Annotated in this window: 50 protein-coding genes and 1 rRNA gene (1 of these 51 running past the window's edge); 40 read left to right on the top strand and 11 right to left on the bottom strand. The window is 51.2% G+C overall.

Annotated elements, in window-relative coordinates; genetic code table 11:
* The 4 genes from glyS to pxpA form a co-directional block, all read left to right on the top strand.
* Positions 1-902, top strand: the end of a protein-coding gene (glyS, locus tag GNT65_RS09420; protein ID WP_160795567.1) for a glycine--tRNA ligase subunit beta. The gene continues 1,168 nt to the left of window position 1, outside the view; only the last 902 of its 2,070 coding nucleotides appear in the window; its start codon lies off the left edge, out of view; the stop codon is at positions 900-902.
* Positions 903-1,034: 132 nt separating this feature from the next.
* Positions 1,035-1,688, top strand: a complete 654-nt coding sequence (gene pxpB, locus GNT65_RS09415) for a 5-oxoprolinase subunit PxpB (RefSeq protein WP_160795565.1) — start codon at positions 1,035-1,037, stop codon at positions 1,686-1,688.
* Positions 1,685-2,641 carry a 5-oxoprolinase subunit C family protein gene (locus GNT65_RS09410; RefSeq protein WP_160795563.1) on the top strand — a complete coding sequence of 319 codons (957 nt, stop codon included), beginning with the start codon at positions 1,685-1,687 and terminating at the stop codon, positions 2,639-2,641. Before pxpB ends, GNT65_RS09410 begins: the two co-directional genes overlap by 4 nt.
* Positions 2,631-3,365 (top strand): 5-oxoprolinase subunit PxpA, encoded by a 735-nt coding sequence (gene pxpA / locus GNT65_RS09405; RefSeq protein WP_160795561.1) that lies wholly within the window; start codon positions 2,631-2,633, stop codon positions 3,363-3,365. The genes GNT65_RS09410 and pxpA overlap by 11 nt, the downstream gene beginning before the upstream one ends.
* A gap of 88 nt (positions 3,366-3,453) precedes the next feature.
* Here the strand turns inward: pxpA and gyrB are convergent, their stop codons facing one another.
* The 4 genes from gyrB to dnaA all read right to left on the bottom strand — a co-directional run bounded on the left by gyrB (position 3,454) and on the right by dnaA (position 9,549).
* A complete protein-coding gene (gene gyrB / locus GNT65_RS09400) occupies positions 3,454-5,871 on the bottom strand; it encodes a DNA topoisomerase (ATP-hydrolyzing) subunit B (protein ID WP_160795559.1) in 2,418 nt (805 codons plus the stop codon).
* A 16-nt stretch (positions 5,872-5,887) separates the two neighbouring features.
* Positions 5,888-6,970: a DNA replication/repair protein RecF gene (recF, locus tag GNT65_RS09395; protein ID WP_160795557.1), complete on the bottom strand. Its 1,083-nt coding sequence runs from the start codon at positions 6,968-6,970 to the stop codon at positions 5,888-5,890.
* Between the two features lie 72 nt (positions 6,971-7,042).
* Positions 7,043-8,143, bottom strand: a complete 1,101-nt coding sequence (dnaN, locus tag GNT65_RS09390; protein ID WP_160795555.1) for a DNA polymerase III subunit beta — start codon at positions 8,141-8,143, stop codon at positions 7,043-7,045.
* Positions 8,144-8,163: 20 nt separating this feature from the next.
* Complete coding sequence (gene dnaA, locus GNT65_RS09385) at positions 8,164-9,549, bottom strand: chromosomal replication initiator protein DnaA (RefSeq protein ID WP_160795553.1); 1,386 nt, start codon at positions 9,547-9,549, stop codon at positions 8,164-8,166.
* A 442-nt stretch (positions 9,550-9,991) separates the two neighbouring features.
* Here dnaA and rpmH point away from each other — a divergent pair, with 442 nt between their 5' ends.
* From rpmH to mnmE, 5 genes are all read left to right on the top strand, one after another.
* Positions 9,992-10,129, top strand: coding sequence for a 50S ribosomal protein L34 (gene rpmH, locus GNT65_RS09380; RefSeq protein WP_011867659.1), 138 nt, complete (start codon positions 9,992-9,994; stop codon positions 10,127-10,129).
* Positions 10,130-10,144: 15 nt separating this feature from the next.
* A complete protein-coding gene (gene rnpA / locus GNT65_RS09375) occupies positions 10,145-10,501 on the top strand; it encodes a ribonuclease P protein component (RefSeq protein WP_239869585.1) in 357 nt (118 codons plus the stop codon).
* A complete protein-coding gene (gene yidD / locus GNT65_RS09370; protein ID WP_011867657.1) occupies positions 10,468-10,722 on the top strand; it encodes a membrane protein insertion efficiency factor YidD in 255 nt (84 codons plus the stop codon). The genes rnpA and yidD overlap by 34 nt, the downstream gene beginning before the upstream one ends.
* Before the next feature lie 3 nt (positions 10,723-10,725).
* On the top strand, positions 10,726-12,354 hold the full coding sequence (yidC, locus tag GNT65_RS09365) for a membrane protein insertase YidC (RefSeq protein ID WP_160795549.1): 1,629 nt from the start codon (positions 10,726-10,728) through the stop codon (positions 12,352-12,354).
* A 104-nt stretch (positions 12,355-12,458) separates the two neighbouring features.
* On the top strand, positions 12,459-13,820 hold the full coding sequence (gene mnmE, locus GNT65_RS09360; protein ID WP_160795547.1) for a tRNA uridine-5-carboxymethylaminomethyl(34) synthesis GTPase MnmE: 1,362 nt from the start codon (positions 12,459-12,461) through the stop codon (positions 13,818-13,820).
* 389 nt (positions 13,821-14,209) lie between these two features.
* Here the strand turns inward: mnmE and GNT65_RS09355 are convergent, their stop codons facing one another.
* Positions 14,210-16,660 (bottom strand): helicase-related protein, encoded by a 2,451-nt coding sequence (locus GNT65_RS09355; RefSeq protein WP_160795545.1) that lies wholly within the window; start codon positions 16,658-16,660, stop codon positions 14,210-14,212.
* 306 nt (positions 16,661-16,966) lie between these two features.
* Between GNT65_RS09355 and GNT65_RS09350 the strand changes: the two genes are divergently transcribed.
* Positions 16,967-17,608 (top strand): LysE family translocator, encoded by a 642-nt coding sequence (locus tag GNT65_RS09350; protein ID WP_160795543.1) that lies wholly within the window; start codon positions 16,967-16,969, stop codon positions 17,606-17,608.
* A gap of 22 nt (positions 17,609-17,630) precedes the next feature.
* Here GNT65_RS09350 and GNT65_RS09345 read toward each other — a convergent pair whose 3' ends face one another.
* Positions 17,631-18,608 (bottom strand): nucleoside hydrolase, encoded by a 978-nt coding sequence (locus GNT65_RS09345; protein WP_160795541.1) that lies wholly within the window; start codon positions 18,606-18,608, stop codon positions 17,631-17,633.
* Positions 18,609-18,813: 205 nt separating this feature from the next.
* Here GNT65_RS09345 and ubiG point away from each other — a divergent pair, with 205 nt between their 5' ends.
* From ubiG to GNT65_RS09230, 23 genes are all read left to right on the top strand, one after another.
* Complete coding sequence (gene ubiG, locus GNT65_RS09340; protein ID WP_160795539.1) at positions 18,814-19,596, top strand: bifunctional 2-polyprenyl-6-hydroxyphenol methylase/3-demethylubiquinol 3-O-methyltransferase UbiG; 783 nt, start codon at positions 18,814-18,816, stop codon at positions 19,594-19,596.
* A gap of 211 nt (positions 19,597-19,807) precedes the next feature.
* Positions 19,808-20,248 (top strand): FMN-binding protein MioC, encoded by a 441-nt coding sequence (gene mioC, locus GNT65_RS09335; RefSeq protein WP_160795537.1) that lies wholly within the window; start codon positions 19,808-19,810, stop codon positions 20,246-20,248.
* A gap of 478 nt (positions 20,249-20,726) precedes the next feature.
* Complete coding sequence (gene mnmG / locus GNT65_RS09330; protein ID WP_160795535.1) at positions 20,727-22,616, top strand: tRNA uridine-5-carboxymethylaminomethyl(34) synthesis enzyme MnmG; 1,890 nt, start codon at positions 20,727-20,729, stop codon at positions 22,614-22,616.
* Positions 22,617-22,719: 103 nt separating this feature from the next.
* Positions 22,720-23,343 (top strand): 16S rRNA (guanine(527)-N(7))-methyltransferase RsmG, encoded by a 624-nt coding sequence (gene rsmG / locus GNT65_RS09325; RefSeq protein ID WP_160795533.1) that lies wholly within the window; start codon positions 22,720-22,722, stop codon positions 23,341-23,343.
* 96 nt (positions 23,344-23,439) lie between these two features.
* Positions 23,440-24,231, top strand: a complete 792-nt coding sequence (locus tag GNT65_RS09320; protein WP_160795531.1) for a ParA family protein — start codon at positions 23,440-23,442, stop codon at positions 24,229-24,231.
* Between the two features lie 10 nt (positions 24,232-24,241).
* On the top strand, positions 24,242-25,120 hold the full coding sequence (locus GNT65_RS09315; protein WP_160795529.1) for a ParB/RepB/Spo0J family partition protein: 879 nt from the start codon (positions 24,242-24,244) through the stop codon (positions 25,118-25,120).
* Positions 25,121-25,345: 225 nt separating this feature from the next.
* The gene (locus GNT65_RS09310; protein ID WP_144202237.1) at positions 25,346-25,729 is read left to right on the top strand and encodes an ATP synthase subunit I; all 384 of its coding nucleotides are present in this window, start codon (positions 25,346-25,348) and stop codon (positions 25,727-25,729) included.
* 12 nt (positions 25,730-25,741) lie between these two features.
* Entirely contained in the window at positions 25,742-26,536 is a 795-nt protein-coding gene (gene atpB / locus GNT65_RS09305) for a F0F1 ATP synthase subunit A (RefSeq protein WP_160795527.1), read from the top strand.
* A 70-nt stretch (positions 26,537-26,606) separates the two neighbouring features.
* Positions 26,607-26,858, top strand: a complete 252-nt coding sequence (gene atpE, locus GNT65_RS09300; RefSeq protein WP_011639455.1) for a F0F1 ATP synthase subunit C — start codon at positions 26,607-26,609, stop codon at positions 26,856-26,858.
* Positions 26,859-26,895: 37 nt separating this feature from the next.
* The gene (atpF, locus tag GNT65_RS09295; protein ID WP_041509599.1) at positions 26,896-27,366 is read left to right on the top strand and encodes a F0F1 ATP synthase subunit B; all 471 of its coding nucleotides are present in this window, start codon (positions 26,896-26,898) and stop codon (positions 27,364-27,366) included.
* 14 nt (positions 27,367-27,380) lie between these two features.
* Positions 27,381-27,914 carry a F0F1 ATP synthase subunit delta gene (gene atpH, locus GNT65_RS09290; RefSeq protein WP_160795525.1) on the top strand — a complete coding sequence of 178 codons (534 nt, stop codon included), beginning with the start codon at positions 27,381-27,383 and terminating at the stop codon, positions 27,912-27,914.
* Between the two features lie 14 nt (positions 27,915-27,928).
* Positions 27,929-29,470, top strand: a complete 1,542-nt coding sequence (gene atpA / locus GNT65_RS09285) for a F0F1 ATP synthase subunit alpha (RefSeq protein WP_160795523.1) — start codon at positions 27,929-27,931, stop codon at positions 29,468-29,470.
* A 49-nt stretch (positions 29,471-29,519) separates the two neighbouring features.
* On the top strand, positions 29,520-30,380 hold the full coding sequence (atpG, locus tag GNT65_RS09280) for a F0F1 ATP synthase subunit gamma (RefSeq protein WP_160795521.1): 861 nt from the start codon (positions 29,520-29,522) through the stop codon (positions 30,378-30,380).
* Between the two features lie 35 nt (positions 30,381-30,415).
* Positions 30,416-31,792 carry a F0F1 ATP synthase subunit beta gene (atpD, locus tag GNT65_RS09275; protein WP_160795519.1) on the top strand — a complete coding sequence of 459 codons (1,377 nt, stop codon included), beginning with the start codon at positions 30,416-30,418 and terminating at the stop codon, positions 31,790-31,792.
* Between the two features lie 33 nt (positions 31,793-31,825).
* Entirely contained in the window at positions 31,826-32,254 is a 429-nt protein-coding gene (locus tag GNT65_RS09270) for a F0F1 ATP synthase subunit epsilon (RefSeq protein WP_160795517.1), read from the top strand.
* Positions 32,255-32,420: 166 nt separating this feature from the next.
* Entirely contained in the window at positions 32,421-32,774 is a 354-nt protein-coding gene (locus GNT65_RS09265) for a DsrE/DsrF/TusD sulfur relay family protein (RefSeq protein ID WP_160795516.1), read from the top strand.
* Between the two features lie 108 nt (positions 32,775-32,882).
* Positions 32,883-34,247, top strand: a complete 1,365-nt coding sequence (gene glmU, locus GNT65_RS09260) for a bifunctional UDP-N-acetylglucosamine diphosphorylase/glucosamine-1-phosphate N-acetyltransferase GlmU (RefSeq protein WP_160795515.1) — start codon at positions 32,883-32,885, stop codon at positions 34,245-34,247.
* A gap of 209 nt (positions 34,248-34,456) precedes the next feature.
* Complete coding sequence (locus GNT65_RS09255; protein ID WP_160795514.1) at positions 34,457-36,598, top strand: TonB-dependent receptor; 2,142 nt, start codon at positions 34,457-34,459, stop codon at positions 36,596-36,598.
* A gap of 148 nt (positions 36,599-36,746) precedes the next feature.
* Positions 36,747-37,517, top strand: a complete 771-nt coding sequence (locus GNT65_RS09250) for a DeoR family transcriptional regulator (RefSeq protein ID WP_160795513.1) — start codon at positions 36,747-36,749, stop codon at positions 37,515-37,517.
* A gap of 45 nt (positions 37,518-37,562) precedes the next feature.
* Complete coding sequence (glmS, locus tag GNT65_RS09245; protein WP_160795511.1) at positions 37,563-39,392, top strand: glutamine--fructose-6-phosphate transaminase (isomerizing); 1,830 nt, start codon at positions 37,563-37,565, stop codon at positions 39,390-39,392.
* Between the two features lie 179 nt (positions 39,393-39,571).
* Positions 39,572-40,033: a MerR family transcriptional regulator gene (locus GNT65_RS09240; RefSeq protein WP_160795509.1), complete on the top strand. Its 462-nt coding sequence runs from the start codon at positions 39,572-39,574 to the stop codon at positions 40,031-40,033.
* Positions 40,034-40,035: 2 nt separating this feature from the next.
* The gene (locus GNT65_RS09235) at positions 40,036-42,279 is read left to right on the top strand and encodes a heavy metal translocating P-type ATPase (protein ID WP_160795507.1); all 2,244 of its coding nucleotides are present in this window, start codon (positions 40,036-40,038) and stop codon (positions 42,277-42,279) included.
* A 9-nt stretch (positions 42,280-42,288) separates the two neighbouring features.
* On the top strand, positions 42,289-42,639 hold the full coding sequence (locus tag GNT65_RS09230; protein WP_160795505.1) for a cupredoxin domain-containing protein: 351 nt from the start codon (positions 42,289-42,291) through the stop codon (positions 42,637-42,639).
* 112 nt (positions 42,640-42,751) lie between these two features.
* On the opposite strand, the gene GNT65_RS09225 is transcribed toward GNT65_RS09230, so the two are convergent.
* The 3 genes from GNT65_RS09225 to GNT65_RS09215 all read right to left on the bottom strand — a co-directional run bounded on the left by GNT65_RS09225 (position 42,752) and on the right by GNT65_RS09215 (position 46,476).
* Positions 42,752-43,282 (bottom strand): porin family protein, encoded by a 531-nt coding sequence (locus GNT65_RS09225; RefSeq protein WP_160795503.1) that lies wholly within the window; start codon positions 43,280-43,282, stop codon positions 42,752-42,754.
* A 191-nt stretch (positions 43,283-43,473) separates the two neighbouring features.
* Positions 43,474-43,665, bottom strand: a complete 192-nt coding sequence (locus tag GNT65_RS09220) for a DUF2061 domain-containing protein (RefSeq protein WP_160795501.1) — start codon at positions 43,663-43,665, stop codon at positions 43,474-43,476.
* A gap of 141 nt (positions 43,666-43,806) precedes the next feature.
* Entirely contained in the window at positions 43,807-46,476 is a 2,670-nt protein-coding gene (locus GNT65_RS09215) for a nitrate reductase (protein ID WP_160795499.1), read from the bottom strand.
* Between the two features lie 406 nt (positions 46,477-46,882).
* Here GNT65_RS09215 and cobA point away from each other — a divergent pair, with 406 nt between their 5' ends.
* The 5 genes from cobA to GNT65_RS09190 all read left to right on the top strand — a co-directional run bounded on the left by cobA (position 46,883) and on the right by GNT65_RS09190 (position 54,008).
* On the top strand, positions 46,883-47,737 hold the full coding sequence (cobA, locus tag GNT65_RS09210; protein ID WP_160795498.1) for a uroporphyrinogen-III C-methyltransferase: 855 nt from the start codon (positions 46,883-46,885) through the stop codon (positions 47,735-47,737).
* Positions 47,738-47,755: 18 nt separating this feature from the next.
* Positions 47,756-50,287: a nitrite reductase large subunit NirB gene (gene nirB / locus GNT65_RS09205; protein ID WP_160795496.1), complete on the top strand. Its 2,532-nt coding sequence runs from the start codon at positions 47,756-47,758 to the stop codon at positions 50,285-50,287.
* Between the two features lie 11 nt (positions 50,288-50,298).
* Positions 50,299-50,655 carry a nitrite reductase small subunit NirD gene (gene nirD, locus GNT65_RS09200; RefSeq protein ID WP_219822462.1) on the top strand — a complete coding sequence of 119 codons (357 nt, stop codon included), beginning with the start codon at positions 50,299-50,301 and terminating at the stop codon, positions 50,653-50,655.
* A gap of 94 nt (positions 50,656-50,749) precedes the next feature.
* A complete protein-coding gene (locus tag GNT65_RS09195) occupies positions 50,750-52,225 on the top strand; it encodes a NarK family nitrate/nitrite MFS transporter (RefSeq protein ID WP_160795494.1) in 1,476 nt (491 codons plus the stop codon).
* 16 nt (positions 52,226-52,241) lie between these two features.
* Positions 52,242-54,008: a bifunctional protein-serine/threonine kinase/phosphatase gene (locus GNT65_RS09190; protein WP_160795492.1), complete on the top strand. Its 1,767-nt coding sequence runs from the start codon at positions 52,242-52,244 to the stop codon at positions 54,006-54,008.
* Between the two features lie 59 nt (positions 54,009-54,067).
* On the opposite strand, the gene GNT65_RS09185 is transcribed toward GNT65_RS09190, so the two are convergent.
* Both GNT65_RS09185 and GNT65_RS09180 read right to left on the bottom strand, forming a co-directional pair.
* Positions 54,068-54,970, bottom strand: coding sequence for a 1,4-dihydroxy-2-naphthoyl-CoA synthase (locus GNT65_RS09185; protein WP_160795490.1), 903 nt, complete (start codon positions 54,968-54,970; stop codon positions 54,068-54,070).
* 122 nt (positions 54,971-55,092) lie between these two features.
* Positions 55,093-55,443 (bottom strand): hypothetical protein, encoded by a 351-nt coding sequence (locus GNT65_RS09180; protein WP_160795488.1) that lies wholly within the window; start codon positions 55,441-55,443, stop codon positions 55,093-55,095.
* An 88-nt stretch (positions 55,444-55,531) separates the two neighbouring features.
* On the opposite strand from GNT65_RS09180, the gene ccoG reads away from it, so the two are divergent.
* Positions 55,532-56,959 (top strand): cytochrome c oxidase accessory protein CcoG, encoded by a 1,428-nt coding sequence (ccoG, locus tag GNT65_RS09175; RefSeq protein WP_160795486.1) that lies wholly within the window; start codon positions 55,532-55,534, stop codon positions 56,957-56,959.
* Positions 56,960-57,552: 593 nt separating this feature from the next.
* Positions 57,553-57,671: ribosomal RNA gene (locus GNT65_RS09170) — 16S ribosomal RNA — on the top strand; the annotation flags it as partial.

Here is a 57,671-nt window from a genome sequence, read left to right as displayed (position 1 = left end):
GCCTACTCTCTAAGTCAGATCTCATGACCAACATGGTGATGGAATTTACCGACCTGCAAGGCACCATGGGCATGCACTACGCTCGCCTGGACGGTGAAACCGAGGCGGTTGCCCTAGCCCTGGAAGAACAGTACAAGCCTAAGTTCTCTGGCGACAGCGTGCCGACTCAGCCTATCTCTATCTCGGTTGCACTGGCTGAGAAACTCGATACCTTAGTGGGCATCTTCGGCATAGGTCAGGCGCCAAAAGGTGCAGCGGATCCTTTCGCCCTCCGCCGCGCCGCTATCGGTATCCTACGTATCTGTGTGGAGAACAACTTGCCGCTGGATCTGGTGGATCTCATCACCAAGGCACAGGCACTTCACGGTGCTAACCTGAGCAACGCCGACACCGCAGAGCAGGTGCTGGAATTCCTGATGGGCCGCTTCCGTGCCTGGTATCAAGACCAAGGCATCAGCGTCGATGTGATCCTGGCGGTACTAGCGCGTCGTCCAACCTCGCCAGCCGATTTTGACAGCCGCATCAAGGCGGTCACCCACTTCAGAAGCCTGGAACAGGCCGCAGCGCTGGCCGCAGCCAACAAGCGGGTGTCGAACATTCTGGCCAAGGTAGAGGGCAAGATCGCCAGCAATATCGACACTAGCCTGCTACAAGAGAGCGCCGAACAGGCACTGGCCAGCAAGCTCAACGAGCTGCAACCACAACTGGATCCGCTATTTGCCAACGCCGACTACCAACAGGCACTGGCCTTGCTAGCCAGCCTGCGCGAGAGCGTCGACACCTTCTTCGAAGATGTGATGGTGATGGCCGACGACGAGGCCCTCAAGCAGAACCGTCTGGCACTGCTATCTAAACTCAGAGCCCAGTTCCTGCACGCCGCCGATATCTCGCTGCTGCAATAAGTTACTGCTCATAAAACAAAAAACGCATCCTCAGGGATGCGTTTTTTATGTCCGGACATGCTATCGATGGCTATTGCGCCTCAAGCTGGTTAGACTCAAATGATGAGAGTCAGTCACAGGTGAATCCCTTCTTTGCAAACCACTATCTATCCCCTGGGTGAGCGTGCCCTGGTACTCGATCCCACGCCCGAAGCCCCACTCTCCTGGGCCGCGCAATCTAAGCTGTGCTGGATCGCCGAGCAGCTGCGCCATTTACCCATAGTCGAAGAGGCTATTCCCGGCATGAACAACCTGACCATAGTCGTCAGAGAAACCAGGCAGTTAAAAGCCATGCAGGCGAGACTGGGTGAGCTATGGCAGAGCGCGCCAACCGAGACATGTGAGAGCCGCACCATAGAGATCCCAGTAAGCTATGGCGGAGAAGCCGGGCCGGATCTGCATGCTGTCGCCAAATACCATAACCTCAGCCCAGAAGAGGTGATCAAGCGCCACAGCGAGGCCAGTTACCAGGTATTCTTCATCGGTTTTCAACCTGGGTTTGCCTACCTCGACGGCCTGCCCGAGCGCTTACACACGCCCAGGCTGGCGACTCCCAGGTTAACCATTCCCGCAGGCTCCGTGGGCATAGGCGGCGAGCAGACAGGTGTCTACCCGCTGGCGAGCCCAGGAGGCTGGCAGATCATAGGCCGAACCCAGCTGGCACTTTTCGATGCCAGCAGAAATCCCCCATGCCTGCTCAAACCGGGGGACAGAGTAAGATTTACGACCGTGGAGATCTGCCTATGATACGTCTAGATAGGGTAAACGGGCTGGCCAGCATTCAAGATCTCGGCAGGCAGGGACAGGGGCACCTAGGCGTGCCATGCGGCGGTGCCATGGATAGGTTCTCGCTCATCCTGGCCAACCGCCTGCTGGGCAATGAGGATAACGCCCCCGCTATCGAGCTCGCCAGCGGCAGTTATGAATTCACCTTCGAGACTTCGAGCTGGGTCGCCCTTTGCGGCGCCACCTTCGAGGCTAGAATAGAGAGCGAGAAAGAGGGCAAGATAGATAAGCGTCCCCTGTGGCACGGCTGGCGCGGCCGGGTCAATCCAGGGGAACGACTGACGCTCAAGGGTCCAAGACAAGGCGTGTGGGGCTACCTTGCAATCCTCGGCGGCGTTAAGGTCCCCGAGGCTCTGGGAGGTCGCGGTACCTTCCTGGCTGGACGGTTCGGTGGCCATCGGGGGCGACAATTAGCCTCGGGCGATAGTCTTAGCCTGAATGCCCCAGCTGAAGCAAGCTTTAGTCGCCCGGTCGGCGCGGTTCACAGAGCCAACGATGGTATCTTACGCGCCCTGCCCGGCCCTGAGATGAGCCAGTTCAGTGACCAGGATCGTAAGGCCTTCTGGCATGGCCACTGGACGGTCTCACCCCAAAACAATCGCATGGGCGCCAGACTAAGCGGCGAGCCTCTGGACTCGGGCAAACATCTGAGCCTGCGCTCTCACGCCGTGCTACCGGGCGTGGTTCAGGTGCCGCCGGGTGGCCAGCCTATAGTGTTACAGGCCGACGCCCAGACCAGTGGCGGCTATCCGAGAATGGCCATGGTGATCGAGGCCGACCGCTGGAAACTGGCGCAGGCCAGAGCAGGGCAAGCGATCCGCTTTCAGCATGTCAGCCCCAATCAGGTGGAAGATGCTAACCTTGAATGGCAACACTATTTCTATCGTTTAGCGAGGGCAATGGATGGGAGCTAAACCGCTAAGAATCGACCTCAACGCCGACCTCGGCGAGGGAGGCCCACAAGACGAGGCGCTGCTGTCATTGGTCACCTCGGCCAATGTCGCCTGCGGCGGTCACGCCGGCGATAGCCAGAGCATGCTGGCAACAGTCAAGCTTGCCAAGGCGCACCATGTAAAGGTCGGGGCACACCCCAGCTATCCCGACAAGGCTAATTTCGGCCGCCAAACTATCAAAATAGATGCCGAATCGCTATTTAACTCGCTAATACAACAGATTAACGCCATAAAGGCCGTATGCGATGAGCTAGGCGTCGATCTCCACCACGTGAAGCCTCACGGTGCCTTGTACAATGATGCGGCCCAAGATCCCGCCCTAGGCCGTATACTCATTCGGGTCATAGAGGCGATCAATCCAAAGCTTAAGCTGATGATATTGGCGGGTAGCCCTTTGGTAATGCAGGCGAGGCGCGCAGGGATTGAGGTGATCGAAGAGGCCTTCGCCGATCGAGGCTACTGTGCCGATGGCCGGCTCGCTCCCCGCTCACAGCCTGGCGCACTCATCGAAGAGACCCATAGGGTGCTCGAACAGGTTAGCTCCATAGTCGAAGAGCAGAAAGTGACGACGGTGACGGGAGTTTCGATAAACTGCCAGGCCACCAGCCTCTGCCTGCATGGTGACACCCCGCAGGCACTGGAGTTTGCCAGGGCGATTAGGGCAAGCCTGGAGCACCAAGAGTAAAACACCTGTACTAGTTAGATAACAGCTTTCCCATTAAGTCAAAACAAAAAAGCCCCGGAAGACCGGGGCTTTTCACATTAGCAACCTGTTATACGTCCAGGTTCGCTACGTTGAGGGCGTTAGACTCGATAAAGTCACGACGCGGCTCAACCTGATCACCCATCAAGCAGGTAAATAGCTGATCGGCGGCGATAGCATCTTCGATGGTCACCTTCAACATGCGACGCGACTCAGGATCCATGGTGGTTTCCCACAGCTGCTCAGGGTTCATCTCACCCAATCCTTTGTAGCGCTGGATATAGAGGCCACGCTTAGAGTCGTTCATCAGCCAATCCAGGGCCTCGACGAATGAAGAGACTTCTTTCACACGCTCACCACGCTTCACATAGCCACCCTCTTCGATCAGGCCTTCCAAGGCTTCTGCCAGCGCCGTCATACGCTGATAGTCGCTCGACTGCAGGAAGTCGTAAGAGAACAGGTAGTGGGTATCTATACCATGCTTACGTATCGTCACCTTAGGCAGATAGACTTGACGCTCTGGGTCGAGGAAAGCCTCGGCGCTAAAGATAAAGCCACCGGATTCTGCTTCGGTCAGGGCCGCCGCATAGTTGTCACACCACTGCTTCACCTTAGCCTCATCGGCTAGGATATCGCTGGTCAAGCCTGGCTGGTACAGCATGCGCTCGGTCAACATGATAGGGAAACGCTGCTCGAGACGATCGAAAATCGCTTCTACTTCACGGTATTGATATACCAACTTCTCTAGCGGCGCGCCAGACATGGCCGGTGCATCTTGAGACGGATGGATCTCACCACCGTCCAATGCCAGGTTAGTCAGGTATTCGGTCAGCGCCGGATCATCTTTCAGGTACTGCTCCTGCTTGCCCTTCTTCACCTTGTACAGTGGTGGCTGAGCGATAAACACATAGCCACGCTCAATCAGCTCAGGCATTTGACGGAAGAAGAAGGTCAACAGCAAGGTACGAATGTGCGAGCCGTCGACGTCAGCATCCGTCATGATAACTATGTTGTGGTAACGCGTCTTATCGGGATCATACTCATCACGGCCAATACCACAGCCTAGGGCGGTGATCAGGGTCGCGACCTCTTGTGAAGAAAGCATCTTGTCGAAACGGGCCTTCTCCACGTTAAGGATCTTACCCTTAAGCGGCAGAATCGCCTGGTTCTTACGGTTACGACCCTGCTTGGCACTACCACCCGCAGAGTCACCCTCCACTATGTAAATTTCAGAAAGCGCAGGGTCTTTCTCCTGACAGTCAGCCAGCTTACCAGGCAGACCACCTAAGTCTAGTGCGCCTTTACGACGGGTCATCTCGCGTGCCTTACGCGCCGCCTCACGGGCACGGGCCGCATCGATGATCTTACCGACGATCAGCTTGGCCTCGTTAGGGTTCTCCAACAGGTAGTCACCCAACTTCTCACCCATGGTCTGCTCAACGGCCGACTTCACTTCGCTCGACACCAGCTTGTCTTTGGTCTGAGAGCTGAACTTAGGATCCGGTACCTTAACTGAGATAACGGCGGTCAAACCTTCACGGGCATCATCACCGGTCGCAGAGGTCTTGCCTTTCTTGTTAAAGCCTTCCTTGTCCATGTAACTGTTAAGGTTACGGGTCAGGGCGCTACGGAAACCGGCAAGGTGAGTACCACCATCGCGCTGAGGAATGTTGTTAGTGAAACAGAAGATGCTTTCTTGGAAGCCATCGTTCCACTGCATCGCCACCTCAACGGTAATGCCGTCTTCACGTTCCTGTACGAAGTGGAAGATCTCTTTATTGACCGGTGTCTTGTTCAAGTTGAGGTAATCGACGAAGGCGCTGATACCGCCCTCATACTTGAAGAACTCATCCTTGTTGTCGCGCTCGTCGACCAGGCGAATACCTACGCCCGAGTTTAGGAATGACAGCTCGCGAACACGCTTAGCCAGAATATCGAAATGGAATTGAGTGTCCGAGAAGGTCTCGGCACTTGGCCAGAAACGGATCTCTGTACCTGTATTGGTAGCCTCTCCTATCGCCTCGATCGGCGCATCGGGCTCACCCATGGTGTAGAACTGTTCATACAGCTTGCCGTCTCGGCGAATGGTCAGCTTTAGCTTCTCTGACAGGGCGTTAACCACTGAAACACCTACGCCGTGCAGACCACCGGAAACCTTATAGGAGTTATCGTCGAACTTACCACCGGCGTGCAGTACCGTCATAATAACCTGAGCCGCCGATACCCCTTCTTCAGGGTGGATAGCGACCGGAATACCACGTCCGTCATCCTTTACCGATACCGAACCGTCGGCATGGATAGTAATGATCACATCATTACAGTGGCCCGCTAACGCCTCATCGATAGAGTTATCGACCACTTCGAACACCATGTGATGCAGACCCGTACCGTCGTCGGTGTCACCAATATACATCCCAGGTCTCTTCCGTACCGCATCAAGGCCCTTTAGTACCTTAATACTCGAAGAATCGTAACTATTCTCTGACATATTATTCTCTCGTCGGTTATTCAATTACCGTTACACGCCCTTGTTCCACATGGAACACCTTTACGGGTGGCGTGTTTAACGAATCCATTATTGCCGCAGGCTCGATGGCGGTGACAAAGACTTGTGCGCCCGTATCGCTTAGCTGCTGCAGCAAGAGTTGCCTGTGCCTAGCATCCAATTCCGATGGCAGATCGTCCACCAGATAAATACTGTTTTTATCTATTTGTTGTTTGAGCAACTTTCCCTGTGCTATACGCAGTGCGCATACAAGCAACTTCAATTGCCCTCGGGACAGGGCATCTTGTACCGGCAAAGTCCCGACCCTTAATCTCAGGTCGGCCTTATGAGGACCACTGGCCGTGTGTCCCGCCGCTAAATCTCTGGGATATTGTGCCTGCAACAGGGTCTGATAATCAGTTTTACTATCCCAACCTCGGGTAAAGGAAACCTTAACATCAACCTGAGGTAAAAACTCTTCGATTATACCCTTAAGTCGTTCATTTAACGAGCCTACATATCGCTTTCGTATCTCAGTCACAATTTCGGCGTAGCGCACCAATTCCTTATCCCAAAACTGAATCTGCTGATAAGGGATTTCGCTTTTAAGCATCTGATTTCTATGCTTTAAAATTCGTCTAACATTTGCCCATGCGGTATAGAAGCCCTTGTCGGTATGAAAGGCGCCCCAGTCGATAAACTGTCGGCGGGATTTTGGCCCCTCAAAAAGCAGTGAAAAACTCTCCGGCGTGATCACCTGAATGGGCAAAGTTTCGGCTAAGGTGGACAGACGTTTCACCTTATCGCCGTTGATTTTCACTTCGGTTTCACCCGAGCGGTAACGCCTAAGTCCTATCTTGGTCTCCTGCTCGCCCTGCTCAAGATGGGCAAACAGGGTCAGCTTGTCTTGATCGTTCTGAATCACACGCTGAGACAGGTGACTGCGAAAGGAGCGCCCCATCCCCAGAAAGAAAATCGCCTCGAGAATACTGGTCTTGCCGCTGCCGTTCTGACCATAGATAAGATTCAGGCCGTCACCGAGTTGCAACTGGGCAGTGGCGATATTACGAAAGGAATCGATATGAAGGCGAGATAAACTCATCTAATACTCATGACAATGGCGCAGGGGCCATTTAAGAAGATGCACGCCCTTACGGGCGCGCAATGCTAAAGACTAGAGACGCATCGGCATCACGACGTACATAGAATCTTCTTCGACGTGATTTTCGATCAGGGCACTGGAGTTACCATCGATCAACGTGATGCGCACGTCATCCGATGGCAGGTTGTTGAGCACGTCCAGGAGATAGCTGACGTTAAAGCCTATCTCCAGAGGAGTATTGTCATACTCGATATCGAGGATCTCTTCTGCCTCTTCCTGCTCAGGGTTGTTGGCAGTGATCTTAATCAGGTTCTGCTCCAGCTGAACACGTACACCACGGAACTTCTCGTTAGAGAGGATCGAGGCACGCAGCAACGCCTGCTTGAGCTGGTTGCGGCTGGCGATAACCACCTTGTCGCCACCCTTAGGCAGCACACGACGATAATCGGGGAAACGACCATCCACCAGCTTACTGGTAAATACGGCGCTCTGAGTCGTCGCACGAATGGCGTTTTCACCGATAGCTAGGGTCACATCGAGATCTTCACCTTCGAACAGACGTTGAAGTTCTAGCACGCCTTTACGCGGCACGATCACCTGCTTCTCCGGCAGGGAGTCTTCCACCATGCGGTGACTCAGAGCCAGACGATGACCGTCGGTGGCAATGGCGCGTAGCACATTGCCTTCGGTTTCCAGCAGCAAACCGTTCAGGTAATAGCGCACATCCTGGTTAGCCATGGAGAACTGAGTCGCATCGATCAGCGACTTCAGGGTGCCCTGCTTAAGGGTAAATTCGATATCGGCCTGAAAGGCATCGACATTGGGATACTCTTCGGCTGGCAGGGTCGCCAGGGTAAAGCGGCTGCGACCCGAGCGCAGCAAGAGGCGGTTGTCCTGTTGCTCTATCTTGAGTTCGACTTGATCGGGAAGGGACTTAACGATATCGAGAAATTTCTTTGCCGGTACTGTGGTGCGGCCCTCTTGAACCTCGCCCTGCAGCTCTGCCTGGCCGACTAATTCGACCTCTAAATCGGTACCGGTTAACTTGAGTGAGTGACCACTTACTTCAACTAAAAGGTTTGCCAGAATAGGTAAGTTATGTCGTCTCTCCACCGCTCCACTCACGAGTTGAAGCGGCTTTAATAGGGCATCCCTATCAATTGAAAATTTCATCAGTTTCAATTTCCCAGAGTTTATGAAGATAGCGTACGGATTAAGTTAGCATAATCTTCTTTAATGTCATGACTTTCTTCACGTAGCTGGGCAATTTTGCGACAGGCGTGTAGCACTGTCGTATGATCACGGCCACCAAAGGCATCGCCAATCTCGGGCAGACTCTGGTTAGTTAACTCTTTCGACAATGCCATCGCCATCTGTCTCGGCCTGGCGACGCTGCGTGAGCGGCGCTTCGACAGCATGTCGGCCATCTTGATCTTATAGTATTCAGCTACGGTTTTCTGAATATTGTCTATAGTGACCAATTTTTCCTGCAGAGCCAAGAGATCTCTTAGGGCTTCACGCACAAAGTCGATAGTGATCGGACGACCGGTAAAGTTGGCGTTGGCGATCACCCTGTTCAGCGCGCCTTCCAGTTCACGAACGTTAGATCTCAGACGCTTGGCAATAAAGAAGGCTACCTCGTCCGGCAGGTTAATGCCGCTCTCCTGGGCCTTACGCATCAGGATCGCCACGCGGGTCTCTAGCTCGGGCGGCTCGATGGCGACCGTCAGGCCCCAACCGAAACGGGACTTGAGGCGATCTTCCACCCCGTCGATCTCTTTAGGGTAGCGATCTGAGGTTAGGATCACCTGATGATTACCCTCTAACAGGGCGTTAAAGGTATGGAAGAACTCTTCCTGGGATCTGTCTTTGTTGGCAAAGAATTGAATATCATCGATAAACAGCGCGTCGACGCTACGGTAATAACGTTTAAACTCTTCGATCGCGTTGTTCTGCAGCGCCTTCACCATATCCTGCACGAAGCGCTCGGAATGCATGTAGACCACCTTGGCATCCGGATTGTTCTTGATGATGCCATTACCCACGGCGTGCAACAGGTGAGTCTTACCCAGACCGGTTCCGCCATAGAGGAACAAGGGGTTATAGGCACCACCCGGATTTTCAGACACCTGCAAGGCGGCCGCCTTACCCAGCTGGTTAGACTTACCCTCGACGAAGTTGTCGAACTGGTAGGTGGGGTTCATGTTACTTCTATGATTTGCCGTGGCCGCGGGTTCGTTGCTATTAAATGACGGCTTGCTTGGGGATTTGCTAGTCGTGGGTGCAACTGGGCTCTTGGTCGAGGCTGCCGGCGCCGCCGGTTTACTCGCAGCAGGGCGACTGCCGATGTCGAAACGCAGCTTAGGGGCATCGCTACCCATCTGTTCGGTAAAGAACTGATTGATGGTATTGAGATACTTATCTCTCACCCAATCGAGTACGAATCGATTCGGTGCATATAGCACTAGAGTTTCCCCATCCATTTCGGCTTGTAACGGTCTGATCCACATACTGAATTGCTGAGCGGAAAGCTCGTCCTGTAGTCGTCCGATACATTGCTGCCAAAGTGAAACCGCCACGTACTTATCCCCAAAAGATCAAACAAAAGAGGTGTATTCTATAGTGAGATCACTAGGATCGCTATCCTTTAAGTAGATTTATCCCCAGTAAGATCATCTTTATTTATTTACGCCGATCCAAAACGATCCTCGTCGATCAAAATAATCTGACAAAGCGGCAAACTCAGCTTTATTAAGCGATCCGGATCGATCTATAATTAGCGACCTTCGATCTGGCTAATGATCACTAGATCCACAAGATGTAGTGGCCATTCACAGAGTTATCCACACTAGATAGTGTATAAGGATGACTTGATGAGAAGATATAGAGGCAGAATTTACCCACTTGACGGTTTTGCATGTTGACGGGCTTAACTAAAGTGATTACAATTCGGCCTCTTTTTTGCCCTTACCTCTTTTATAGGGATAAGGTTTATTCACCTAACAAAGACGGATTGCCATAATGAGTAAACGTACTTTTCAACCTAGCAACCTGAAGCGCAAGCGTTCTCACGGCTTCCGCGCTCGTATGGCTACTGTTGGTGGCCGTAAGGTTATCGCACGTCGTCGTGCAAAAGGTCGCGCTCGTCTTTCTGCTTAATAAGTAGAAATGCAAGTGACCAGCTATACCTTTACGCGGGAGTTACGTCTGTTAACTCCCGCGCAATTCAAATCTGTATTCTCCAATCCCATCAAAGCTTCTTCAGCTGAAATAACCTTACTCGCCATCCCTAATGAGCTACAGCATCCTCGTATTGGATTAACTGTTGCAAAGCGTTATGTTAAGCGAGCCAATCAGCGCAATCGAGTTAAACGTATCATCCGCGACAGTTTTCGTTTGCACCAACACGAATTACCGCCGCTCGATATCGTCGTGCTCGTCAGAAACGGCGTGTTGGATATGGATAATGCAGCATTGCACAAACTGGTAGAGAAGTTATGGCGCAAGCTCAGTCGCCGTTACAATGGCTAGCCACTAAGCTGATCCGAGGCTACCAAATCTTTATCAGCCCTATACTGGGGCCAAAGTGCCGTTTTCACCCCACATGTTCCAATTACGCACTCGAAGCCATTCGATTGCACGGATTTGTGAAAGGGAGTTGGTTTGCAGGGAAACGCGTATTAAAATGTCACCCTTTACATCCGGGCGGTGAAGATCCCGTCCCTCCAAAAAATAACAGGTGTAATAAATAGGCTATGGAATCTCAACGCAATATATTGCTCATCGGTCTGCTCTTTGTCAGCTTTTTGCTGTGGCAGCAATGGCAAACAGACAAAAATCCGCAACCGGTTGCCACTGAATCTTCAGTTGTAGCTTCAACCGTCACTGATGCGCACAGTGCTGACGTTCCAGATGCCGACTCTGCTCTTCCCGAAGCAGTGACCGCCTCTAAAGAACTCATTAGCGTCACGACAGATCAGCTGAATCTAAAAATTAACCCTGTGGGTGGCGATATCGTCTACTCAGCACTGATGGGTCATAAGCTGGAGCAAGACAAGGAAGAGCCTTTCGTTCTGCTACAGCAAACCAAAGATATCTTCTACATCTCTCAGAGTGGTCTGATAGGCCGTAACGGCATCGACAGCAGCACCAAGGGCCGTGCCCACTTTAGCAGCCAATCTCAGGCCTACACCCTAGCCGATGGCCAGGATACTCTGGAGATCCCACTGAGCTATGTAGCCGATAACGGCGTGACCTACACTAAGGTGTTCACCCTGCATCGCGGCAAGTTCGATATCGACGTTGAATATCGCATCAACAACACTTCTGCCGAGCAGCTTCAGGTGCAGATGTATGGCCAGATCAAGCACAGCATCAAGAAAAGCGAAAGCAGCATGATGATGCCGACCTATCGTGGCGCCGCCTTCTCAACAGCGGATACCCGCTACGAGAAGTACAGCTTCGAAGATATGGCCGACAAGAACCTGGACAAGAAGACCCTAGGTGGTTGGGCAGCTATGCTGCAACACTACTTCGTGTCGGCCTGGGTACCACCAGCCAACGATCAAAACACCATCTTCTCTAGCGTAAGCGCCGGCGGCCTGGCCAATATCGGTTTCCGTGGTGCCGTGTATGATATCGCACCGGGTACAGAGCAGACTATCAGTGCCCAATTCTACGTAGGTCCTAAGGATCAAGAGGCCCTATCGGCCATCTCTGAATCCCTGAACCTGGTAGTCGATTACGGCTTCCTATGGTGGCTGGCTATCCCAATCCACTGGTTATTGATGTTCTATCAATCTTTCGTGGGTAACTGGGGTGTGGCTATTATCCTAATTACTCTGACCGTACGTGGTATGTTGTACCCGCTGACTAAGGCGCAATACACCTCTATGGCCAAGATGCGTAACCTGCAACCTAAGCTGCAGGACATGAAAGAGCGCTTCGGCGATGACCGTCAGAAGATGGGTCAGGCCATGATGGAGCTGTACAAGAAAGAGAAAGTAAACCCTATGGGTGGCTGTCTGCCTATCTTGCTACAGATGCCTATCTTCATCGCACTCTACTGGGTACTGCTGGAAAGCTACGAGCTGCGTCACGCGCCATTCATGCTATGGATCACCGACCTCTCGGTACAAGATCCATACTATGTACTGCCGCTACTGATGGGCGCTTCTATGTTCGCGATGCAGAAGATGCAACCTATGGCACCAACCATGGATCCTATGCAACAGAAGATGATGCAGTGGATGCCGGTTATCTTTACCGTCTTCTTCCTCTGGTTCCCAGCGGGTCTGGTTCTATACTGGTTGGTCGGTAACTTGGTAGCCATTACCCAGCAGAAGATCATCTATGCCGGTTTGGAGAAAAAAGGGTTAAAATAACCTCTAACTCCAACTAATGAAAAAGCGGTCGGATACTCGGTATTGACCGCTTTTTGCTTTTTAATGAAGACAGATTTCACTCCATCAGCGCAGGAAACACAGTAATGACGACAGATACTATCGTGGCACAAGCAACCGCACCAGGCCGCGGCGGCGTAGGTATCATCAGGGTCTCTGGCGACAAGGCCAGCGACGTAGCCATGGCCATACTCGGGCACCTGCCTAAGGTACGTTATGCCGACTACTGTGATTTCAAGGCGGCCGATGGCGCGGTGATCGACCAGGGCATCGCCCTCTACTTCAAGGGCCCCAACTCCTTCACCGGCGAGGATGTGCTCGAGCTACAGGGTCACGGCGGCCAGGTGGTGCTGGATATGCTGATCAAACGTGTCATGGATGTCGAAGGCGTACGTGTCGCCAAACCGGGTGAATTCAGCGAACAGGCCTTCATGAACGACAAACTGGATCTGACTCAGGCCGAGGCGATTGCCGACCTGATCGATGCCACCAGCGAACAGGCAGCCAAGAGCGCGCTCAACTCACTACAGGGTGAGTTCTCCACTCAGGTCCACGAGCTGGTGGATCAGGTCACCAACCTGCGTCTCTACGTGGAGGCGGCGATAGACTTTCCCGACGAGGAGGTGGACTTTCTCTCCGACGGTAAGATTGCCGCCTCACTTGGCAAGATCATCACTAAACTCGATTCGGTGCAGTCCAGTGCCAAGCAGGGTGCCATCATACGCGAAGGGATGAAGGTGGTGATCGCCGGTCGCCCCAACGCGGGCAAATCCAGCCTGCTCAACGCCCTCGCGGGTAAAGAGTCGGCTATCGTGACCGAAATTGCCGGTACCACCAGAGACGTGCTGCGCGAACATATCCATCTCGACGGCATGCCGCTACACATCATAGACACGGCGGGCCTGCGCGACACCACAGACACGGTAGAGCAGATAGGGATAGAACGCGCCTGGGCCGAGATAGATACCGCAGATCAAGTACTCTTCATGGTAGATGGCACTACCACAGACGCCGTCGATCCCCATGATATCTGGCCAGACTTTATCGATCGCCTGCCCAAAAACCTTGGGGTGACTGTGGTGCGTAACAAGGCAGATCTGACCGGCGAATCGTTAGCCGCCACCGACGAGCAGGGCCACAAGGTGTTTCGCCTGTCAGCCAAGACGGGCTCGGGCGTAGATGAACTCAAGGCGCACCTGAAGTCCCTGATGGGCTATCAGAGCAACCTAGAGGGCGGTTTCCTGGCCCGTCGTCGTCATCTAGAGGCGTTAGAGCTCGCCAGCAGTCACCTGGCACTGGGTCAGGAACAGTTAGAGGTCTATCAAGCGGGTGAGCTCCTGGCAGAGGAGCTACGCATGTGTCAACTGGCACTGTCGGAAATCACCGGAAAGTTCACCTCTGACGATCTGCTCGGCAAGATCTTCGGTTCATTCTGTATCGGTAAATAAGCATACTTATTGCACCATAGATGAGCGTTTTTCAAACAGTCATTTGTGGTGCATATCCTCTATAGCCTAAGGCTAGTGCCTTTAGCGAGATACATAGAGAATATTCAAACAAGCCAAGAAAGATCTCTGCGGGATCTTTCCTCATTTTGGTGCATAAACATCCAAGATGGCGATCGAATTAATCAACAGAGATATCAACAAGTAATTCACTTTGGGATCAAAATTGGTGCATAACTCATATCGAGTTGTAATTTATTGATTATATTTATTTTTTAGACTTGCTTGTTTTACAGGCTGCTAAATTTAGATCCCCTGAAGCGATCGAATCTAAAAAGTTATACTCAAAAGCATATCGTCAGTTTTGAATAAGATCTTTTGGGATCCCTCGACTAGTTGACCTCAACGACACGACTGGCTTTCTTATACTTTACCCGCCAGCCCTGCCAGCGCGGCAGTTCCCAGCGTTTGGGGCCCGATTTACGCTGACCGCCAATATACTCACACACCACCCATTTATTCTTTATCTGATAAGTGACACTCAGCTTGAGATCCGCAAGCGCCAATTGCATTGGATAAGCCTGATCGAAATCTTGCCTCAACCAATCGGGGATCCCCTCAAATTGAAGATCCTCAGCCTCGATGAGTTCGAGATCCTCTAACGTCTCCACTCCGAGACTTATCAGACGCTGCGCCAGAAACTCCTCCAATATAACTGAAACTGGTGCAAGCAGGTTAACTCCGCTGGCCTTAGCCTCCTCATAACCGCCAAGCTTGAGCCAGATATTCCAGGCAGCAATATCCTGCGTCAGACACTCTCCGAGACCGGGATACAATAAGCCTTCGACTATGCTATTGACCATGGATTGAATAGCATCCTGCGCCTTCACCTCCTCTCGGCGAACCTCGAGTATCCTGCCGCCATAGCGCCGCTCTATAAGCACCTGATTTGGACCGAGCTGCTCGGCAACAATGTCTTCCCCCAGACCCGCCTGCAGCATGAGATCAATGGTTATCGGCGCCATACAGAGCGCTAGGTTAATCGTCTGCTTCACCCCGCGACCGGCCGTCACATGTTGATCGAACACCACAGCGGCTATGGGCGCCTGCTTGTCATGACGCTCTAGGCCAAAACGAGATTCCCGGCCAACAAGCACTTCCCCTATGCCATTACCCATTGCCTGTTGGCGCTTGACCCGGCAGATATAGGCGAGTTCAGGCTGAGCACGCATCACTGAAAGCAACCAATGACGTCTGAGTTTAGAACAGGTCATCTCCAATTTGGGACGCATCGTTATCTGCAGTGCCCCACGGATCTGCCCGGCTAAACGCCTGGCCTCGGCAATTGCCTGATGATTGATATCAATAAGCGGGATCTCGTCAACTAGCTCATCACTCATGAGTAACTTAATCAGACAATAGGCATCACAACCAAAGGGCTCCCACTGGGATAGCCTATATAGGTTAGTTTCATCGGTCGGCAGACGGTAGAAACGCCCCGGCGTGGCCAAGGCGGCGGAAAGTGTGATCATCAAATCCAGGCAATCGGCATCGGGCATGACACTGATTAGATGGGCAAACTGGGTATCTATAGGAAGTGGAAACAAGCGTCGTCCATGGTCGGTGGCACAGCCCGCAGCATCCAATGCCCCCATGGCAGTTAACCTATCTGTCGCCAATTGCAGTGATTTTTCCGGCAGGGGATCGACAAAATCCAGCTGCGCCAACTGGGCGTCGGCACAGGCAGCAGCCAGCATGGGCTCAACCAACTCCTCTCTTTGCAACTCTGGTGGTGTAGTCGCCCGCAGCGGCGCCGCCTTTCCCCAGAGACGGATACAGATGCCCTCCTGTACGCGCCCGGCCCTGCCCATACGCTGGTCGCTACTAGCCTTAGAAATATGAGAAAGCGATAAGGCTGTACGGCCATTGCGCTGATGGGTGCGACGCTCCAAGCCTGAGTCGATCACCGCGGTCACCCCGGGAATGGTCAAGGAGGTCTCGGCAATATTGGTGGCAAATATGATTCTGCGATGCTCGCCCGTCTGCAGCACCTTAGCTTGATCCTGGGCATCTATGCCACCATGGAGTGACAACAGACTGATATGGGGATCGACTTGGGCAATCGGCGCGCGACAGGCTTGTATCGCCGATAAGATCTCCCCCTTGCCCGGGAGAAATACCAAGATATCACCCAGAGTCGACGCCAGCCCATGCTGCAACGCGGGGATCAGGCGCTGCGCTAACCCACGAATATCCGGCAGATGATGACTCTCTCTTGCCTGATAGGAGAGTTCCACGTGAAACTTCTTCCCCTCAGCCCTCAGACTGATGGCATTAACATCATTTTTATCAGATAGATAGTTGGCAACCACCTCCCCCGCCATGGTGGCCGAGGTGACGACGATCCGGTATCTTCTCTTGCCCTTAAGCAGAGCAAGCAGCAGATCGGTATCCCAGCGACGCTCGTGAAATTCGTCTATCATCACGGTGTCAAAGTCACCCAGACTCGCCATGTCGCCGGATAACCAGCGCAGTGCAATCCCAGGGGTAACGAAGGCAATCTGAGTATCAGAAGCGATCGTCGAGTCGAAACGTATGCCGTAGCCGACCTTAAGCGGCGTCTGGTGCTGTAGATAATCGGCCAACGCCAGGCAAGCCACCCGTCGAGGCTCCACCACCAAGACTCTGGGACGACGTCCCTGTTCATTCGTCTCGGCGCACCACAAGGGGAGTCGGGTAGACTTTCCCGAACCGGTATAGGATTCGATCACCAGATGATGGTCTGAATAGGCAGTCTTAAAGGCTTGATAAATAGCGTCGATAGGTAAGGCTGAGTCGGACATAGCACAAGATTATATGGGGTTTATGAGCATGATACTCTGGCGCGCAGAGAAAATGAAAAACCGACTTGCTTAACCATGAGTAATAAAGATTTAGCAATAACTAAAGTAGCTAATAACACACCTAGTTGGCAGAGCAGCTAGCCCGCCCAAGTCGCCCCAAGATGAGCACTGGCCGCCACTTCACGGCCGTAAAGCTTAGCTGCCAAACCACTCCAGCCTTTCATGCAAAGATCACTGTTAAATTCATTCGAACCCTGTACAATCCGCGCCTTGTTTGACCCTAGACGGCTTATTTGTATATACACCATGATAGATCTGGCACTGCTCCCCCTCTATTTAACCACAGTGATCGCCCTACTCCTGATCCCCGGTCCCGACATGTTATTGATCGCCAGTTCGAGTCTTAGCTATGGTAAAAAGGTTGGCGTCTATGCCAGTTTCGGTAACGCTACCTCGGGATTGATCTTGACCCTGCTGGCGGCACTGGGCGTATCGGCGCTGATCGCCCTCAATCCTGTTGCACTAAAGATATTAAGGGTCGCCGGTGGTCTCTACCTACTGAAGATGGGCTGGGACTGTATGCGCGCCGGACCGAGCCAGGCACCCGAGATCGCCGGACAAAATAAACTAGCCAGACAGCTCTATCGCCGCGCGGTGATCAGTAACCTATTAAACCCTAAGGCACTGATCTTCTTCGTGTTATTCTTACCTCAGTTTGTCTCCAGCCAATTAACCGCCAGCTCGGCGGAGCAGATGCTGGCCCTGGGGCTGCTGCTCAATATCATGGGGCTCAGCTTCAATCTCTTGCTGGTGGCTCTGGTCGGCAGCCTGGGCAAGAAGCTGCTCAACAACGAGAAGTTCAGAGCCAATCAAAACAAATTCATGGGGCTGATCTTCTTCGTGTTGGCCATCTGGCTGCTCGCCTCACAACTTCAGAGTGTCGGCTAAGGCCATTTACACAGACATTCGCTTAGCCGCTTACCCGCATACCATAGTCCACTAGTGTCTCCCGATAGAGGGCGAGTAACTGCTTGTCCTCCACCGCAACGCCTATACGCTGGGACGGCTTATCCTGCCACTCGTCGTGAGGATAGAGACGTCCATCGAACTTTTGTATAGTGTGGCCTTCTGCAGGTCCATCCGTTACCACTCGAACCGGGCCGTCTCGCAGGGTAAACAGGCTCTTATCGATCACATAGGCTATGGCCGACGGATCGTGTACATGGCAGCCTTCCAGCCCCAGTTTCTGGGAGTAAAACTTAAGATAGAACCGACTTATCTTCCAGATGAACTGGCCCGGTTCGCCTGCGGCCTCACGCAGCTCATCGAGGTACTGGCGGGTGAAGAAGCTCTGTTGGGTCACGTCTAAACCTATTATGGTCACAGGCCAACGCGCCGTGAACACCAGATCTGCCGCGTGGGGATCGTCATGAATATTAGCCTCGGCATAAGGGGTCACATTGCCTCTATGCCCGTTGACACCGAAGGCGCCTCCCATAACCACCACCTCTTTCACCAGATCGACTATATCCGGCGCCGCCTTGAGGGCTAGAGCCAAGTTAGTCAGCGGCCCAACGGCCACCAGCGTGATCTCACCGGGCTGTGCCCGCACGCTATCGATTATGTACTGATAAGCGGGCCTAGGGTCCGCTTGAAACTCCTCGATCGAGGGAGCATGAAAATCGCCGAAGCCTGTCTCACCGTGAACTATGGTTGTGGGTCCAACCGGAGGCCTCACCAAGGGACCGTCGGCCCCCTTAACCACATCCGCCGTTAGCGAATATTTCTGTTTTAAAAACAGCGCATTTGCCGTCGCATTCTCTATGGTGGCATTACCATAAACACAGGTGATAGCCTCGAGCGAGATACCTGGGTGCGCCTCGGCAAACAGTATGGCCATCGCATCGTCTATACCAGGATCCGTATCTAATATAATTTTCTGTACCATGAACTTCACTTCCTCAACAGACGTATAAATTGCCACAAGCTTAGCTTTCTCCCGGTTAAACTAACGTGACCCAGCTTTTAGCTCACTAAAGTCACCCTGGGTATCATCTATAATACAGGGATAAAAATAGCAAAGCCCTACACTTGGACGCCAAAAATTGGGCTCCAAATAGCGCCTTTATCCCAACAGATTAAGACATCAAATCATGCTAGATAAAAGCCGACTGAGTCGTTTCAAGAACCCTATAGATCCCCAGCAGGAGATCGCCAAATTTGACGCGCTTGCCAAGGAATGGCGCGATCCACATGGCAAATTTAAACATGTGCTCGCCTTCAATCAGACCCGGCTCATGGCCATAGAAGAGCAGATCGCCCGTCATTTTGATCGCGATCTCACCCAGGATGTCCCCTTCGAAGGCCTATCGCTATTAGACATAGGCTGCGGCGTCGGCCTACTGTGCGAGCCTTTAGCCAGCCAGGGCGCGCGGGTCACGGGCATAGACGCCAGCGAACATAACATCACCCTGGCACGCCGCCATGCCAACAGTTGGTCGATCCCCATTGATTATCGCCACAGCTTAGCGGACGATCTTTCAAGGGATCGGTCACTATATGATGTGATCTTAAACACCGAAGTGATCGAGCATGTAGAAGATCAGGCGGCGCTGGTAGCCAGCTGTTGTGATCTGCTAAAACCAGGTGGCCTCTTGGTTATGGCGACCCTCAATCGCACCCTGAGCTCCTATATAATAGGTATTGTGGGCGCCGAGTACATCATGCGCTATCTTCCCATTGGTACCCACGACTGGCACCATTTCGTCACGCCACAAGAGCTAGACGATATGCTCAGGCCTCAAGGCTTATCGACCTTAACCACAGAGGGAATGCGTTTTAATCCCTTGACCCAAAATTGGAAGATCACCGCCAATACCTCGGTAAACTATCTCCTCTATGCCAGCAAGCCGGCAAACGACACCTTAGAAGCCTAACTTTGCATGATAGAGGCAGTGCACACTTACCGACATAAGCCAGCAATACGCTAGGCCCAGTCAATGACCCCTCCTTGGTTATACGTCTCAACGCTATGAATTCGATAAGCAGAGAAGACCAGCGCCGGCAATTGGCTTATGATGGCAGCAATCCCAAAACAGGCAGCATAGCCTGTCTAACAAGACTAACTGTTTCAAATTAGGAAATATGATGGCAAAAATTGAACTTATTGTCGGTACGACACTAGGAAGCGCCGAGTATGTCGCCGACGAACTAGCCACTCAATTGGAGGAACAAGGGCATGAGACTCAGGTTCATCTGAAGGCCGAATTGAGCGATCTAGACCCCAAGAGCCTGTGGCTGATCGTCTCCTCTACACATGGTGCAGGCGATCTGCCGGACAATATCCAACCTTTTTTCGAAGAGATCGCAAGCAAGAAGCCGGATCTGACCCGAACCAAATACGCCTTGTGTGCCATAGGTGACTCGAGTTACGACACCTTTTGTCAGGGGCCAGAAAAACTCACCGAAGCGATGGAAAATTGCGGTGCACAAGTCTATGTGGATAAGATCCAGATCGATGTACAATACGATCCTATCCCCGAAGAACCCGCTCAGGCTTGGTTGAGCGGCTGGCAAGATAAACTTTAGATCCACTTCTTCACAATCCGCTCGATCTCACACACAGATTAGATCTACCTTATCCACAAATTACGATCCAAAATGATAAATATGTGGATAAGGTATTATTTTGATCTGATCTAACTCTGCATTATTCAACCCTCATCGACACTAAAGATCCACCATGTGGATAAGTAGGCGATCTACCCACAAGCTTATTTCGATAAGATCGCGATCAGATCACAGGATCAAGTTGTCGCTATACTCTGATTTTAAAAGAAAAATAGACTTACCCACAGAAGATCGCGATCCTAATAGTAAACATAACAAAAGATCTATATAAAGATCTTAAGATCTATAAGCCAGATCCTTTGGCGATCGAAAGGCCTAAATTGATCTTTCACCTAAGGCTTTCCAGGTGCTAAAATACTCGGCTACTCATCGAGTAAATCTGTCCGATCTAAGGGCAATATTATTTTATGTTCGATATAAGTTTTAAGGTATTCAGATGCATTTTCATGAGCGGTTTGATGTAATTGTTGTTGGCGGCGGTCATGCAGGAACCGAAGCAGCATTAGCATCTGCTAGGATGGGGTCTAAAACATTATTGTTGACCCATAACATAGATACCTTAGGCCAAATGTCCTGTAACCCGGCAATTGGTGGTATTGGTAAGGGGCATCTCGTAAAGGAAATTGACGCCTTAGGTGGCGCCATGGCCGTTGCAACCGATCATGCCGGTATTCAATTTCGTACCTTAAATTCCAGTAAAGGTCCGGCGGTAAGAGCAACACGGGCTCAGGCAGATCGTGCTCTTTACCGCGCCAAGATCCAACAGATCCTGCAAAACCAACCAAATTTACGCCTGTTCCAACAAGGGGTAGACGATCTTATCGTTGAGAATGATCGTGTTATCGGGGTAATTACTCAGATGGGATTGGCCTTCGAGGCGCCTGCTGTCGTATTGACGGCTGGTACCTTCTTAAGCGGCAAGATCCATATTGGTCTTGAAAATTACAGTGGTGGCCGAGCTGGCGATCCGCCATCGATCTCCCTTGCAGATCGTTTACGTGAATTACCTATTCGTGTGGGCCGTCTTAAAACCGGTACTCCACCACGTATCGATGCCAATACGATTAACTTCGATCTCATGACGGAACAGAAAGGTGACGATCCGCTACCTGTGATGTCTTTTATCGGTGACGTTAAGGATCATCCAAAGCAGATCTCCTGTTTTATTACCCATACCAATGAGCGAACCCATGAGATCATTCGTGGTGGGTTAGACAGAAGCCCCATGTATTCTGGGGTGATCGAAGGCATAGGCCCGCGCTACTGCCCTTCTATCGAAGATAAGATCAATCGTTTTGCCGACAAGAGTTCGCATCAGATCTTTATCGAACCGGAGGGCCTGAACACCAATGAGATATATCCTAATGGTATCTCCACCAGCCTGCCGTTCGATGTACAGCTTAACCTGGTGCGTTCGATTCAAGGCATGGAGAATGCCGAGATCATCCGTCCGGGTTATGCCATCGAATATGATTATTTCGATCCAAGAGATCTTAAAAACTCTTTAGAAACCAAAGCGATTTCCGGTCTGTTCTTCGCGGGGCAAATCAACGGTACCACGGGCTATGAAGAGGCGGGAGCCCAGGGCCTGTTGGCGGGCATGAACGCTTCTTTGCAGGTTCAGGGCAGAGAAGCCTGGTGCCCACGTCGTGACGAGGCTTATCTTGGTGTCTTGGTAGACGATCTATCGACTCTGGGGACAAAAGAACCTTACCGCATGTTCACCAGCCGCGCCGAATACCGCCTGTTGCTGCGTGAAGATAATGCCGATCTGCGTCTCACGGAAAAAGGTCGTGAGATAGGTCTGGTGGATGATGAACGTTGGGCTAAGTTTAACGCCAAACGTGAGGCGATCGAGCTCGAATTGCAGCGTCTGCGTAGCCAGTGGATCCATCCTAACTCGCCCTTGGTCGATGCCCTCAACCCGCATCTCAAGACGCCTATTACCCGCGAAGCCACCTTCGAAGAGCTGCTGCGCCGACCCGAGCTGGATTATCCTAAGCTGATGGCCGTCGAGGGATTTGGCCCTGCGATCGAAGATCAACGCGCCGCCGAGCAGGTGCAGATCCAGGTCAAATACTCTGGTTACATTCAGCGTCAGCAGGATGAGATCGATAAGGCAATCCGCCACGAAAAGACAGGACTGCCACAGGATCTCGATTATCAAGAGGTTCCAGGTCTCTCAAATGAGGTGATCGCTAAGCTCAACGATCACAAGCCTGATACCGTGGGCCAGGCCTCACGTATCTCAGGGGTCACACCGGCGGCTATCTCGATCCTCTTGGTTCACCTGAAGAAGCGTGGCTTGCTCAAAAAGAGCGCCTAAAACCGCCTAAAAATTCTATTTTGATGACCGGGATGGGAGGTCAGCACTTCCCATCCCTGCGACTCGGCTTCATAATATCCCATTGTTTATCGAGGATACCCCTGTGTTAGCAGCCCAATTAGACAGCTATCTTGCCGACATGCAGATGACGGCTACTCCGAAGCAGAAGCAGCAATTGCTTGATTTTGTTGCCATGCTTGCCAAGTGGAACAAGGCCTACAACCTGACATCTGTGCGCGATCCCGAGCAGATGTTGATTCGTCACATCATGGACAGCCTGGCGGCCAGCCCTCACCTAGTGGGTGAGCGATTCATCGATGTTGGCACAGGACCCGGTCTTCCAGGGATCCCCTTGGCCATCATGAATCCTGATAAAGAGTTTGTGCTGCTCGATAGCCTGGGCAAGCGCATTCGTTTTCAAAAACAGGTTCAATTTGAGCTGGCGATAGGTAATATTAGTTCGGTCGAGAGCCGAGTCGAAGCCTATCAACCGGAAGAGAAGTTCGATGGCGTACTCAGTCGTGCCTTTGCGTCAATCCAGGACATGTTGCAGTGGTGCCACCATCTGCCTAAACCCACCGGCTGTTTTTACGCCTTGAAGGGTCAATTGAGCGATGAAGAGATGGCGAACATGCCCGAAGGTTTTGCGCTGACCGATATCTTCGAATTGCATGTGCCTCGCCTCGACGAACAGCGCCACCTGCTGCGGGTGGTCAAAGCGGCTTAGTCCCCTGGGTTAAGAGTTGCATTATTTAACCAGTTCAAGCAATTTGATAAAGAATTCAACTATCGAATCGACGAACGTGATAGACAGGATGATATTGTGGGTAAAGTGATAGCCGTGGCCAACCAGAAAGGTGGCGTCGGAAAAACAACGACTTGTGTGAACTTAGCGGCGTCTCTGGCTGCCACTAAACGTAAAGTGTTGCTTATCGATCTCGATCCTCAAGGTAATGCGACTATGGGGAGTGGTCTCGATAAGTACAGCGTCGAAAATACCGCCTACGAACTCTTGGTCGAGGAAAAGTCTGTCGAGGAGGTTGTCTATCGCGACACGGCTGGTAAGTACGATCTGATCGCCGGCAATGGTGATGTGACGGCGGCCGAGATCAAGCTGATGGAGTTTTTCGCCCGTGAGATCCGCCTGCGTAACGCCCTGGCTCCCGTTAAAGAATACTATGATTTTATCTTCATCGATTGTCCGCCTTCGCTGAACATGCTGACGGTTAATGCCATGTCGGCCGCCGACTCTGTGTTGGTACCTATGCAGTGTGAATATTACGCCCTGGAAGGATTGACCGCCTTGATGGATACCATCAGTAAGTTGGCGGCCATGGTAAATCCCGGGCTGTCCATCGAGGGGATCCTGCGTACCATGTACGATCCCCGCAACCGACTCGCAAATGACGTGTCGGATCAGTTAAAACAACATTTCGGCGATAAGGTTTATCGCACAGTGATCCCGCGTAACGTGAGGCTAGCCGAGGCGCCTAGCTTCGGTGCTCCCGCCATGTATTACGATAAGTCCAGCGCTGGTGCCAAGGCTTATCTTGCTTTGGCTGGCGAGATCATTCGACGAGCTGAGCAAGATTCTCAGTTAGAGCAAGAAGCTTAAGGAAAAACAGATGACACCCAAGAAACGTGGTCTAGGCAAAGGATTAGACGCACTGTTAAGCACCAGCCATGCGGCGGCGAAGCAGGCCCCGAATCAAGAGGCCGTCCTGAGTGACAATGAAGAGCTCAAGATGATTGCCTTGGATCTGCTACAACCGGGCAAGTATCAACCCCGCAAGGATATGTCGCCCGAGGCTCTAGAGGAGCTGGCCGAGTCGATCAAGACTCAGGGGATCATCCAGCCTATCGTGGTGCGCAAGGTGTCGGACAAGGGGTATGAGATCATCGCCGGTGAGCGACGTTGGCGTGCGTCTCAACTGGCCAAGCTTGAAAAGGTGCCCTGCATCGTTAAACAGGTGCCTGACGAGGCCGCCGGTGTAATCGCGCTGATCGAGAATATTCAACGGGAAGATCTCAATGCGATGGAAGAGGCTATTGCCCTTGAGCGCCTGATTAAAGAGTTCGACCTGACCCACCAACAAACGGCCGATGCCGTGGGTAAGTCGCGCACTACGGTATCAAATCTTTTACGTTTGAATGGCTTAGAAGAGTCGGTTAAGCGCATGCTCGAATATGGTGACATAGACATGGGTCATGCCCGTGCCCTGCTCGCGCTGTCGGGCGATGAACAAACTAATCTTGCCAGAACCGTGATTGCCAAAGAACTAACTGTTCGTGAAACTGAACGATTAGTGAATAAAACCTTAAATCCACCTGAAATAGTCGATAAACCGGCAAAAGATCAGGATGTCGCCCGTCTGGAGAGCCAATTAATTGAAAAATTAGGGGCAAAAGTTTCCATTAGCCATAACAAAAAAGGCAAGGGCAAAATGGTAATTAACTATCAAAATTTGGCTGAATTGGATGGTATTATTGAGAAAATCCGTTAATTAGCCCAAGTTAACGTTATATTATGTAACTTTGTGACATCTGTTAATCTTTCACTTTTAGACTTTTGGCGTAGATCACGTTAAAAGTCCCCATTTTTACTTACCTTGAACTTGCTTTGAATGTGCGAAAAGGTATACTTTCGCAAGCTTTTTGTACCTCTAAGATGGCCTGATAATTTGTCGTCCGGTCATAGAAACAAAAAGTAAGAATGCGGAGAAGATGAATTGAGCAAGGTTTTAGCACGTCGTGGCCGGTGGTCTGCCTATAAGTTGGTGTTGATGCAGGCGGCGGTGGCTGGGGGTGTTTCGATTGTCTTTTTCGCCGTGTGGGGAGCACAGTACGGACTGTCTGCGTTAGCAGGTGGTGCCATTGCTGTACTCCCTAATTTTGTATTCGCGACCCTCGCTTTTTCCCATACGGGAGCAAGTTCAGCAGGAAAAGTAATGAAAACTTTTTACTGGGGGGAAGCGGTAAAGTTGCTGTTAACCATAGCAATGTTTTCGCTGGTATTTATCAATCTTCAAGTGGTCTTTATGCCGCTTTTCGTTTGTTATATATCCGCGTTAATAGTGCATTGGACAGCTCCTTTATACTTCAAGCAAAGTTAAGTGGGATGAATCATGGCTGCAACTGGTGAAGCGTTAACACCGCAGGGCTATATCCAGCACCACCTTACCAACTTACACGTTGGTGAAGGCTTCTGGACATGGCACATTGATTCGTTGTTCTTTTCGGTTGGGCTTGGTGTTCTATTCTTGTGGCTGTTCCGCAGCGTTGGCAAGAAGGCAACGACAGGTGTTCCCGGTAAGCTTCAATGCTTTATCGAGATGATCGTTGAATTCGTCGATGGCAGCGTGAAGGAAACCTTCCATGGCCGCAATCCTGTTATTGCTCCGTTGGCACTAACGATTTTTGTGTGGGTATTCATGATGAACTTCATGGATATGATTCCAGTTGACTGGATTCCTGAGCTGGCAGCTGCTGCCGGTATCCCATACATGAAAGTGGTACCAACGACCGACCTAAACATCACCTTCAGCTTAGCTATCGGTGTGTTTGTGCTGATTATCTACTACAGCATCAAGGTCAAGGGCGTAACTGGTTTTGTTAAAGAACTGACATTACAGCCTTTTAACCATAAGGCAATGATACCCGTCAACCTCCTATTAGAGTCGGTTACCCTGATCGCTAAGCCTATTTCATTGGCACTGCGTTTGTTCGGTAACTTGTACGCAGGTGAGTTGATCTTCATCCTTATTGCGTTGATGTATGGTGCTAACTTGGCGTTATCTACCCTAGGTGTGACTCTACAACTAGGTTGGTTAATCTTCCATATTTTGGTTATCACTCTGCAGGCGTTTATCTTCATGATGCTGACGATCGTGTATCTCAGCATGGCACATGAAGATCATTAAGGGTTGCTGAAGAAATTTTTTTTAAGCTAAATCACAAACTAACTAAAGATTTAGAATATTGGAGATAGAGATGGAAACTGTATTAGGCATGACAGCTATCGCTGTTGCTCTACTGATTGGTATGGGTGCTCTAGGTACCGCTATCGGTTTCGGCCTACTAGGTGGCAAGTTCTTGGAAGGCGCTGCGCGTCAACCTGAAATGGCTCCTATGCTACAAGTTAAGATGTTCATTGTTGCTGGTCTATTGGATGCGGTAACCATGATCGGTGTAGGTATTGCACTATTTATGCTGTTTACTAACCCACTGGGTGCAATGCTGTAATCAACGCTTCTGTCTTTAATCTAAATAGGAGGCTGTTGTGAATATCAACGCTACCCTAATCGGTCAGACGGTTGCCTTTATTATCTTCGTGTGGTTCTGCATGAAGTTTGTTTGGCCTCCTTTGATGAATGCCATCGAAGAGCGCCAAAAAAGGATCGCCGACGGTCTAGCTGATGCTGATCGTGCTGTAAAAGACCTAGAGTTGGCACAGGCGAAAGCCACCGACCAACTAAAAGAAGCTAAGGCAACTGCTAACGAGATCATTGAGCAAGCGAACAAGCGTAAAGCTCAGATTGTCGATGAGGCCAAAGCCGAAGCAGACGCTGAGCGTGCGAAAATCATCGCTCAGGGTAAAGCAGAAATTGAAGCTGAACGTAATCGCGTGAAAGAAGACCTGCGTAAGCAAGTTGCTGCTCTGGCTATCGCCGGTGCAGAGAAGATCCTTGAGCGTTCGATTGATGAAGCCGCCCACAGTGACATAGTTAATAAACTAGTTGCTGAAATTTGATTAGGGAGTGAGTTATGGCTGAATTAAGCACCATCGCTCGTCCTTACGCAAAGGCAGCATTTGACTTCGCTATTGAGAAGAATGCAGTAGAAAGCTGGGCACAAATGCTTAGCTTTGCCGCTCAAGTCAGTGAAAACGAGACTATGAAGCCGCTGCTGTCTGGTGCTCTTGCGAGCAACCAGCTTGCCGACCTTTTTATTAAGGTATGTGGTGAGCAGATCAATGAGCAAGGTCAAAATCTGATAAAGGTAATGGCTGAAAACGGTCGTTTGGAAGTACTTCCTGCTGTATATGAACTCTTTCATGAGTTCAGCAACGAGTGGGCGAAAGAGGTTGAAGCAAATGTTGTTTCTGCCACTGAGCTTAGCGCAGAGCAACAGCAACAGATTAGTGCTTCTCTAGAAAAACGTCTCACACGCAAAGTTAAGCTGAATTGCAGCGTAGATACCAGCCTAGTGGCTGGTGTAATCATCACGGCAGGTGACCTGGTCATAGATGGCTCGGTCAGCGGTAAACTAAACCGTCTGTCTGATAAGCTGCAGTCGTAATTGGGAGTTTGAGCATGCAACTGAATTCCACTGAAATCAGCGATCTGATTAAACAGCGGATCGAGCAGTTCGAAGTCGTTAGTGAAGCTCGCAACGAAGGTACTATCGTTGCAGTGAGCGACGGCATTATTCGCGTTCACGGCCTTGCCGATGTAATGCAAGGTGAGATGATCGAACTGCCTGGTAACCGTTATGCGATCGCGTTGAACTTAGAACGTGATTCTGTCGGTGCCGTAGTTATGGGTCCTTATGCCGATCTGGCAGAAGGCCAAAAAGTTAAGACAACTGGTCGTATCTTGGAAGTGCCTGTTGGCCGTGGTCTATTGGGCCGCGTAGTTAACACTCTGGGCCAACCAATCGACGGTAAAGGACCTATCGACAACGATGGTTTCTCTCCTGTTGAAGTGATCGCACCAGGCGTTATTGAACGTAAGTCGGTTGATCAGCCAGTACAAACTGGTTATAAAGCCGTTGACTCTATGATCCCAATCGGTCGTGGTCAGCGTGAGCTGGTCATCGGTGACCGTCAGACTGGTAAGACAGCACTGGCGATCGATGCCATCATCAACCAAAAAGATTCAGGCATTAAGTGTGTATACGTAGCAGTAGGCCAGAAGGCTTCTACCATTGCTAACGTGGTACGCAAACTTGAAGAACACGGCGCACTGGCTAACACAGTGGTTGTTGTGGCAACAGCTTCTGAAGCTGCGGCGCTGCAATACCTGGCTCCGTACTCGGGTTGTTCAATGGGTGAATACTTCCGTGACCGTGGTGAAGATGCACTGATCGTATATGATGATCTTTCTAAGCAAGCTGTTGCTTACCGTCAGATCTCATTGCTACTGAAGCGTCCACCAGGACGTGAAGCATACCCAGGTGATGTTTTCTATCTTCACTCTCGTCTACTTGAACGTGCTTCACGCGTTAACGCTGAGTACGTTGAGAAGTTCACTAATGGCGAAGTTAAGGGCCAGACTGGTTCTTTGACTGCACTGCCTATTATTGAAACTCAAGCGGGTGACGTATCTGCATTCGTACCGACCAACGTAATTTCTATTACCGATGGTCAGATCTTCCTTGAAACTGACCTATTCAACTCAGGCCTACGTCCTGCGGTTAACCCAGGTATTTCGGTTTCTCGTGTTGGTGGTGCGGCTCAGACTAAGATCATCAAGAAACTGTCAGGCGGTATCCGTACTGCACTTGCACAGTATCGAGAGCTTGCAGCGTTCTCTCAGTTTGCATCTGACCTTGACGATGCAACTCGTGCTCAGCTTGAGCATGGTGAGCGTGTTACCGAACTCATGAAGCAGAAGCAATACGCGCCAATGAGCGTAGCTGACCAGTCTGTGTCTATTTTCGCAGCTGAAAAAGGTTACCTAAAAGGCGTTGAGCTGAACAAGATCGGTGATTTCGAAGCTTCTTTGCTCTCTTTCATGAACAGCGAGCATGCTGACCTAATGAAGACTATTAACGAGACTGGCGACTACAACGCCGACATCGAAGGTGGTTTGAAGGCTGGCCTCGACAAGTTCGTAGAAACCCAAACCTGGTAAAGACACGGAGGTGTCTTAAGGCACCTCAGGTCCAGATTGGAGAGTAAAGATGGCCGGCGCTAAAGAGATTAAAACCAAGATCGCGAGTGTTCAGAACACTCAGAAGATCACATCCGCAATGGAAATGGTTGCAGCCAGTAAAATGCGCAAGGCGCAGGATCGCATGGCTGCGAGCCGTCCATACGCGGAAAATATGCGTAAGGTGATCGGTCACGTGGCGCAGGGTTCTCTCGAATATAAGCATCCATATTTGGAAGTGAGAGAAGCTAAGCGAGTTGGTTACATTGTTGTGTCAACCGACCGTGGTCTTTGTGGTGGTCTTAACGTCAACCTGTTTAAGAAGGTTGTCGCGGACGTGAAGAAGCAGCGTGAAGCCGGAGCGGAAGTTGAATTCTGCCCAATCGGCGCACGCAGCGTACAATTCTTCAACAGCTTTGGCGGAAAAGTGTCTGCTCACGCGTCAGGATTAGGCGATGCTCCTAAGCTCGCTGACCTGATCGGAACAGTACGCGTAATGCTAAAAGCATACAACGAAGGCACGCTAGACCGTCTGTACGTGGTATTCAACAAGTTTGTGAACACCATGAGCCAGACGCCTGTGATCGAACAGCTGCTACCTTTGCCTAAGTCAGAAGATGATGAGATTGCTCATCACTGGGATTACCTATACGAGCCAGATCCAAAAGAACTTTTGGAAACCTTATTGGTTCGTTATGTGGAGTCTCAAGTGTATCAAGGTGTTGTTGAAAACATCGCATCAGAGCAGGCAGCCCGTATGGTTGCTATGAAAGCTGCGACAGACAACGCTGGTGAACTTATCGATGACTTGCAGTTGGTCTACAACAAGGCCCGTCAGGCTGCGATTACGCAGGAACTGTCGGAAATTGTTTCTGGTGCCGCTGCGGTTTAGGCTGGGTAACGAATACAAGTTTTAGAGGATTAATCATGAGCACAGGTACTGTTGTCCAAGTAATTGGCGCGGTTGTGGACGTTGAGTTTCCACATGATGCCGTACCTCAGGTCTATGACGCTCTAGAGATCAAAAGTGAAGGCTTGGTGCTGGAAGTTCAGCAGCAGCTTGGTGGTGGTGTAGTTCGTACCATCGCTATGGGTTCTTCAGATGGTCTGCGTCGTGGTATCGAGGTAGTAAACACAGGTTCACCTATTTCTGTTCCGGTTGGGGATAAGACCCTAGGCCGTATCATGAACGTATTAGGTCAGCCAGTTGATGAAGCGGGTCCTATCGGTGAAGAAGAGCGTTATGAAATTCACCGCGAAGCTCCTTCATATGAAGATCAATCAAACACTACTGAACTGTTAGAAACTGGTATCAAGGTTATCGACCTTGTATGTCCGTTTGCTAAGGGTGGTAAAGTTGGTCTGTTTGGTGGTGCGGGTGTTGGTAAGACAGTTAACATGATGGAACTGATCAACAACATCGCTAAAGCACACTCTGGTTTGTCAGTATTCGCCGGTGTAGGTGAGCGTACTCGTGAGGGTAACGACTTCTACTACGAGATGGAAGAATCTGGCGTACTCGACAAAGTGGCCATGGTTTATGGTCAGATGAACGAGCCTCCAGGAAACCGTCTTCGCGTAGCACTGACCGGTCTGACAATGGCTGAGAAGTTCCGTGACGAAGGTAAAGACGTACTATTGTTCGTCGATAACATCTATCGTTACACCTTGGCGGGTACCGAAGTATCTGCACTGCTAGGCCGTATGCCTTCGGCAGTAGGTTACCAGCCAACACTGGCTGAAGAGATGGGTGTTCTTCAGGAGCGTATTACCTCTACTAAGACAGGGTCTATTACCTCTGTTCAGGCGGTATACGTACCTGCGGATGACTTGACGGATCCGTCACCAGCAACAACCTTCGCTCACTTGGATGCGACAGTTGTATTGTCACGTAACATTGCTTCTCTGGGTATCTACCCAGCGGTTGACCCACTGGATTCGACTTCACGTCAGCTAGATCCACAGGTTGTTGGCCAAGAGCACTATGACGTAGCAAGTGGTGTACAGACTGTACTACAGCGCTATAAAGAGCTGAAAGATATCATCGCCATTCTGGGTATGGACGAACTATCTGATGAAGATAAGACGACCGTTGCCCGTGCGCGTAAGATTGAAAAATATCTTTCTCAGCCATTCTTCGTAGCAGAAGTATTCACCGGTTCTCCAGGTAAGTACGTTTCTCTGAAAGACACTATCCGTGGCTTTAAGGGACTGTTGGAAGGTGAGTTCGACCACATTCCAGAGCAAGCGTTCTACATGGCAGGTTCAATCGACGAAGTTATCGAGCGAGCTAACAAAAAATAATCGAGCGTTAGCTTGATATTTTAAGGAGAACGGATGGCAGCCATGACAGTACAACTTGATATTGTAAGCGCAGAAAGCAGCATCTTTTCGGGTCTGGTAGCACACCTACAAGTCTCAGGTGCTGAAGGTGATTTAGGTGTTATGCCGGGTCACGCGCCTCTGCTTACCTATATCAAACCTGGCATGGCGCGCATCGTCAAGCAAGATGGTAAAGAGGAAGTGTTTTACCTTTCGGGTGGTATCCTGGAAGTACAACCTTTCTCAGTATCCGTATTGGCTGACGTAGTATTGCGTGCCGAAGAGATTGATGAGCAGGCAGCCGTAGAAGCCAAGCGTCGTGCAGAAGCCCATATGGCTAACGCAGGCGCAGACTTTAACTATGCCGCTGCAGCGATTGAATTAGCTCAGGCTATCGCTCAATTGCGCGTTGTAGAGACCATCAAGAAGAACATTGCCAGATAAGGTTATTGTTTGATGATAAAAGGCGGAAACCGCGAGGTGACCGCCTTTTTTGTATCTGTTTTCCATCCCCCAATTACCTTTCTACGTCTTATACGTGATCGAGTCAGACGTTTCGCTTTCATGGCAGTGTTAGGCTGACGCTCTTGTTTTCAATGAGGGATATTCCATGCAACAAGTCTTGATTGTCGTCAATGACGCGCCCTATGGGTCTGAGAAACTCTTTAACGCCCTACGCCTGGCGATACAGCTCAATGAACAGGCCTCTGCGCCTAAGGTAAAGCTGTTTCTATTGTCCGATGCCGTGACGGCCGTGTTACCCAGGCAGCAACCGGGCGAGGGCTATAACCTGCAGCAGATGCTGGAGATAGTACTGGCCCAGGGGGCCGAGGTGAAGTATTGCACCTCCTGCGTGCAGGCCCGAGGCCTCAGCGAACTGAGTGCTATCGAAGGATGTATCGAGGCCACCATGGATGACCTTGCGCTCTGGCTGCTGGAGTCAGACAAGGTGATCAACTTCTAATAGGCAAAAAGGCGCCGCGTGTCGCTTTTGACGGCGCAATCTATTAAAATCAGCCGACTTAATTTCCATATTCTTCTTTACCAACAGCAATCGCTCAAGGATATCTTCATGGCACTGAACGTCGTTATTTTGGCCGCAGGCAAAGGGACCCGCATGCGCTCAGACCTTCCTAAGGTTCTTCATCCCATCGCCCATAAGAGCATGGTGCAGCATGTGATAGATACCGCGCATCAACTGGGAAGCGAGGCGATTCAGCTGGTCTATGGTTATGGCGCCGATAAGCTTAAGGCCCGTCTGGGTGAGCAGACGTTGAACTGGGTGCTGCAGGCTGAGCAGCTGGGCACGGGTCACGCCGTGGCGCAGGCAAACGACAATATTAGCGACGATGATACAGTTCTGATCCTCTACGGCGATGTGCCGTTGATCCAGGCATCTACACTGGAAGCCCTGTTGGCCGCCCGAGACGACAAGGGCCTGGCTATTCTTACCGTGAATCTACCGGATCCTACTGGCTATGGTCGCATCGTGCGCGAGGCCGGTAAGGTAGTGGGGATCGTCGAGCAGAAGGATGCCAACGAGGAGCAGCTCAAGATCAATGAGATCAACACTGGCATCATGGCCGCGCCCGGCAAACAGCTTAAGGCCTGGTTGGGTCAATTGTCGTCAGACAATGCTCAGGGCGAATATTATCTTACCGATATCGTTGCTATGGCCCATCGCGACGGTGTCAGCATCACCACGGCGCAGCCAGCCTCGGCCATCGAGGTGGAAGGCGCTAACAATCGTGTGCAGTTGGCACAACTCGAGCGAGCCTATCAGGCGCGCGCCGCCGAGAAGCTGATGCTCGAAGGGGCTAACCTGCGCGATCCCGCTCGCATCGACGTGCGCGGCGACGTTACCCTTGGTATGGACGTGATGATCGACGTCAATGTGGTCTTCCAGGGTAAGGTTACCATAGGCAATAACGTGACTATTGGTGCTGGCGCCATCCTTATCGATTGTGAGATAGGGGATAACGCCGAGATTAAGCCCTACTCCATCATCGAAAATGCGATTGTGGGCGAAGCCGCCAGTGCCGGTCCCTTTGCCCGTCTGCGTCCGGGCGCCGAGCTCAAGCGTGATGCCCATATCGGCAACTTCGTCGAGATGAAGAAAGCGGTGCTGGGTGAAGGCTCCAAGGCGGGTCACCTGGCCTATATTGGTGATGCTCAGGTGGGCGCAGGGGTGAATATCGGCGCCGGTACCATCACCTGTAACTATGATGGTGCCAATAAACACCTGACGGTGATCGAAGACGACGTGTTTGTGGGCAGCGATACTCAGCTGGTGGCGCCGGTCACCATAGGTAAAGGTGCCACCTTAGGTGCGGGCTCGACCATTACCCGTGACGTGGCGGCTGATGAGCTGGTGATCACCCGGGTGAAACAGCGTCATCTGACCGGTTGGACACGACCGGTGAAGCAGAAGAAATAAGCCGACGGCGGCAGAAGAAGCGACCTCTATGGTCGCTTTTTTTATGCCTGTTTCTAATGGAGGTCTGCCGAGCCTGTGACTAAACAGGCTAATTTAGTGAGCTGGATCGGCCTACAGTGTAAAGGGATGTAAATAAGCTTAAATAAAAACAATTCTCATTTATATTTGTCGCAACTTTCGTTTACTTGTTGTTTAGTGGTGAGGTTTGCATGTCATTTAAGCTAGGTTCTTTTAACTATTCCCCTGTCGGTTTTGCCGTGTTGGCAGCCCTGGCCGCTGCGCCAGCATTGGCCGACGATGCCGAAAGCAGCCTGGTAGAGGCCAATATCGAACGTATTACCGTGACGGGGCGAACCTTTAACGACTATAAGGTGGGTGTCGCCTCCGGCGCAATGCGTGGCAATATCGATCTGATGGATACGCCGCAATCTGTGGCTGTCATCCCCGACTTTGTGACCGACGAGCAGTTGGCGACCAACCTGTCTGAGGTATTGGTAAACGACTCGAGCGTGACCGGCGGCAGCGAGAAGTGGAACCGCCAGGTGTTTAATATTCGTGGTTTCGAGCTTTCATCGGGATCGGGATTCCTGATTAATGGCCAGCAGCAGTGGTCTCACTATGTGCAACCTATCGAGACCCTGCAACAGGTCGAGGTGCTAAAGGGACCCTCTAGCATGCTCTATGGCCAGTCTGGTCCTGGTGGCCTGATCAACATGGTCACCAAGAAGCCTACCTATGACAGCATGTTTGAGCTGGGTTTCGATACAGATGAACATGGCTCAACCCGTTTTCAGCTGGATGCTGGTGGCAGCCTGAATGAGGCACAGACCATTCGCTACCGCACGGTTCTGGTTAAGCAAGACACCCAATACTGGAGAGAGTATCAGGATGGCACTAATCAGGAGCGGGATCGCTGGTTAGGTTACTTAAACCTTGAGTTTGATATTACAGACGATCTCATGTTGTCCCTTAAGTATGACCATACCCAGGACAAGACGGGGATCGACCGTGGTGGCTGGTTAAATAGCGATGGTGAGTTAATTGGTGGCAGAGATATCATCTGGGATATGCCCTGGACCTTTACCGACAACACCATCTCAAACCTGGGCGCCGAGTTGACCTATCATCTCAGCGACGACTGGCAGGTTAAGGCAGGTTATAACGATCAGCAGTTTAATCGTCAGCGTTTAGATTCTTCACCTAGCCTGCTAAAGGGCTCGGAAGATCCCTTTACCGATGGTTACACCATTAGTCCGTTCGACCGTTATGACGACTGGCAACATAAGACCGGCTTCATCGATTTCACTGGCATAGTTAATACGGGTAACGTTGAGCATCAACTCTTGATTGGAGCCAACATGCTGGACTACTACTATGGCCAACTAAAAGAGTCAGGAAAGAAAAACCAGCCAGTGATGCCGGGTCAGCCACTGCCTAAGCCTGATCTGGATTATCACAATGATCCTGATGGTAAATATGAATCCGACTACAAACACTATGGTTTCTATATTCAGGATCTGATGACCATCAACCAGCAATGGCAGTTGTTGGCTGGCGTACGCTACGATGAGCAGAAGAAGGACGGTAAGGGCAACAACAGCTATGCGGTATCGCCTAAGTTTGGGGTGATCTACTCGCCAGCCGAAAATGGCAGCATCTACTTCAACTACTCTAAGAGCTTCACGCCACAGGGGATGGTGAATGATCCGGATGATGTGAACGATCAGATGAATCTGGACCCAGAGTATGGCGAGCAGTATGAGGTCGGTACCAAGTGGGAGCTGTTCGATGGCAGTCTGCTGCTAACCGGCGCTGTTTTCGATATTACGGTATCCAATGTTACCGTGACCCAAGATCTTGAGGTGATCCCTACCAGTGGCGATAAGACGATCACCACTCAATCCGGTGAACAGCGTCATAAAGGCTTCGAGATGGGGGTTCAAGGGCAGCTGAGCGACAAGTGGTTCATGACAGGATCTATGATGTATCTCGATGCCGAGTATCAACGGCCGGAAGAAGACAGACTCAACGGCAAGACGCCTGTGGACGCACCCGAATGGTCGGCTAACATCTGGACCCGTTACGAGATGACAGAAGACTTGGCATTTAACTTTGGTGCCATCTACGTAGGTGAGCGATTTGCCAATACGGATAACAGCATCACTAAGGACGCCTACGTGCGTTTCGATGTCGGCGCCGCCTATACCATGGATGTTATGGGCAGCGATGTCAGCGTACGGCTTAACGTGAAGAACCTGTTCGATACCGACTATCTGGCTGGTGGCACCAATACGGATGTCACGGTCGGCGAGGGCCGTCACTTCGGTCTGGCGTTGGAGGCCAAGTTCTAGATTTACCCTGCCTAATTCTAGGTGTCGAGCCGCTATCTTAGATAGCGGCTTTTTTGTTTTTCGCTCAGCTTTGCGTCAATAGGGCTGGTAAAAAAGTTTCGAATCACTATAATTCATCTTTCGAAACGAAACTTAAGTGAAACTCTTTGTGAATAAACGAAACACCCAGCAGCGCCGTCATAGCATCATTGCCGTCTTGAACGAGACCGGCGAGGTGAGCGTGGATGAGCTGGCCAATCGTTTCGAGACCTCTGAGGTCACCATACGTAAGGATCTGGCTGCGCTGGAGAAAACCGGCTTGCTGCTGCGTCGTTATGGTGGTGCCGTGGCTATCCCGGACGAGGTCACTCAGCAGTTTAGCGCCAAGATAGCACCCAATAAGCTGTCGATTGCCGAGGCGGCGGCCAGGCTGATCAAAGACCATAACCGCATCATTATCGATAGCGGTAGCACCACCTCTGGCCTGGTACAGCAACTTAACGGCAAGCGGGGCCTGGTGGTGATGACCAACTCGCTGCAGCTGGCCAATGCCATCCACGAGCTGGAAAACGAGCCGACTCTGCTGATGACCGGCGGCACCTGGGATCCCCATTCAGAATCTTTCCAGGGGCAGGTGGCCGAGCAGGTACTGCGCTCCTATAACTTCGATCAGCTGTTTATCGGCGCCGATGGGATAGATCTCGCCCGAGGGACCACCACCTTTAACGAGCTGACCGGCCTTAGCAAGGTGATGGCCGAGGTTTCCCGTGAGGTGATCGTCATGGTGGACTCCGACAAGATAGGTCGGCGCATTCCTAACCTGGAACTGGCCTGGCAGCAGATAAGCGTGCTCGTAACCGACGATAGGGTCGATGAGCAGACGGTAAAACAGATTAGTGAGCAGGGGGTTGAGGTGATCCTCGCTCCCTACTCGAAATAGTATTTAAATTTTATTTTCATATTAGTGAGTTAGTAGGAAAAAACTATGTGCGGAATCGTTGGCGCAGTGGCGCAAAGGGATGTTGCGGAAATTCTACTCGAGGGGCTACGCCGCCTCGAATATCGTGGTTATGACTCTGCCGGTGTGGCGGTGATCCATAACAATGAACTGGCAAGCACGCGCCGTGTGGGTAAGGTGCAGGAGCTGTCTAGCGCCCTGGAACAGGCACCGCTCGTCGGCGGTACGGGTATCGCCCATACTCGCTGGGCGACCCATGGTGAGCCGAGTGAGCGTAACGCTCACCCTCATCAGTCCAGCGGTGACATTGCCGTGGTGCACAACGGCATCATCGAAAACCACAACAAGCTACGCGACATGCTGAAGGGCCTGGGTTACACCTTTAACTCAGACACAGATACCGAAGTGATCTGCCACCTGGTACACCATGAGCTTAAGTCTCATGACACTCTGCTTGGCGCTGTGCAGGCCACAGTTAAGCAACTCGAAGGCGCCTACGGCACTGTAGTGATCGACCGCCGTGACAGCGAGCGCATGATAGTCGCCCGCTCAGGCAGCCCACTGGTGATAGGTTTCGGCCTGGGCGAAAACTTCGTCGCCTCGGATCAGCTGGCGCTGCTGCCTGTGACCCGCTCGTTCGCCTTCCTCGAAGAGGGTGATGTGGCCGAGGTGACCCGTCGCACCGTGAGTATCTTCGATGTCGATGGCAACGCGGTCGAGCGCGAAGTGAAAGAGTCGGAAGTGACTCATGATGCGGGCGACAAGGGCGAGTACCGCCACTATATGCTCAAGGAGATCTATGAGCAGCCTCGCGCTATCGCTCATACCCTGGAGGGACGCATCGCTGGTGGCCATGTGCTGGATTCTGCCTTCGGTGAAAACGCGGCTGAGTTCCTAAAAGATATCAAACACGTGCAGATCATCGCCTGTGGTACCAGCTATCACGCGGGTATGGCGGCACGTTACTGGCTTGAGGATTGGGCCGGCGTTTCCTGTAACGTCGAGATCGCCTCTGAGTTCCGTTACCGTAAATCGCACCTGTTCCCCAATAGCCTGTTGGTGACCATCTCTCAGTCGGGCGAAACCGCCGATACTTTGGCCGCGCTGCGTTTGGCCAAAGAAATGGGCTACAAGGCGACCCTGACCATCTGTAACGCGCCAGGTTCTTCTCTGGTTCGCGAGTCGGACATGGCATACATGATGAAGGCGGGCGCCGAGATCGGCGTGGCCTCAACCAAGGCCTTTACCGTTCAGCTGGCAGGTCTCCTAATGCTGACCGCCGCTGTCGGTCGTCACAACGGCATGTCTCCCGAGATGCTGGCCGAGATCACCCAGAGTCTGCAGTCTATGCCGGCTAAGGTGGAGCAGGCGCTGGGCTTGGATGATGCCATCGCCGAGTTGGCCGAAGACTTTGCCGATAAGCATCATGCCTTGTTCCTGGGCCGTGGCGATCAATATCCTATCGCGATGGAAGGTGCGCTCAAGCTTAAGGAGATCTCCTACATCCACGCCGAGGCCTATGCCTCTGGTGAGCTTAAGCATGGCCCGCTGGCGTTGATCGATGCCGACATGCCTGTGATCGTCGTGGCGCCAAACAACGAACTGCTGGAGAAGCTCAAGTCGAACGTCGAAGAGGTGCGTGCCCGTGGTGGCCTCATGTATGTGTTTGCCGACAAGGACGCCGAGTTCGAGTCGGATGACACCATGAAGGTGATCCCTGTGCCACACTGTGACGACTACATGGCGCCGCTCATCTACACCATTCCGTTGCAGCTGCTGTCTTATCATGTGGCCTTGATCAAGGGCACCGACGTAGATCAGCCGCGTAACCTGGCAAAATCGGTTACGGTAGAGTAACTTGCGCTCTTAGTTAAATACCCCTTAATAAAAGCAGCCTCTCTAACGGCTGCTTTTTTTTATGCCTGCCGCTTTTTCACTACGCTTTCGATTTTTTCTTCCTGAGTTCCTTGACCTGTGTCTAACACACAGGTTTATAGTCAAGGCATGAGCTTAAAAAATGTCTTGTTGGAGTGGATATGCGCGTCAATCAACTAGCAAAGAATCTCAATATCACGGGTGATACCGTGCGCTTCTATACCCGCATCGGTCTGCTGAGCCCGGCTAAGTCTTCGGTCAACGGCTACAAGGACTACAGTGACAAGGATCAGTCGCGGATGCAGTTCATCCTAAGCGCCAGAAACCTGGGGTTTAGCGTCGATGAGATCAAGGTGATCTTCTCGCGCACGGATCAGGGCGAGAGCGCCTGTGGCCTGGTACGGCAGATGATCCAGCAGAAGCTCGAGGAGACTGAGAAGCAGTTTGAAGAGATGGTGAAGTTGAGACGTAAGCTGTCGAATGCTGTGGAGGATTGGTCCCATAAGCCGGACAAGGCGCCGACCGGCAATATGATCTGCCATCTAATCGAAGGTACTTATGCAGAAAGCAGTCAGTTAGAAGCCAATCGTGAAGCAAGCATGACGCCTAGCCTGGAGGATTGAAGATGGATACCAACAGAGTACAACTCAACATCATAGGCGCCGGCTGTGCCAGCTGCGTCGGTAAGATAGAGAAGGCATTAAATTCCGTGTCCGGGGTAGACTCGGCCGAGATGAACTTTGCCGAGCGCATCGTCGATGTCTCGGGCTCGGCAACGCCGGAGCAGCTGATTGCGGCTGTCGAGGCGGCGGGTTATAACGCGACCCAGCTGCAGGCCGAGGCGGGCGATGATGCTATGGATGAGAAGGAACAGGCGGATCTCGACTATTACCGCAGCCTGCTGCGCCATACCTTTATCGCCCTGTCCGTGGGTATTCCCTTGATGATCTATGGTCTGTTTATCGGCGAGATGACGGTAACCACCACGACCGAGCAGCTGGCCTGGGGGCTGGTGGGCTTGGTGACCTTGAGTATCATGCTCCTGTCCGGTAAACATTTCTATGTGGGGGCGTGGAAATCCTTTGTGCATCACAACGCCAACATGGACACGCTTATCGCCTTAGGTACCGGCACAGCCTGGCTCTATTCCATGCTGGTGGTCGCCTTTCCAACTCTGTTACCCGAGATGGCGCGCCACGTCTATTTTGAGGCCACGGCGATGATCATAGGTTTGATCAACTTAGGCTTGGCACTGGAGATCAAGGCCAGGGGTAAGACCTCTGAGGCGATTAAGCGTTTGATAGGCTTACAGGCCAAGACGGCGAGAGTGATACGCGACGGTAAGGAGCTGGATATTGACATCGCTCAGGTGCTGCAAGGCGACAAGGTGCGTGTACGTCCCGGCGAGAAGATCCCCGTCGATGGCTTGGTCATAGAGGGCACCACCATGGTGGATGAGTCTATGTTGACCGGTGAGCCGATCCCGGTTGAGAAGACCATCGACAGCGAGGTTGTCACGGGAACCCTAAACAAGTCCGGCTCCATCGTCTTTAGTGCGACCCGTGTGGGTAAAGACACTGCTCTGGCCAGAATCATCGCCATGGTGAAGCGTGCGCAGAACTCTAAGCCGCCAATCGGCAGGCTTGCCGATGTGATTGCCAGCTATTTTGTGCCAGCTATCATGATCATCGCCATCGTTAGCGCCATGGTGTGGTTTAACTTCGGTCCCGAGCCTTCCATGGTGTTTGCCATCGTCTCGGCTACTACCGTATTGATCATCGCCTGCCCCTGCGCCCTGGGGCTGGCTACGCCTATGTCTGTCATGGTGGGGGTGGGTAAGGCTGCCGAGTCCGGCGTTTTGATACGTAACGGCGAGGCGCTACAAACGGCCTCTAAGATCAGTGTCATGGTGCTGGATAAGACGGGCACTATTACTCAGGGCTCACCTCAGGTCACCGATGTGGTGATGACTCAGGTGTCTTCCCTTGATGAGAACGAGGTATTAGCCCTGGCGGCCGGTATCGAGCGACACTCAGAGCATCCCCTGGCCGAGGCGATCGTCGAGACGGCTAATAGCCGCGACATACAGGCGGCGTCTGTCGAGAACTTTAACGCCATCTCAGGGCGTGGGGTAGAGGCTAAATTGAATGGGCAGACGCTGCTGTTTGGTAATCAGGCCTTGATGCAGGACTTCGGCGTGGATACCCAGGCCTATCAGGCCAAGGCGCAGCAGCTGGCAGCGGAGGCCAAGACGCCCATGTATCTGGCTAGAGACAATGAGCTTATTGCTATCATAGCCGTGGCAGACCCTATCAAACCAGACTCGGCCGAGGCGATTGCCAGGCTCAAGCACAATGGCATCAAGGTGGTGATGTTAACCGGAGATAACCAGGCCACGGCTGCTGCGGTGGCGGCTAAGGTGGGCATAGAGAGCTTCTATGCCGAGGTGATGCCCCAGGATAAGGCAAGCAAGGTAGCCGAGCTGCAGCAAGATGGTGAGGTAGTGGGTATGACGGGGGATGGAATCAACGACGCCCCGGCGCTGGCGCTGGCTAACGTGGGCTTTGCCATAGGTACTGGCACGGATGTGGCTATCGAGAGCGCCGATATCACCCTGATGCGTGGCTCCTTGCATGGCTTGGCCGATGCGATTGCGGTCAGCAAGGCGACGCTGAAAAATATCAAACAGAATCTGTTTGGCGCCTTCGTCTACAACGCCGCCGGTATTCCCATTGCCGCGGGGATTCTCTATCCCGTGTTCGGCTTACTCCTCAACCCTGTGATTGCCGGTGCGGCCATGGCCTTCTCATCACTGACTGTGGTGAGTAACGCCAATCGTCTGCGTCTGTTTAAAGCCAAAGCGCATTAGGAGGCTGGTATGTTATTTATCAATCTGTTCTGTCTCGCCCTGATAGGTTTTATCGTCTGGTGGTTCTGGCTCTACTCGCCCGAGGCGCCCGTGAGTCAGGAAGGCATAGAGATAGTGGTCAAGGATGGTGTCTATACGCCATCGCGCATCAAGATCCCCTCGGGTCAGGCAACATCACTCACCTTTCTAAGGCTGGATAAGTCTGGCTGTTCGGCGACCCTACAGCTGCCAGCGCTGGAGATCAGTGAGGAGTTGGCGTTGGATAAGCCCACTACTATCAATATTCCGGCCATGACACCGGGGGAATATGCATTTCACTGTCAGATGCAGATGTATAAAGGCGTGCTAGTCGTCGAATGATTGGGCGACTGAAAGGGTGTATGAAAGCGTCGACTAAGCGAAAATAGAGGGATTTAGTACAAATAGTAGGGCAAACGCTATTATGAGGTTTGCCCTACATTTTATTTCAGTATTAGAAGCGATATCCGAGGGCGAAAGTAAAGGTATGGGTATCGAGTAAATCCATCGCCTGATAGTGATAGGTGAGGCCGAGATCCATGCCCGAAGCAAACTCCATCCGCCAGCCTAGCCCTGCCAGCAGGCCGGTACCATCATCTGTATATTTGCGGCCGTTGTCGTCGGTATCGGTAAACTTCAGTCGATATTGGTTGGCGCCCAGTTTAAATACCAGACTGCTTCGCTGAGACAAGGGGAGTGTATATAGGGCCGCAGCACGGAAGCTGTCGATATTATCCATTTGATTACCAATGATAATGATATTGTTGACAAATACATCCTGGTAGCCGACTTCTAGGCCCCATTCGGAGGAGAATTGGTAGCGATAGGCAAGATCATAGTGAAGTGGAATATTATCGGTGACATGATCATCTGATGAAATACTGGTATAACCTATCCCCGCACCGACCGATAGGGCGTGATGGTAATCCGATGCGAAAGAGAGAGGCGTGACGAGCAGGCAGGCTGCGGCAAGAATAGCTTTCATAACAATCCTTTGTAAGTTGATAACGGCAAAATATCGAATCCGACTTATAGCAGATGTCGCCTACAAAAGGTACAGATAATTTGGAATTAATTAAAATTATCGTCTGTTAAATTAGTTGCTTTTCAATTATTAATCTGAAGAATGCTGAAGTTAAAGCGTTAATCGCTTTGGGTGGCGCAATGACTCGCCAATCAGGCTAACATCGGCCGAGAGCGCTTCTCTATGCGTTGCCACACCTTATCGTGGAAATAGAACACGACAGTATTGATCGCCGGTTCAATGAGTGCCACGGCGCCACCTATCACTATGCTACCGGTTAACAGGTAGGTGATTCCGAATGCGACACCGAAGTGTAATATTGCGAAAGTGATTGTCTTTGCCATGATGCAACTCCTCTTTAATTAACTTAAATGATAATCGTTATCATTTGTGGTGTAAATGAAATTGGTCAGATGGCTTTAATCTTAAAAAACGATTAATTTTGCATGTTTGATAGCTTTCGTTGGTTTACTCCTTTCCAATTTCTACTCATAAACCGTTTTTATTAATTCCTCTAATTCCGCAATGCAGCTTCCGCAGCCACTACCCGCCTCAGTCAGCGTCGTTAGTGTCGCGGTATCTTTGACCTCTTGTTGCTTTATGGCGCAGGAGAGTGTTTTCTCGCCGACCTGCTTGCAGGCGCAGATGATTCTGCCTTCAGCCAATGTCCCCTTAGGCTCCGTCGACAGCAGGCTGCTTAATAGGGTTGAAAGCTCATCCTGATCATTAAATAGTGCTGCAAACCAGGCATGGTGGCTCGGATCAAGTTGCTCACTCACTATGTAGGCAAATTGCACCTGCTGCTGGCTACTCTGGGCTAATCGATAACACTGTTGTTGGGGCGACTCGGCCATGACTTGGGTTATCTGTTGATATGGTGACAGGGCTTTTAGGCTTTTATTAAGCAACCCTGGTGACAGCTCACTGGCAATGAAATAGCAAAACCCTCCCTTGATTGTCTGCTTTACCCAGTAGGGAGATTCGAGCCGCGCTAATGGTTGGCGACACACGAGTAATGCCTGACTCTGGGGGCTATAGCGGCGGATACTTACAGGTGTTGCTTTCATCTCAGGTTGACCTGAAATGGGGTCGATAAATGCCTTGCCAAGGGTACTGATCTTGCCGGCACTGGAGTTGCTGTTGCTCCAGTGAATCGTCGAGAACGGCTCGCCGGGCTTAACCTCTTTGCCGACGTTGACCCTCAATAACGCCTTGCCCGTCACACTGGTTATCTCTGCAATGTCATGCTGATCGAGGCGATAAGCTGCGGCATCTTCGGGATGGATCTGCAGCTGTGGTTCTGGCTGATGTTGACATAGCCGAGCCGCCAAGGCGGTGCGTGTCATGGTGTGCCACTGATCCCGGCTGCGACCACTGTTGAGTTTCAGAGGAAACTGCTGATCACACGTTTGTGCTGAAGCAATATAGCGCACCGGGATCAGCCTGGCTCTGCGGTTATCGGTATTAAATCTGCCGTCTGCAAACAGGCGTTGATGGAACATTTGAGATTGCAATCGGTTAACAGGCCACTGCTGGGGAGCTAACCGATAATAATCGCTATCAGAAATATCGGCCAAGTCGCCGAGAACCAGCGCATTTTGGCTTAACCCATGAGCTTTGTTGGTGAGGGTGGCATATTCTCGGAATATCTGTGCTTCATGGCGATAGTTAAACCCATGAATAAATCCCATCTTTTTGGCCACTTCACTGATGATCCACCAGTCGGGTTTAGCCTCGCCCTGTGTGGTCGTTACCCTGCGCTGGCGCGATATGCGTCGTTCAGAGTTAGTCACTGTTCCCGACTTTTCTGACCAGCCCTGAGCCGGTAGCTTCACATCGGCTAATGCCAGAGTGTCGGTATCGGCCACACAATCTGATACCACCACAAAAGGACATTTGGCTAAGGCGGCTTTAATTTTATGGCTATCGGGCAGGCTGACGGCAGGGTTGGTAGCCATGATCCAGATGGCTTTAATTTTTCCCTCTGCAATTGCGTCGAACATATCTATGGCTTTGAGGCCGGGTCGGGTTGCTATTTGAGGCGCGCGCCAGAAGTCTCTCACAAGTTCACAGTTGCGGTCGCTAAAGTCCAAATGTGAGGCAAGCATATTGGCCAAGCCGCCCACTTCACGTCCGCCCATGGCATTGGGTTGCCCGGTAATAGAAAAGGGGCTGCTGCCGGGTTGACCTATTTTTCCCGTGGCCAGATGACAATTGATGATGCTATTGACTTTATCTGTACCCTGAGTGGATTGATTAACGCCTTGAGAATAGAGGGTTAATACTTTATCGCTGTGGCCAAATAGCTCAAAGAACTGCTTTAGCTGTACAGGACTTATCTGCAGCTGTTTAGCGGTCTGCTCCAGGGTGAGTTTATCTTGCTGTGCACTTTGTAATGTGGCTTCAAAACCCTGAGTGTGTTGCTCGATATAGTCGTGATCGAGCAATTGATTATCGGCGAGGTAAGCCAATAGGCGATTAAATAACAGTACATCTTTACCGTTAGCAAGGGCTAGATGCAGATCGGCATCATAGCATGAGGCGGTTTTTCTGGGATCTATCACCACCAGTTTGCAGTCGGGGTTTTGGGCCTTTGCCGCTTTTATGCGCTGAAAGAGGATGGGATGACACCAGGCTAGGTTTGAGCCCACAAGAATGATGAGATCGGCGGCCTCAATATCCTGATAACAACCGGGCATCGAATCACTGCCAAAGGCGCGTTTGTGACCCGCAACGCTCGAGGACATGCACAGTCTCGAATTGGTATCGACATTTGCGCTACCAATAAAGCCTTTCATCAGTTTATTGGCGACATAATAGTCTTCCGTTAATAGCTGGCCTGATAAATAGAAAGCCACCGAGTCGGGGCCATGTTTTGCTATGGTTTGCTGAAATTGCTCAGCCACGGTCGATATTGCCTTATCCCAACTCACTCGTTGGTTTTCGATCATTGGAAACTTAAGTCGATGGGTGTCCGATAGCGTTTCCCCTAATGCTTGTCCTTTAGAGCAAAGTTTACCTAAGTTGGCCGGATGGCTCTTATCACCGCGAATGAGTAGTGCACCGTTACGCTGCGGTTTTGCTTCGACACCGCAACCCACACCACAATAAGCGCAGGTTGTTTTAATCCAAGGAGTTATCGGATTTTGGCTCATGAAAACCTCTCTCTGCCGGATGGAATGGTTTTAAATTTACTCTTTGGAAAGCAAGTGGTAGGCCATGATGGTTTTATGTCTGACATTGGTTTTTAAAGTTGTTATAAAACAATATCTTGAAATTTAATTTTTATAAATATACCTATTTAGAGGTATGTGGTTGATGCTATATTTTTCATTGGCTTAGGATAAATGTTCAATAATGATCATTGTTTGCACGATTAGTGTGCGATCTAATTTGTTTTCAAGTCCTTAAAAACATCAATCTTTGCCTTTTATTTTTACGTGTATTTAATTATCTATTTGATTTTTAACTGCTTAAATCATTAATCAGTGCCTTTTTAAAGTTGTTGGCATCAAGTTTGCTCAATACTTGTTCAGTTGGCGATAACATTGAGGCTTAATTATGAACGAGCATGAGCAAACCCCTCACCACAGTGTCATCAATATCGGCTTTGGCGAGACTGGAAAGCCTGCATGCCAGGGGCGTGTCAGTCTAGTGGGCGCTGGGCCTGGTGATGCAGAGCTGCTGACCCTAAAGGCGATGCATATTATTCAGCAGGCAGATCTGATTATTTATGATCGCTTAGTCAGTGATGAGATCTGTGCCTTATTCCCAGCAAAGACGCCGGCCCTATATGTAGGCAAGGCTAAGCATGAACACAGTGTCGAACAAGAACGCATCAACGAAATCCTGGTTGAGCAAGCCTTACTGGGAAAACATGTCTGCCGTTTAAAAGGCGGGGACAGTTTCATCTTTGGCCGCGGGGGAGAGGAGATCCTCTCTCTTAAAGCGCAAAACATCTCTGTTGAAGTGGTGCCTGGCATTACCGCCGCCTCTGGCTGCACCTCTTATGCCGGTATTCCTTTAACCCATAGAGGGGTTTCCCAAGGCACCACCTTTGTTACCGCCCATGCTGAATCAGAGCTACGGCTCAATTGGCAGAGTCTGGCGATGTTGCAGCACACCTTAGTGTTTTACATGGGGCTAAGTAAGGCATCACTTATCGCTAAAGAACTCATTCAAGCCGGGCTAGCCAGCCATACCCCTGTGGCGATCATCGAGCGTGGTTGCTCTAAAGAGCAGAGAGTTATCAGCGGTTTACTAAGAGAACTGCCCAATCTGGTGGTTAATCACCAGCTGCAATCGCCCACTTTAATTGTGGTGGGGCAAGTGGTGGATCTTGCGTCCCAGCTAAGTTGGTTCGAGCAGCAAGCGCAAGCTAAAGACAAGTATATATCGGCCCGTTTGAGTGCCTAGCGATATAAGGAGAGCAAGATGGATAACATATCTGTACTCGTGGTGGGCAATGGCATGGTTGGCCACAAGTTTATCGACAATATCTTAGCCAGCGAAGCGGCGGATAATGTGCAACTAACCACCTTCTCAGAAGAGCCCAGATTGGCGTACGACAGGGTACAGCTGAGTACCTATTTCAGTGGTAAGACAGAGCAAGATCTGGCGTTAACCGATGAGGCTTACTATCGTCAGCACAAGGTCGATTTTCTGCTAGATACCAAGGTGATAAGTATCGACCCCACTGCGCATACCGTATTGACCGATAAGGGAAATACCGTGGCTTATGACAAGCTGGTACTGGCGACAGGCTCTTATCCCTTTGTGCCACCAATTCCCGGCAATGATCAACCTCACTGTTTAGTTTACCGCACCATTGCCGATCTTGAGGCGATCACCGAGTCGAGTTGCCATAGCCAGAGCGGGGTGGTGATCGGTGGTGGCCTGCTTGGGCTCGAGGCGGCGAATGCCCTGAAGAATCTCGGCCTGGAAACCCATGTGGTGGAGTTTGCCCCAAGACTAATGGCGGTTCAGCTCGATGAAGGCGGCGCGAATCTGTTGCGCCATCAAATAGAAGCCCTAGGTGTGCAGGTACATACCCAAAAGGCGACGACAGAGATTGTCTCGGGTGAGCAAAGTCGTTACCGATTGAATTTTGCCGATGGTACACATCTTGAAACCGATATGGTGGTGTTTTCTGCCGGGATCCGGCCACAGGATGAGCTGGCTCGACAGGCGCAGCTGGAGGTCGGTGAGCGTGGCGGTATAGTGATAAATGACTTTTGCCAGACCAGTGACCCAGACATCTATGCGGTGGGCGAGTGTGCCCTGTGGCAGGGGCGTATTTTTGGGTTGGTGGCGCCTGGCTATACCATGGCGGCGGTCGCCGCGGCGCATCTATCTGGCGGCGAACTCGCCTTCAAGGGCGCCGATATGAGCACCAAATTAAAGCTTCTTGGTCTGGATGTCGCCAGTATCGGTGACGCCCACGGGCAGACTGAGGGGGCGCAGTCTTACACCTTTCATGATGAGATAACTCAGGTTTATAAGCGTCTGGTGGTCAATCAGGCGGGAGATCGAGTATTGGGGGCGGTATTGGTGGGTGATGTCAGCGCCTATGGCCAGCTGCTACAGATGATGCTCAATGATATGCCACTGCCGGATCATCCTTCGGCGCTTATCTTACCTCAAGTCGAGGGGGAGGGGGCTGCTGGCATGGGCGTCGAAGCCTTACCCGCCAGCGCCCAAATCTGCTCCTGCTATGACGTGAGCAAAGGGGATGTGGCCGCTGCCGTGGCTAACGGGGCTATCGATATGGCCATGATAAAGAGTTGCACTAAAGCCTCCACCGGCTGCGGAGGTTGCAGCGCCTTGGTCAAGCAGGTGATGGACAGTGAGCTCGCCGCTTTGGGCCATGAAGTGGATAACAGCTTGTGTGAACACTTTGCCTATACCCGTCCTGAGCTGGTGGATATTGTGCGGATTAAGCAGATCCGTAGTTTCGATGAGCTGTTAGCCAGTCACGGTAAGGGGTTGGGGTGTGATGTCTGTAAGCCTGCCGTTGCATCGATTCTGGCTTCCTTCTGGAACGATTATATCCTCGAAGATGCCCATATCGGACTACAAGACACCAATGATATCTATTTGGGCAATATGCAAAAAGATGGCACCTACTCTGTGGTGCCACGCATCGCCGGTGGTGAGGTGACTCCCGATAAGTTGATCCTGTTAGGCGAGGTGGCTAAGGAGTTTGATCTCTATACCAAGATCACCGGTGGTCAGCGAATCGACCTGTTTGGTGCGCAACTGCATCAGCTGCCGCTGATCTGGCGCAAGCTGGTGGATGCAGGGTTTGAGACAGGCCATGCCTACGGTAAGTCGGTGCGTACGGTGAAGTCCTGTGTGGGTGACGCTTGGTGTCGATATGGGGTTAAGGACAGTTTAGGCTTCGCTATCGATATCGAAAATCGATACAAGGGCTTACGTTCCCCCCATAAGTTAAAGTTTGCCGTCTCAGGCTGTACTCGTGAGTGTGCCGAAGCCCAATCTAAAGATGTCGGCATCATTGCCACCGAACATGGCTGGAACCTCTACGTTGGCGGCAATGGCGGCATGCGTCCAAGGCATGCCGAGCTGTTTGCCACAGGTCTTGATGACCAGACCTTGATCCGCTATATCGACCGTTTCCTGATGTTTTACATTCGCAGCGCCGAAAGGCTACAGCGCACTTCTGTGTGGATTGAGAACCTCGAAGGGGGCCTGGAGTATCTTAAATCCGTGGTGATCCATGACAAGCTGGGGCTGGCTGACGAGCTGGAAGCTGAGATGGCCGGCAACATAGCTAAGTATCAATGCGAATGGAAAACCACGCTGGAAAATCCGGAAAAGCTCAAACGTTTTAAGCATTTCGTTAATGCCGAACAAGAGGATAGCTATTTGGCCTATGAGGTAAAGCGTTCACAGCGTATGCCGGCCAAGTCCAGTCAAATCATTGATGTATTAACCGTTGAATAGGGAGACAAGTGATGAACCTAGCAATCGATAAGATGCAAGATCTTTGGGTATCAGTGTGTTCGCTACAAGATATTACTCCCGGTACCGGGGTGTGTGCCTTGGTTGGAGGGCGGCAGGTGGCGCTGTTTTGTTGTCGTCAGACACAGGCCTTTTATGCGATCGATAATTTCGATCCTATCGGCGGCGCTAGTGTGTTATCTCGGGGGATCATGGGCTCGATTGCAGGTGAGCCTGTAGTGGCCTCTCCTCTGTATAAGCACTATTTCAATCTTAATACCGGTCGCTGTATTCAGACTCCGGAGCATCAACTGAACACCTACCCGGTGCGCATCTGTGGCACAGAGGTTCAAATAGGTATTAACAGCTAACCATTAATTTTATTAACGCTAAAGCATGCTACATGAGTGTGGCAGGGGACTTTGCAACTAAAAATTGCTCTGTTCCCCGGTTAAGGAGAGTTCCATGAATACAGATAATCGCTTTAATTTACTGAGCTTTACCGGAAAAATGAAGGTGCTACACCTGAGCTGGATGGCGTTTTTCATCACCTTTGTGGTGTGGTTTAACTTTGCGCCGCTGTTGCAGTCGGTTAAGGCGTCGTTAGGGCTCACCTCGGCCGAAATCAAGACGCTGCTTATTCTTAATGTTGCCTTTACTATCCCGGCGCGAGTGGTCATAGGCATGCTTACCGATCGCTTTGGGCCTCGCATCATCTATTCGGGGTTGCTGGCCATTTGTGCGCTGCCCTGTTTTGCCTTTGCGCTAGCAGACAGTTTTGTACAAGCCGCGATAGCGCGTTTTCTGCTGGGGTTTATCGGTGCCGGCTTCGTGGTTGGAATACGTCTGGTGTCGGAATGGTTTCCCCATAATGAGCTAGGTACGGCCGAAGGGATTTACGGTGGTTGGGGCAATTTCGGTTCGGCGGCGGCCGCATTTACCCTGCCAACGCTTGCCGTGCTCTTTGGTGGAGAAGATGGCTGGCGTTATGCCTTGGGGCTGACCGGGGTGATCAGCCTGGTATTTTCCTGGGTGTTCTACCTTAATGTGGCCGATACCCCAAAAGGTTCGACCTATTTCAAGCCGAAGAGTCTCACGGCGATGGAGGTGACCTCAAAAGGCGACTTCGTACTGCTTCTGATAATGAAACTGCCTATGTATGGCGCGCTGGCACTATTGGCGTGGAAGTTGTCGCCAGCGGGCGTCGCTATGTTGAGCGATGTGAGCATTTATGGCGTCTATCTTTGCTTGCTGCTGCTCTACCTCTATGAAGTCTCTCAAGTATGGAAAGTGAATAAGAGCGTATTTGAAGGGCCGGTACCTGAGATCCATAGATATAAGTTTAAGCAGGTTGCGGTGTTAAATATTCTCTATTTCGCGACATTTGGTTCAGAACTGGCCGTGGTGTCTATGTTGCCGCTGTTTTTTGCCGAGACCTTCGCGCTCACTCCCGTGATGGCCGGCATGGTGGCCTCGGCCTATGCCTTCATGAATCTGATGTCGCGTCCAGGTGGCGGTTGGATCTCAGATAAATTTGGTCGTAAGCCCACCCTGTTGATATTAACGGCTGGATTAGCGGCGGGTTATTTTCTGATGGGACAAGTAAACAGTGAGTGGCCGGTATGGGTTGCCGTGGCTGCGGCGATGGCATGCTCTTTCTTTGTGCAGTCGGGAGAGGGGGCCGTGTTTGCCACAGTGCCACTGATTAAGCGTCGCATGACGGGGCAGATTGCCGGTATGACGGGGGCTTATGGCAACGTGGGGGCCGTGTGCTACCTGACAGTATTGTCCTTTGTGGATTACAGCACCTTCTTTTATGTGATTGCGGCCACCGCGGTACTCGGTTTTGTTGCGCTGACTTGGATGGAGGAGCCTAGGGGGCAAATGGCTGAAATAAACCAAGATGGTAGTGTCACCTTGATCGATGTGTCGAGCCGTTAAGCGAGAGGCTAAGTCGATGAATGCTCATCCTAAGCTTGTCGAAGCGGTACATTCAGCGCGGACGCCCGGGCAGACCAGGCGGTTGGCGTTGAGTTTCGGCGGCAGTTCATGTGCTGGGGTTAGGCTGCAGAATCAGGATGCATTTGCCGTGCACCATAGTGTCGATAGCCATAAGTTGCTGCATAAAGGGGTGGTGGCTTGTATTGCCGATGGTGTGAGCTGTAGTCAAAATGGTCAGCTGGCTAGCCAGCTTTGTGTGACTCAATTTATCGAAGACTATTTGAGTGCTCCCGATAGTTGGGGGGTCAAACATGCGGCAACTAAAGTGCTGAACGCCCTGAACATCTGGCTTAACCATCACAGTCAGCAGACGGCGCTGCGGCATAATGGCTACGTGACCACCTTCAGCGCCTTGGTATTTAAGGCTAACCGGTTGCACCTTTTTCACGTGGGTGACTGCCGGGTCTATCGACTAAGAGAGGGCGAGTTAATTCAGCTTTCTAAGGATCATAGTCATCTGGGATTTGGTGAAAAAGGCTTTCTGACTCGAGCCTTGGGGATGGACAGTCATATAGAGGTGGATTACCAGAGTCATGAACTGCAGCCGGGCGATCGCTATCTGTTAACCACAGATGGCGTCCACGATAGCCTCAGTTTGAGTCGGCTAAGAGATGTGGTCGCTGGCAACGAGCATTTAGAGGTGTTGGCCAGGCAGTTGACCTCGATGGCTTTAGCCGAAGGGAGCCAGGATAACAACAGCTGTCTATTGTTACAGGTGGACTCATTGCCTTATGCCGATGCTCAGGGGTTAACCTTGTCGTCATCGCAGAAAGTGATCCCGCCCGTGATGACGGTTGGCAATACCATAGATAACCTTGAGGTGCTCAAAGTCCTCTACAGCGGTACACGCAGTCATATCTATCTGGTGAAGCAGTTGGGAACTGACGCCGTATATGTACTCAAGGCTCCCTCACTTAATTTCAGCGAAGATGGGGATTATCTGGCGAGTTTCGTGCGAGAACAGTGGGTGGGGCAGCGAACCCAGCACCCATCTCTGATGAAGGTTTATCCTAGTGAATCTCCTTTCTTGTATCACCTTTGTGAATATATTCAGGGACAAAGCCTAAGGCAGTGGATGTATGACAATCCAGCTGCCGATATAGGTAAGGTTAGATCCATATTGGAGGAGATAGTCATTGCGGTCAGAGCCCTGCAACGCATGGGAGTGGTACATAGGGATATAAAACCGGAAAACCTGATGCTTACCTCGGATGATAAAGTGGTGTTGATCGATTATGGCGCCGCCCAGATAGACGGCTTGGCAGAGTTGACTCCAGCGACTCAGGAGGCGTTACCACTTGGCGCCGTGGGATATATCGCCCCCGAATATTTGCAAACGGGGATGGCGTCTCATCAGGCGGATATATTCTCGATTGGAGTCATAGTCTATGAGATGTTGAGCGGGAAATTACCCTATAACACAGGTCGGTCTCTATCCATTTATCACCATAGGAACAGGGACTGGTGTTATACCTCCTGTCGTCAGTATCGAGAGTCTGTCCCCTTGTGGCTCGACCTGGCACTCGAGAAGGCATGTCATCCAGATACCCGCGTAAGGTATCAGTCCATGTCTGAGATGCTGTTGGACCTGAATAGTCCTAATCAACAGATGGTGCAGAAATATCAGTCACAGCCCTTCATTGAACGTGAGCCGATTATGTTTTGGAAGGGGTTAAGCGTATTGCTCCTGCTGATAGTGGTGTTGCAAGCTTTGCTATTGTGATGCAAGCGGTTGAACAGGCCAAAGCGATGGCCTGTTCTGGGTTGTCGCGTAATAACGGCTTAGTAGTGCCAAGGGAATTTAGAGAAATCTTGTTCTCGTTTTTCCAGGAAGGCATCGCGTCCTTCTACCGCCTCGTCGGTACCATAGGCCAGACGTGTGGCCTCGCCGGCAAACAGTTGCTGACCCACCAAGCCATCGTCCGGCAGATTAAAGCCGTATTTCAACATACGCATGGCCGTAGGCGACTTAGAGTTGATCTCTTTGGCCCATCTTAGCGCCTCGGTTTCCAGCTCTGCATGGGGAATGGCGCGGTTGACCATACCCATGTCGAACGCCTCTTCGGCGCTGTAGTTGAAGCCGAGGAAGAAAATTTCCCGGGCGCGCTTCTGGCCAATCATCTTGGCGAGGTAGGCGCTGCCGTAACCCGAGTCGAAGCTGCCTACATCCGGATCGGTTTGTTTAAAGACGGCATGCTCTTTAGAGGCCAGAGTCAGGTCGCAGACCACATGCAGGCTATGGCCCCCGCCGACAGCCCAGCCTGGCACGACGGCAATCACAACCTTTGGCATGAAGCGGATCAGGCGCTGTACCTCTAATATGTGCAGGCGGCCCATGCGGGCCAAGTCGGGCTTATCAGTTTCTTGGCCTTCATACTTGTAGCCATCCTTGCCGCGGATACGTTGGTCGCCACCGGCACTGAAGGACCACTGGCCCTTGGCCGATGGTCCGTTGCCGGTTAGCAGCACGCAACCTACGTCAGACCATTGGCGGGCATGATCAAGGGCGATATAGAGTTCATCTACCGTCTTAGGACGAAATGAGTTGAGGCAATCTGGGCGATCGATGGCGATACGCACCGTACCCTGATCTTTTGCCCTATGATAGGTAATGTCTTCGAAATCAAATCCTGGTACTCGATCCCATAAGGAGGGATCAAAGATATCGGAAACCTTGTCTGTCATTTTCGTAACCCTATGTGTGTCGCATCGAGATGATGAGCCAAGGCTAGGCTCATTATGAGTAGAGATCAATTAGGGCGAAGAAAACCGTGCACTGGGCAAAGTTTTCCGTCGCCTTTGAGGAGTTATCTGAGCTTGTCGCAGATAAATTGCTGGTTATCTTTGCTCAGCTCGGTGAAGCGTTTACTGTTGTCGCAGTATTGCTCGGTAAACTCGAGCACCGATTCTTTCGACTCGAGAATACTGTCCAGTGCCGCCAACTCTTTTCGCGTCAGCCGCTCGGCAATCTGCGTCTTGAACATCGCAATGTTTTTGTCTACCCGGATGATCCTGGTTCCCGTCATCGAGTCGATTTTACGTTCGATTCGCTTCATCAGCGCATCCGTTTGTGCGATGGGCTCATCGAGCTTGTCTGTCTCGGTTGCTAGATAATAGAGTAATCCTATCCCTGCACCTAAAATAATCCAGCCTCTCATTATTTATCCAACCATGGTGAACAATCAGTATTAGAAATGTATAATAAGCCAGTTTTCATGGAATATTAAAGCTGTAAGGCTGTTAAATATGAACGCAGAATCAAATAAAAAGGATTATTCCAAGGCTGAGCGGATCAAAATTCATCAGCCGGACGAGAATAAATCCGATCGTTTTAATCCCCGCAATCGTATTTATGTTAGAGCAATAGAAGGATTTTGGACTCAGCTACGTCGCCGCCTAGGCTGGGTTGCTATGCTCTTTTTCCTTATCTTGCCCTGGATTCCCTGGGGAGACAGACAAGCCGTCTGGTTTAACCTAGGTGAACAGAAGTTTCATATTTTCGGGCTAACCATCTGGCCCCAAGATCTTACCTTACTCGCTGCATTATTAATGATAGCCGCGTTTGGTCTCTTTTTTGTGACAACCTATCTTGGCCGGGTCTGGTGTGGTTATACCTGTCCGCAGACGGTGTGGACCTTTATTTTCATCTGGTTCGAAGAGAAATTTGAGGGTGCCCGGAATAAGCGGATGAAATTAGATCAGATGCCATGGAGCTTTAATAAGGTCTGGCGTAAGACTGCCAAGCATGTCTCCTGGTTATTGGTGTCATTACTCACCGCCATGACTTTCGTTTCTTATTTCGTGCCGACGACCGAAGTTTACGCCGACGTCTTTAGCGGTAGCGCCTCGGGCGCCGTTTATTTCTGGGTGACCCTGTTTACTGTCGCGACCTATGGTAATGCGGGCTGGATGCGCGAGATCATGTGTATCCATATGTGCCCTTATGCTAGATTCCAATCGGCCATGTTCGACAAGAACACCTTTATCGTAGGTTATGACACCAAGCGTGGGGAAAATCGTGGTCCACGTTCGCGTAAGGCCGACCCTAAGGCGCTTGGTCTGGGTGATTGTATCGACTGTGATCTCTGTGTGCAGGTGTGCCCAACCGGTATCGATATTCGTAACGGTCTGCAATATGAGTGTATCAACTGTGGTTCCTGTATCGATGCCTGTGATACCACTATGGATCGCATGGGTTATGAAAGAGGCCTGATCGCCTACACAACGGAAAATAAGCTCGAAGGCGTTAAAGAGAAGGTGATGCGACCTAAACTCCTGGGTTATGGCGCCGTATTGGCATTCATGATCATCGTCTTTATCTATGCGACGGTAACCATTGCCCCTGTGCGTGTCGATATTATTCGCGATCGTAATCAACTCTTTAGGGAAAATAACGAGGGGTTAATAGAGAACACCTTCACTCTGAAGATCTTGAATAAGACAGAAGCCAAGCATGAGTATCAACTCAGTGTCGAAGGTCTGCCTGAGTACCAGTGGTACGGTCCGCAATCTGTGACTATCGAAGGAGGCGAGGTGTTGACTCTGCCTGTTAGTGTCGCCGTCGATCCCGTGGGGCTGTCGCGCGCCATGACTAAGGTAGACTTCAAGGTGACGACTGTACTAGATGGTGAAACAGTCGAGGCAACTCAGGAGTCACGCTTCTTTAGCCAATAAGTTGGCGGCTAGTATTGATAGCAAAAGATAGTGAAAGATAGGAAAAAGGGGCTTTTAGCCCCTTTTTTATACGTAATGCCTGATTATTATCCGCTTAGTCATTAAAGTGTCATTTTCTTTCAAAAAGCCCTTGCGCAAAAGATTTGGCTCCCTATAATGCGCTCCCACTGACACGGCAAACGGCGCTACTTACCCAGTGAGTAGGTAACCAAGGTCGAGTCAAGGTGATAAGCGGTTCGAGTTTTTAAGCCGGTAGTTACAGCGCGAAAGCACAGTAATTAACCACTTAAAAATCTTTTGAAAAAAGCGCTTGACGCCGACAGGGAGAAGCGTAGAATACGCAGCCCTAGCCCGCTGGAGTCCAGTATGAGGCAAACGTTCTTTAACAAGATAAAACAAGAAATCTGTGTGGACACTCACAGGTATTGAGTTAATCGAAAACGATTTAAATCTCAATGCATGATTTACTAAATCTAGTTTCACTAGAGATAGTGAGAGTCCATAGCAATATGTACAAACATATAGATGATTCTTCCGAGTCATTTATATGAATCAGAATTCATTGAGTCGATTCTTAGGAATCAAAAAACTTTTAATTGAAGAGTTTGATCATGGCTCAGATTGAACGCTGGCGGCAGGCCTAACACATGCAAGTCGAGCGGTAACATTTCAAAAGCTTGCTTTTGAAGATGACGAGCGGCGGACGGGTGAG

The organism is Shewanella insulae (assembly GCF_009831655.1).
GTDB classification, from domain to species: Bacteria; Pseudomonadota; Gammaproteobacteria; order Enterobacterales; family Shewanellaceae; genus Shewanella; species Shewanella insulae.
This window is presented reverse-complemented; position numbering and strand designations above follow the sequence as displayed.

Excerpts from the sequence above, each read along its gene's own strand:
- GNT65_RS09410 (WP_160795563.1), top strand. The coding sequence starts at position 1,685 with ATGATACGTCTAGATAGGGTAAACGGGCTGGCCAGCATTCAAGATCTC.
- pxpA (WP_160795561.1), top strand. The coding sequence starts at position 2,631 with ATGGGAGCTAAACCGCTAAGAATCGACCTCAACGCCGACCTCGGCGAG.
- gyrB (WP_160795559.1), bottom strand. The coding sequence starts at position 5,871 with ATGTCAGAGAATAGTTACGATTCTTCGAGTATTAAGGTACTAAAGGGC.
- recF (WP_160795557.1), bottom strand. The coding sequence starts at position 6,970 with ATGAGTTTATCTCGCCTTCATATCGATTCCTTTCGTAATATCGCCACT.
- dnaN (WP_160795555.1), bottom strand. The coding sequence starts at position 8,143 with ATGAAATTTTCAATTGATAGGGATGCCCTATTAAAGCCGCTTCAACTC.
- rpmH (WP_011867659.1), top strand. The coding sequence starts at position 9,992 with ATGAGTAAACGTACTTTTCAACCTAGCAACCTGAAGCGCAAGCGTTCT.
- yidD (WP_011867657.1), top strand. The coding sequence starts at position 10,468 with ATGGCGCAAGCTCAGTCGCCGTTACAATGGCTAGCCACTAAGCTGATC.
- yidC (WP_160795549.1), top strand. The coding sequence starts at position 10,726 with ATGGAATCTCAACGCAATATATTGCTCATCGGTCTGCTCTTTGTCAGC.
- mnmE (WP_160795547.1), top strand. The coding sequence starts at position 12,459 with ATGACGACAGATACTATCGTGGCACAAGCAACCGCACCAGGCCGCGGC.
- GNT65_RS09355 (WP_160795545.1), bottom strand. The coding sequence starts at position 16,660 with ATGTCCGACTCAGCCTTACCTATCGACGCTATTTATCAAGCCTTTAAG.
- GNT65_RS09350 (WP_160795543.1), top strand. The coding sequence starts at position 16,967 with ATGATAGATCTGGCACTGCTCCCCCTCTATTTAACCACAGTGATCGCC.
- GNT65_RS09345 (WP_160795541.1), bottom strand. The coding sequence starts at position 18,608 with ATGGTACAGAAAATTATATTAGATACGGATCCTGGTATAGACGATGCG.
- ubiG (WP_160795539.1), top strand. The coding sequence starts at position 18,814 with ATGCTAGATAAAAGCCGACTGAGTCGTTTCAAGAACCCTATAGATCCC.
- mioC (WP_160795537.1), top strand. The coding sequence starts at position 19,808 with ATGGCAAAAATTGAACTTATTGTCGGTACGACACTAGGAAGCGCCGAG.
- mnmG (WP_160795535.1), top strand. The coding sequence starts at position 20,727 with ATGCATTTTCATGAGCGGTTTGATGTAATTGTTGTTGGCGGCGGTCAT.
- GNT65_RS09315 (WP_160795529.1), top strand. The coding sequence starts at position 24,242 with ATGACACCCAAGAAACGTGGTCTAGGCAAAGGATTAGACGCACTGTTA.
- atpB (WP_160795527.1), top strand. The coding sequence starts at position 25,742 with ATGGCTGCAACTGGTGAAGCGTTAACACCGCAGGGCTATATCCAGCAC.
- atpE (WP_011639455.1), top strand. The coding sequence starts at position 26,607 with ATGGAAACTGTATTAGGCATGACAGCTATCGCTGTTGCTCTACTGATT.
- atpH (WP_160795525.1), top strand. The coding sequence starts at position 27,381 with ATGGCTGAATTAAGCACCATCGCTCGTCCTTACGCAAAGGCAGCATTT.
- atpA (WP_160795523.1), top strand. The coding sequence starts at position 27,929 with ATGCAACTGAATTCCACTGAAATCAGCGATCTGATTAAACAGCGGATC.
- atpG (WP_160795521.1), top strand. The coding sequence starts at position 29,520 with ATGGCCGGCGCTAAAGAGATTAAAACCAAGATCGCGAGTGTTCAGAAC.
- atpD (WP_160795519.1), top strand. The coding sequence starts at position 30,416 with ATGAGCACAGGTACTGTTGTCCAAGTAATTGGCGCGGTTGTGGACGTT.
- GNT65_RS09270 (WP_160795517.1), top strand. The coding sequence starts at position 31,826 with ATGGCAGCCATGACAGTACAACTTGATATTGTAAGCGCAGAAAGCAGC.
- GNT65_RS09265 (WP_160795516.1), top strand. The coding sequence starts at position 32,421 with ATGCAACAAGTCTTGATTGTCGTCAATGACGCGCCCTATGGGTCTGAG.
- glmU (WP_160795515.1), top strand. The coding sequence starts at position 32,883 with ATGGCACTGAACGTCGTTATTTTGGCCGCAGGCAAAGGGACCCGCATG.
- GNT65_RS09255 (WP_160795514.1), top strand. The coding sequence starts at position 34,457 with ATGTCATTTAAGCTAGGTTCTTTTAACTATTCCCCTGTCGGTTTTGCC.
- glmS (WP_160795511.1), top strand. The coding sequence starts at position 37,563 with ATGTGCGGAATCGTTGGCGCAGTGGCGCAAAGGGATGTTGCGGAAATT.
- GNT65_RS09240 (WP_160795509.1), top strand. The coding sequence starts at position 39,572 with ATGCGCGTCAATCAACTAGCAAAGAATCTCAATATCACGGGTGATACC.
- GNT65_RS09235 (WP_160795507.1), top strand. The coding sequence starts at position 40,036 with ATGGATACCAACAGAGTACAACTCAACATCATAGGCGCCGGCTGTGCC.
- GNT65_RS09230 (WP_160795505.1), top strand. The coding sequence starts at position 42,289 with ATGTTATTTATCAATCTGTTCTGTCTCGCCCTGATAGGTTTTATCGTC.
- GNT65_RS09225 (WP_160795503.1), bottom strand. The coding sequence starts at position 43,282 with ATGAAAGCTATTCTTGCCGCAGCCTGCCTGCTCGTCACGCCTCTCTCT.
- GNT65_RS09220 (WP_160795501.1), bottom strand. The coding sequence starts at position 43,665 with ATGGCAAAGACAATCACTTTCGCAATATTACACTTCGGTGTCGCATTC.
- GNT65_RS09215 (WP_160795499.1), bottom strand. The coding sequence starts at position 46,476 with ATGAGCCAAAATCCGATAACTCCTTGGATTAAAACAACCTGCGCTTAT.
- cobA (WP_160795498.1), top strand. The coding sequence starts at position 46,883 with ATGAACGAGCATGAGCAAACCCCTCACCACAGTGTCATCAATATCGGC.
- nirB (WP_160795496.1), top strand. The coding sequence starts at position 47,756 with ATGGATAACATATCTGTACTCGTGGTGGGCAATGGCATGGTTGGCCAC.
- nirD (WP_219822462.1), top strand. The coding sequence starts at position 50,299 with ATGAACCTAGCAATCGATAAGATGCAAGATCTTTGGGTATCAGTGTGT.
- GNT65_RS09195 (WP_160795494.1), top strand. The coding sequence starts at position 50,750 with ATGAATACAGATAATCGCTTTAATTTACTGAGCTTTACCGGAAAAATG.
- GNT65_RS09190 (WP_160795492.1), top strand. The coding sequence starts at position 52,242 with ATGAATGCTCATCCTAAGCTTGTCGAAGCGGTACATTCAGCGCGGACG.
- GNT65_RS09185 (WP_160795490.1), bottom strand. The coding sequence starts at position 54,970 with ATGACAGACAAGGTTTCCGATATCTTTGATCCCTCCTTATGGGATCGA.
- GNT65_RS09180 (WP_160795488.1), bottom strand. The coding sequence starts at position 55,443 with ATGAGAGGCTGGATTATTTTAGGTGCAGGGATAGGATTACTCTATTAT.
- ccoG (WP_160795486.1), top strand. The coding sequence starts at position 55,532 with ATGAACGCAGAATCAAATAAAAAGGATTATTCCAAGGCTGAGCGGATC.